General features: G+C 58.4%; 53 protein-coding genes and 1 pseudogene (1 of these 54 cut by a window edge). 20 read left to right on the top strand and 34 right to left on the bottom strand.

Annotated elements, in window-relative coordinates:
• Positions 1 to 19 precede the first annotated feature (19 nt).
• The gene (locus tag GXP70_RS09320; protein WP_162356182.1) at positions 20 to 316 is read left to right on the top strand and encodes a YtpI family protein; all 297 of its coding nucleotides are present in this window, start codon (positions 20 to 22) and stop codon (positions 314 to 316) included.
• A 475-nt stretch (positions 317 to 791) separates the two neighbouring features.
• Here GXP70_RS09320 and GXP70_RS09315 read toward each other — a convergent pair whose 3' ends face one another.
• On the bottom strand, positions 792 to 2,087 hold the full coding sequence (locus tag GXP70_RS09315; RefSeq protein ID WP_162360391.1) for a DRTGG domain-containing protein: 1,296 nt from the start codon (positions 2,085 to 2,087) through the stop codon (positions 792 to 794).
• A 285-nt stretch (positions 2,088 to 2,372) separates the two neighbouring features.
• Between GXP70_RS09315 and GXP70_RS09310 the strand changes: the two genes are divergently transcribed.
• The 6 genes from GXP70_RS09310 (at position 2,373) to GXP70_RS09285 (ending at position 9,435) form a co-directional block, all read left to right on the top strand.
• On the top strand, positions 2,373 to 3,743 hold the full coding sequence (locus GXP70_RS09310; RefSeq protein ID WP_162356181.1) for a YheC/YheD family endospore coat-associated protein: 1,371 nt from the start codon (positions 2,373 to 2,375) through the stop codon (positions 3,741 to 3,743).
• A gap of 86 nt (positions 3,744 to 3,829) precedes the next feature.
• A complete protein-coding gene (locus GXP70_RS09305) occupies positions 3,830 to 5,026 on the top strand; it encodes a YheC/YheD family endospore coat-associated protein (protein WP_162356180.1) in 1,197 nt (398 codons plus the stop codon).
• Complete coding sequence (locus GXP70_RS09300) at positions 5,023 to 6,399, top strand: YheC/YheD family endospore coat-associated protein (RefSeq protein ID WP_162356179.1); 1,377 nt, start codon at positions 5,023 to 5,025, stop codon at positions 6,397 to 6,399. Before GXP70_RS09305 ends, GXP70_RS09300 begins: the two co-directional genes overlap by 4 nt.
• Positions 6,399 to 7,544: a YheC/YheD family endospore coat-associated protein gene (locus GXP70_RS09295; protein WP_162356178.1), complete on the top strand. Its 1,146-nt coding sequence runs from the start codon at positions 6,399 to 6,401 to the stop codon at positions 7,542 to 7,544. The genes GXP70_RS09300 and GXP70_RS09295 overlap by 1 nt, the downstream gene beginning before the upstream one ends.
• 17 nt (positions 7,545 to 7,561) lie before the next feature.
• The gene (locus GXP70_RS09290; protein WP_162356177.1) at positions 7,562 to 8,008 is read left to right on the top strand and encodes a GNAT family N-acetyltransferase; all 447 of its coding nucleotides are present in this window, start codon (positions 7,562 to 7,564) and stop codon (positions 8,006 to 8,008) included.
• Positions 8,009 to 8,184: 176 nt separating this feature from the next.
• Positions 8,185 to 9,435, top strand: a complete 1,251-nt coding sequence (locus tag GXP70_RS09285) for a YheC/YheD family endospore coat-associated protein (RefSeq protein ID WP_162356176.1) — start codon at positions 8,185 to 8,187, stop codon at positions 9,433 to 9,435.
• A gap of 211 nt (positions 9,436 to 9,646) precedes the next feature.
• On the opposite strand, the gene GXP70_RS09280 is transcribed toward GXP70_RS09285, so the two are convergent.
• The 12 genes from GXP70_RS09280 to moaA all read right to left on the bottom strand — a co-directional run bounded on the left by GXP70_RS09280 (position 9,647) and on the right by moaA (position 21,165).
• Complete coding sequence (locus GXP70_RS09280; protein WP_162356175.1) at positions 9,647 to 10,330, bottom strand: HAD family hydrolase; 684 nt, start codon at positions 10,328 to 10,330, stop codon at positions 9,647 to 9,649.
• A 145-nt stretch (positions 10,331 to 10,475) separates the two neighbouring features.
• Positions 10,476 to 11,657 carry a phosphodiester glycosidase family protein gene (locus GXP70_RS09275; RefSeq protein ID WP_225442735.1) on the bottom strand — a complete coding sequence of 394 codons (1,182 nt, stop codon included), beginning with the start codon at positions 11,655 to 11,657 and terminating at the stop codon, positions 10,476 to 10,478.
• Between the two features lie 277 nt (positions 11,658 to 11,934).
• Entirely contained in the window at positions 11,935 to 12,504 is a 570-nt protein-coding gene (locus GXP70_RS09270; protein ID WP_162356173.1) for a manganese catalase family protein, read from the bottom strand.
• 33 nt (positions 12,505 to 12,537) lie between these two features.
• Entirely contained in the window at positions 12,538 to 12,837 is a 300-nt protein-coding gene (locus tag GXP70_RS09265; protein ID WP_162356172.1) for a spore coat protein CotJB, read from the bottom strand.
• Complete coding sequence (locus GXP70_RS09260) at positions 12,794 to 13,030, bottom strand: spore coat associated protein CotJA (RefSeq protein ID WP_162356171.1); 237 nt, start codon at positions 13,028 to 13,030, stop codon at positions 12,794 to 12,796. Before GXP70_RS09260 ends, GXP70_RS09265 begins: the two co-directional genes overlap by 44 nt.
• 210 nt (positions 13,031 to 13,240) lie before the next feature.
• Positions 13,241 to 14,590, bottom strand: a complete 1,350-nt coding sequence (locus GXP70_RS09255; protein ID WP_404822325.1) for a hemolysin family protein — start codon at positions 14,588 to 14,590, stop codon at positions 13,241 to 13,243.
• 63 nt (positions 14,591 to 14,653) lie between these two features.
• Positions 14,654 to 15,769 (bottom strand): radical SAM/CxCxxxxC motif protein YfkAB, encoded by a 1,116-nt coding sequence (gene yfkAB, locus GXP70_RS09250; protein ID WP_162356170.1) that lies wholly within the window; start codon positions 15,767 to 15,769, stop codon positions 14,654 to 14,656.
• A gap of 222 nt (positions 15,770 to 15,991) precedes the next feature.
• Complete coding sequence (locus GXP70_RS09245; protein ID WP_162356169.1) at positions 15,992 to 17,110, bottom strand: HD-GYP domain-containing protein; 1,119 nt, start codon at positions 17,108 to 17,110, stop codon at positions 15,992 to 15,994.
• A gap of 122 nt (positions 17,111 to 17,232) precedes the next feature.
• Positions 17,233 to 18,084, bottom strand: a complete 852-nt coding sequence (locus GXP70_RS09240; RefSeq protein WP_162356168.1) for an undecaprenyl-diphosphate phosphatase — start codon at positions 18,082 to 18,084, stop codon at positions 17,233 to 17,235.
• Positions 18,085 to 18,194: 110 nt separating this feature from the next.
• The gene (locus GXP70_RS09235; protein WP_162356167.1) at positions 18,195 to 19,637 is read right to left on the bottom strand and encodes a bifunctional metallophosphatase/5'-nucleotidase; all 1,443 of its coding nucleotides are present in this window, start codon (positions 19,635 to 19,637) and stop codon (positions 18,195 to 18,197) included.
• Between the two features lie 26 nt (positions 19,638 to 19,663).
• Positions 19,664 to 20,134: a hypothetical protein gene (locus GXP70_RS09230; RefSeq protein WP_225442734.1), complete on the bottom strand. Its 471-nt coding sequence runs from the start codon at positions 20,132 to 20,134 to the stop codon at positions 19,664 to 19,666.
• Between the two features lie 29 nt (positions 20,135 to 20,163).
• Entirely contained in the window at positions 20,164 to 21,165 is a 1,002-nt protein-coding gene (moaA, locus tag GXP70_RS09225) for a GTP 3',8-cyclase MoaA (protein WP_162356166.1), read from the bottom strand.
• Between the two features lie 110 nt (positions 21,166 to 21,275).
• On the opposite strand from moaA, the gene GXP70_RS09220 reads away from it, so the two are divergent.
• Both GXP70_RS09220 and GXP70_RS09215 read left to right on the top strand, forming a co-directional pair.
• Positions 21,276 to 22,013, top strand: a complete 738-nt coding sequence (locus GXP70_RS09220) for a molybdenum cofactor biosynthesis protein (protein WP_162356165.1) — start codon at positions 21,276 to 21,278, stop codon at positions 22,011 to 22,013.
• Between the two features lie 164 nt (positions 22,014 to 22,177).
• Positions 22,178 to 23,239, top strand: coding sequence for an HD-GYP domain-containing protein (locus GXP70_RS09215; protein ID WP_162356164.1), 1,062 nt, complete (start codon positions 22,178 to 22,180; stop codon positions 23,237 to 23,239).
• Between the two features lie 150 nt (positions 23,240 to 23,389).
• Here the strand turns inward: GXP70_RS09215 and sufB are convergent, their stop codons facing one another.
• The 6 genes from sufB to GXP70_RS09185 form a co-directional block, all read right to left on the bottom strand.
• Positions 23,390 to 24,787, bottom strand: a complete 1,398-nt coding sequence (gene sufB, locus GXP70_RS09210; RefSeq protein WP_162356163.1) for a Fe-S cluster assembly protein SufB — start codon at positions 24,785 to 24,787, stop codon at positions 23,390 to 23,392.
• 164 nt (positions 24,788 to 24,951) lie between these two features.
• Positions 24,952 to 25,377: a Fe-S cluster assembly sulfur transfer protein SufU gene (gene sufU, locus GXP70_RS09205; RefSeq protein WP_162356162.1), complete on the bottom strand. Its 426-nt coding sequence runs from the start codon at positions 25,375 to 25,377 to the stop codon at positions 24,952 to 24,954.
• Positions 25,364 to 26,590: a cysteine desulfurase gene (locus tag GXP70_RS09200; protein ID WP_162356161.1), complete on the bottom strand. Its 1,227-nt coding sequence runs from the start codon at positions 26,588 to 26,590 to the stop codon at positions 25,364 to 25,366. Before GXP70_RS09200 ends, sufU begins: the two co-directional genes overlap by 14 nt.
• A complete protein-coding gene (gene sufD / locus GXP70_RS09195) occupies positions 26,587 to 27,894 on the bottom strand; it encodes a Fe-S cluster assembly protein SufD (protein ID WP_162356160.1) in 1,308 nt (435 codons plus the stop codon). The genes GXP70_RS09200 and sufD overlap by 4 nt, the downstream gene beginning before the upstream one ends.
• A gap of 20 nt (positions 27,895 to 27,914) precedes the next feature.
• Positions 27,915 to 28,694, bottom strand: coding sequence for a Fe-S cluster assembly ATPase SufC (gene sufC / locus GXP70_RS09190; RefSeq protein ID WP_162356159.1), 780 nt, complete (start codon positions 28,692 to 28,694; stop codon positions 27,915 to 27,917).
• Between the two features lie 156 nt (positions 28,695 to 28,850).
• Positions 28,851 to 29,441, bottom strand: a complete 591-nt coding sequence (locus GXP70_RS09185; RefSeq protein ID WP_225442733.1) for a DUF1802 family protein — start codon at positions 29,439 to 29,441, stop codon at positions 28,851 to 28,853.
• A 155-nt stretch (positions 29,442 to 29,596) separates the two neighbouring features.
• Between GXP70_RS09185 and mtnK the strand changes: the two genes are divergently transcribed.
• From mtnK to GXP70_RS30270, 3 genes and pseudogenes are all read left to right on the top strand, one after another.
• Positions 29,597 to 30,817 (top strand): S-methyl-5-thioribose kinase, encoded by a 1,221-nt coding sequence (gene mtnK, locus GXP70_RS09180; protein WP_162356158.1) that lies wholly within the window; start codon positions 29,597 to 29,599, stop codon positions 30,815 to 30,817.
• 21 nt (positions 30,818 to 30,838) lie between these two features.
• Positions 30,839 to 31,897, top strand: coding sequence for an S-methyl-5-thioribose-1-phosphate isomerase (gene mtnA, locus GXP70_RS09175; protein ID WP_162356157.1), 1,059 nt, complete (start codon positions 30,839 to 30,841; stop codon positions 31,895 to 31,897).
• Positions 31,898 to 32,037: 140 nt separating this feature from the next.
• Positions 32,038 to 32,103 (top strand): annotated as a pseudogene (locus tag GXP70_RS30270) (hypothetical protein); the annotation flags it as partial.
• A 39-nt stretch (positions 32,104 to 32,142) separates the two neighbouring features.
• Here GXP70_RS30270 and GXP70_RS09165 read toward each other — a convergent pair.
• On the bottom strand, positions 32,143 to 32,448 hold the full coding sequence (locus GXP70_RS09165) for a YunC family protein (protein WP_162356156.1): 306 nt from the start codon (positions 32,446 to 32,448) through the stop codon (positions 32,143 to 32,145).
• 192 nt (positions 32,449 to 32,640) lie between these two features.
• Here GXP70_RS09165 and GXP70_RS09160 point away from each other — a divergent pair, with 192 nt between their 5' ends.
• Positions 32,641 to 33,105: a hypothetical protein gene (locus GXP70_RS09160; protein WP_162356155.1), complete on the top strand. Its 465-nt coding sequence runs from the start codon at positions 32,641 to 32,643 to the stop codon at positions 33,103 to 33,105.
• A gap of 124 nt (positions 33,106 to 33,229) precedes the next feature.
• Here GXP70_RS09160 and GXP70_RS09155 read toward each other — a convergent pair whose 3' ends face one another.
• On the bottom strand, positions 33,230 to 33,616 hold the full coding sequence (locus GXP70_RS09155; RefSeq protein WP_162356154.1) for a DUF423 domain-containing protein: 387 nt from the start codon (positions 33,614 to 33,616) through the stop codon (positions 33,230 to 33,232).
• Between the two features lie 80 nt (positions 33,617 to 33,696).
• Here GXP70_RS09155 and GXP70_RS09150 point away from each other — a divergent pair, with 80 nt between their 5' ends.
• Both GXP70_RS09150 and yhbH read left to right on the top strand, forming a co-directional pair.
• Positions 33,697 to 34,161, top strand: a complete 465-nt coding sequence (locus GXP70_RS09150; RefSeq protein ID WP_162356153.1) for a hypothetical protein — start codon at positions 33,697 to 33,699, stop codon at positions 34,159 to 34,161.
• Positions 34,162 to 34,595: 434 nt separating this feature from the next.
• Complete coding sequence (gene yhbH, locus GXP70_RS09145; RefSeq protein WP_162356152.1) at positions 34,596 to 35,756, top strand: sporulation protein YhbH; 1,161 nt, start codon at positions 34,596 to 34,598, stop codon at positions 35,754 to 35,756.
• A 93-nt stretch (positions 35,757 to 35,849) separates the two neighbouring features.
• Here the strand turns inward: yhbH and GXP70_RS09140 are convergent, their stop codons facing one another.
• A complete protein-coding gene (locus GXP70_RS09140; protein WP_162356151.1) occupies positions 35,850 to 37,085 on the bottom strand; it encodes an MFS transporter in 1,236 nt (411 codons plus the stop codon).
• Between the two features lie 174 nt (positions 37,086 to 37,259).
• On the opposite strand from GXP70_RS09140, the gene GXP70_RS09135 reads away from it, so the two are divergent.
• Entirely contained in the window at positions 37,260 to 39,116 is a 1,857-nt protein-coding gene (locus GXP70_RS09135; protein ID WP_162356150.1) for an LTA synthase family protein, read from the top strand.
• A gap of 115 nt (positions 39,117 to 39,231) precedes the next feature.
• Here the strand turns inward: GXP70_RS09135 and GXP70_RS09130 are convergent, their stop codons facing one another.
• Complete coding sequence (locus GXP70_RS09130) at positions 39,232 to 40,506, bottom strand: sensor histidine kinase (protein ID WP_162356149.1); 1,275 nt, start codon at positions 40,504 to 40,506, stop codon at positions 39,232 to 39,234.
• Positions 40,507 to 40,711: 205 nt separating this feature from the next.
• Between GXP70_RS09130 and GXP70_RS09125 the strand changes: the two genes are divergently transcribed.
• Positions 40,712 to 42,160: a SpoVR family protein gene (locus GXP70_RS09125; protein WP_162356148.1), complete on the top strand. Its 1,449-nt coding sequence runs from the start codon at positions 40,712 to 40,714 to the stop codon at positions 42,158 to 42,160.
• Positions 42,161 to 42,247: 87 nt separating this feature from the next.
• Here the strand turns inward: GXP70_RS09125 and GXP70_RS09120 are convergent, their stop codons facing one another.
• Both GXP70_RS09120 and GXP70_RS09115 read right to left on the bottom strand, forming a co-directional pair.
• Positions 42,248 to 42,628 carry a LytTR family transcriptional regulator DNA-binding domain-containing protein gene (locus GXP70_RS09120; protein WP_162356147.1) on the bottom strand — a complete coding sequence of 127 codons (381 nt, stop codon included), beginning with the start codon at positions 42,626 to 42,628 and terminating at the stop codon, positions 42,248 to 42,250.
• 278 nt (positions 42,629 to 42,906) lie between these two features.
• The gene (locus GXP70_RS09115; RefSeq protein WP_162356146.1) at positions 42,907 to 44,805 is read right to left on the bottom strand and encodes a PrkA family serine protein kinase; all 1,899 of its coding nucleotides are present in this window, start codon (positions 44,803 to 44,805) and stop codon (positions 42,907 to 42,909) included.
• Between the two features lie 461 nt (positions 44,806 to 45,266).
• Between GXP70_RS09115 and GXP70_RS09110 the strand changes: the two genes are divergently transcribed.
• The gene (locus GXP70_RS09110) at positions 45,267 to 46,097 is read left to right on the top strand and encodes a DUF2161 family putative PD-(D/E)XK-type phosphodiesterase (protein WP_162356145.1); all 831 of its coding nucleotides are present in this window, start codon (positions 45,267 to 45,269) and stop codon (positions 46,095 to 46,097) included.
• Between the two features lie 17 nt (positions 46,098 to 46,114).
• Positions 46,115 to 46,432, top strand: coding sequence for a Rieske (2Fe-2S) protein (locus GXP70_RS09105; protein WP_162356144.1), 318 nt, complete (start codon positions 46,115 to 46,117; stop codon positions 46,430 to 46,432).
• An 85-nt stretch (positions 46,433 to 46,517) separates the two neighbouring features.
• Here the strand turns inward: GXP70_RS09105 and GXP70_RS09100 are convergent, their stop codons facing one another.
• From GXP70_RS09100 to trmL, 3 genes are all read right to left on the bottom strand, one after another.
• Positions 46,518 to 47,843: an aminotransferase-like domain-containing protein gene (locus GXP70_RS09100; protein WP_162356143.1), complete on the bottom strand. Its 1,326-nt coding sequence runs from the start codon at positions 47,841 to 47,843 to the stop codon at positions 46,518 to 46,520.
• A 492-nt stretch (positions 47,844 to 48,335) separates the two neighbouring features.
• Entirely contained in the window at positions 48,336 to 48,584 is a 249-nt protein-coding gene (locus tag GXP70_RS09095) for an AbrB/MazE/SpoVT family DNA-binding domain-containing protein (RefSeq protein WP_162356142.1), read from the bottom strand.
• Between the two features lie 146 nt (positions 48,585 to 48,730).
• Positions 48,731 to 49,195 (bottom strand): tRNA (uridine(34)/cytosine(34)/5-carboxymethylaminomethyluridine(34)-2'-O)-methyltransferase TrmL, encoded by a 465-nt coding sequence (gene trmL, locus GXP70_RS09090; RefSeq protein ID WP_162356141.1) that lies wholly within the window; start codon positions 49,193 to 49,195, stop codon positions 48,731 to 48,733.
• A 110-nt stretch (positions 49,196 to 49,305) separates the two neighbouring features.
• Here trmL and GXP70_RS09085 point away from each other — a divergent pair, with 110 nt between their 5' ends.
• Entirely contained in the window at positions 49,306 to 50,019 is a 714-nt protein-coding gene (locus tag GXP70_RS09085; RefSeq protein WP_162356140.1) for a response regulator transcription factor, read from the top strand.
• A gap of 247 nt (positions 50,020 to 50,266) precedes the next feature.
• On the opposite strand, the gene serC is transcribed toward GXP70_RS09085, so the two are convergent.
• The 6 genes from serC to GXP70_RS09055 form a co-directional block, all read right to left on the bottom strand.
• Positions 50,267 to 51,355 (bottom strand): 3-phosphoserine/phosphohydroxythreonine transaminase, encoded by a 1,089-nt coding sequence (gene serC / locus GXP70_RS09080; RefSeq protein WP_162360387.1) that lies wholly within the window; start codon positions 51,353 to 51,355, stop codon positions 50,267 to 50,269.
• 205 nt (positions 51,356 to 51,560) lie between these two features.
• Positions 51,561 to 52,985 carry a type I glutamate--ammonia ligase gene (gene glnA / locus GXP70_RS09075; protein ID WP_162356139.1) on the bottom strand — a complete coding sequence of 475 codons (1,425 nt, stop codon included), beginning with the start codon at positions 52,983 to 52,985 and terminating at the stop codon, positions 51,561 to 51,563.
• Positions 52,986 to 53,243: 258 nt separating this feature from the next.
• Complete coding sequence (gene aroF, locus GXP70_RS09070; protein ID WP_162356138.1) at positions 53,244 to 54,305, bottom strand: 3-deoxy-7-phosphoheptulonate synthase; 1,062 nt, start codon at positions 54,303 to 54,305, stop codon at positions 53,244 to 53,246.
• 177 nt (positions 54,306 to 54,482) lie between these two features.
• Positions 54,483 to 54,992, bottom strand: coding sequence for a DUF2062 domain-containing protein (locus GXP70_RS09065; RefSeq protein ID WP_162356137.1), 510 nt, complete (start codon positions 54,990 to 54,992; stop codon positions 54,483 to 54,485).
• 31 nt (positions 54,993 to 55,023) lie between these two features.
• Entirely contained in the window at positions 55,024 to 55,983 is a 960-nt protein-coding gene (locus tag GXP70_RS09060; protein WP_162356136.1) for a 4-hydroxy-3-methylbut-2-enyl diphosphate reductase, read from the bottom strand.
• Positions 55,984 to 56,051: 68 nt separating this feature from the next.
• Positions 56,052 to 56,742, bottom strand: the 3' end of a protein-coding gene (locus tag GXP70_RS09055) for a sensor histidine kinase (RefSeq protein WP_162356135.1). 800 nt of this gene lie beyond the right edge of the window; 691 of the gene's 1,491 nt are visible here — the last part of the coding sequence; the start codon falls outside the window, past its right edge — the gene reads right to left on this strand; it ends in the stop codon at positions 56,052 to 56,054.

Below are 56,742 nucleotides of genomic sequence, written 5' to 3'. Positions count from 1 at the left end.
AAGGAGCTGCTCGCACGTCATGGTTACCGCCTTACACTGGATCATCGTTACGCTCATCTGCCTCACCGCGCTGTGCTCGGTTTATTTCAGCTACAACGCGCGCCGCACCTCGGACGTGCGCCGGCGCGGCATGCTAAGCGCCCGCCTCAACATGTGCATGGGCGTCATGCTCGTCTTCATCGCCCTGTTCATGATGCTGGCGTTCTCCGGCTCGACGGTCAAGGTCATCATCAGCGCGCTGATCATCGTCATCGGCCTGTTCAATCTGTTTGCCGGACTTCGCAACAACAGCATCTACCGCTCCATGAAGGGCTAGTCCGGGCAAAAAAAGCGTAGTCTGATCCCGCCGGTCATCGTTGGATATGGAAACGGACAGGAAATCCGTTAAAGCCATAAAATGGCGGTTTTCGGGGATGCTGCGGACCCTGGATCCGCTATTGGACCAATAAGAGCGCTGAATCCCGGCTGCGGATGCAAATAACGGCTCTTGTGTCCGTCGATCCAAGCAATTGACGGCAAATCGCAGAAATAGCGGATTCTGTGTTCGTAACTATGCAGGCTGTCATAATTGCGAGGCCGCGAGCCCAGCAATCCGCGATTGCAGGGGGTCCTTGCATGCGCCAGGCCCGTACTTGTCCGCGATTCTTATAGCTGCCGATACTTCATGGCCCGCGATTTTCATAGCTGCCGGCCTCTCCGCTGCATAGCATATCGCGCAGGGTATCATCCGCCTGTAATCAGCCGGTTATCGATTGCCGGTTATCGATTGCCACAGCCAGCCTGAACAACCCCTAATAAGGATCTATGAGCTGCGCCGCCAGCAGCGCCTTGGCCGCCGTCCCGACGGAATCGTTCAATTCGATTTCGAGCTTGGCGCTCTTACGGCTGATCTCCAGCAGCGTCGGCCGGATGACGACCTCGCTCTCCAGCTGGATCGGCCGGACGAAATACGTCGTCATGCTCTCGATGACATAATCCCGCTTCCCCAGCTCCCGGATCAATCCCCTTGCCGCATGCGTCATTAACGTGACGAGCACGCCTTCCGAAATGGTGCCGAACGTGCCGGACATTTGCGGCGTAATCCTTCCCTCGTACTGATAGCCGTCTCCGCCCTCCGACGCCTTCTTCTGAAAACCCGCGCCGATCAATTCGTCGAACGTTTCGCCGGATTCCTTTTGCTTGCCCGCATACCGCATCGCTTCGAGCGCTTCGCTCCGGCTGATCGCCGCCAGCAGCTTGCGGTTCTTGTCCACGATCGGCAGCAGGTCAATCCCTTCGGCCGCCATCGTATGCGCCGCGGAGGCGATCGGAATGTTCGGCGCGGCCGTGATCGGGCTGCGCGTCATCAGCTTCTCGACCGGCTGGCCGTCGTCCGCCCCTTCCGCGTCCTTCGCCGTCATCATGCCGACGACGCGTCCGCGGTCGTCCAGCACGGGAAAGCGCGTGCCGCCGACGCGGCGGGACAGCTGCAGGTAATCGCCCTTCGTCTCGCCCAGGCGCATCGTTTCGACGGGACGGCTGTAGGTGACGATATCCTCGACGAGCATGATTTTCTGCCGGATCAGCCGATCGAACATCGCGCGGTTGATCATGGACGCGACGGTGAACGTATCATGCTTGGAGGAGATGATCGGCAGCCCGAGCCCGTCCGCCAGCAGCTTGATGTCGTCGCTCGTCCCGAATCCCCCCGTAATCAACACGCCGGCCCCGTGCTCCAGCGCGATGCGGTGCGCGCCCTGCCGGTTACCGACGATCAGCAGGCTGCCGGCGTCGATATACCGCACCATGGCGTCCAGCTCCATCGCGCCGATGACGAATTTATGCAGCGTCTTGTCCAGACCGTTCGCGCCGCCGTACAGCTCGCCCTGCACGATGTCGACCACTTCCCCGAACGTCAGCCGGTCCAGCGATTCACGGTTGCGCCGCTGAATCCGGACGGTGCCGATCCGCTCCTTCGTGCTGACGAGCCCCGTCGATTCCGCTTCCTTGATCGCCTTGTACGCGGTCCCTTCGCTCACGTCCAGCTCGTCCGCCATCGTGCGGACGGACAGCTTCGTTCCGATCTCGAGCCGGCGAATGTACGCCATCAGCCGCTCGTGCTTCGTTTGCGCCTCGGGCGCTTTTCCATCGGCCGTCACGGCGGTCACTCCTTATCTCTCGTTTGCGTGCAGCTTGTCTGGTTCCATTTTAGCAGAAAGCGCGTCCCGGAAGTACGGCAGTTTGGGCGCGCGAACGGGATATTTCTATGAAATCGGATGCTGTCCGCCAATCACCAAGGGATAGATGTCCTCATATGATGAACTAATTCGTGTCAAAACCCTATGGACCCTGGCCCAAACGTCATCATCTCCGGCATGGAAGGAGATCCGTCGATGCTGAAAACGAAAGTCGCCGTTCAGGTCATCAGTCCCGGCATGCTGCCGGATGATGCCATCATGCTCGGCGACGCTTATTTGAGACAATGGAAAATCCCGCAAGGTCAGCCGGTGACGCTTAAATTCGGGGCGATGCGCCAGTACGTGAAAGTCGTGCCCGTCGAACGGTTCGACGGCATGCGGATCGGACAGAGTCTCGCGCGTAAAATGGGGCTGCTGGGCAATACCACGCTTCGCATCCGTTATCGGCCCGAGGAGGCCGTGCTTGCGTTCGGGCCGCTCATCGGCGTGCTGATCAGCCGCGATGACCCGGAGCGCAAGGAGCGTCCTTTCGGCTCCATTACGATGTTCTGCAAAGAGTTGGTGGACGCCTGTCAAGCGCAGGGCGCCCATGTTTATTTCTTTACGCCGCTTCACCTGAAAGGCAATTTCAATACCGTCGAGGGCTGGGTGTACGCGGACGGCGGCTGGCGCAAGACGTATCTGCCTTCGCCGGACGTCGTCAACAACCGGCTCACGTCGCGCAAGCTGGAGAACCGCCCCAACGTGCAGGAGTTCATCCAGGAAGTGAAGCTTCGCCACAAGAGCACGGTATTCAACGAGAAGTTTCTCGATAAGCCCGAAGTGTTCGAAGCGCTGGCCAAAGACCCGGCGCTCACCAAGTATTTGCCGGAATCGCATGTGCTGAAGAACTTCCCGATGCTCAAGTCGATGTGCGGCCGGTACCATACCGTCTTCCTGAAGCCGGTCCGCGGCAGTCTAGGCAAAGGCATCATTCGCATCACCAAGCTGGATGCGGATGCGTATTCTGCACAGTATGCAACTGTCGGGGGTACGCGCAGGCATTATTTCAGCAGTCTGCTCAAGCTGTACGGCTCCATCTCCGGCAAAATGAAAACCGTCCGCTACCAAATTCAGCAAGGCCTCAATTTGATCGACATCATGGGCCGTCCGGTCGATTTCCGGGCGCTCGTGCAGAAGAACGAAACCGGCAAGTGGGTGCTTACGTCGATCGTCGCCCGTACCGCGGGGAGCCATCACTTCGTCTCCAATCTGGCGCGGGGCGGCACGCTGAGCACCGTGCGCGAAGCCGTCGGCCGTTCCAATCTGTCCGGCGCGAACAGCCATGAAGCGCCCGGCAAGCTGCAGCGGGCCGCGCTCGATATCGCGCACGGCGTCGACACGTTCATACCGGCGCATTTCGGCGAGCTTGGCATCGATCTTGCGCTCGACACGAGCGGGCGGGTCTGGCTGCTCGAAGTGAACTCCAAACCGTCGAAGAACGACAACACGCCGCTGCCGGATCAGAAAATCCGTCCCTCCGTCCGCAATATGGTTCGTTACGCACGGCATTTGGCCGAATTCTAACCAAGAATACGCTTTCGAAGTCGTATTGCTTTCAATGCCGGTAACGGGCAACAGGCTTCGCACAAAACTGTTAGGAGGGCACGGATATGGCTGAACCAGCACCATCCGGCATCCTCGGCATTATGATCAGCCAGCGGCAGCCGGACGGCTCCGGCGAGAGCGAGAGCGAACGTTCCCCCCTCGTCATGCCGGAGGAATCCTTCTGCCGCCGCCTTTGCGCGTACGGGCAATCGATCGGCATGCTCGTGTTTTTGTTTTATGCCTCGCAGGCCGCGGCAGCGGCCGAGGGCTGGATGCGCGGGTTTCGGCTCGCGGAAGGCGAGTGGCGGGCGGGGCGGTTCCCGCTGCCCGATGTCGTGTACGACCGCGCGCTGCCCGTCTCCGCCGCGCAGGCCCGTCATGCGAAGGAAGCGCTGCGGCGCTTGATGCAGCGCAAACGTTACGTGCCGTTGAACGGCTCCCTTCCCGGCAAGCTTGACGTCTACGACGCCATGCGGCACGATCCGGCGCTGACGCGGCAGCTGCCCGACACCCGGCGCTATGAAGGCGCAAGACAGCTCGCGGAGCTGCTTGCACACGCGCCGAAGGGCCTGTTCCTGAAACCGTCCGCCGGCTCGCACGGCAAAGGCGCGCTTCGCCTGCTGCCGCTCGCGGACGGCTGGCAAATCGACGGCAGGGACCGGCATAACCGGCCGTTCTCCAGAGGATTCCGTAATGGCGAATGGGCCGCCCTCTGCGGCTGGGTCGGCCGCTTCGCGTCCGCGGCCCCGTATCTCGTGCAGCCTTGTCTGCAGCTGACCGACGACGAAGGCCGCTCCTTCGACGTGCGCGCGCTCATCCAGAAGGACGGCCGCGGACGCTGGTCGTTCACGGGGGCCGCGGTACGCCGGGGCGGTCAAGGCAGCGTGACGGCCAACTTGCACGGCGGCGGTTCCGCCGTCCCTGCGGCCGCCGCGCTGAGCGCCCGCTTCGGCGAAGCGGCCGCAGGGAAGCTGCTGGCGGATATCCGCGGCGTCAGCGAAATTTCCGCCGCCTGTCTGGAGGCGCGCTTCGGCCGCTTCGCCGAGCTCGGCCTCGATTTCGGCATCGAACCGGACGGCCGCTTATGGCTGCTCGAAGCGAACGCGAAGCCGGGGCGCCAATCGTTCGACGGCGACGTCCTTGCCGCCGGGCTGGCCGTCCGCCGCCCGCTTGATTACGCGAAGCTGCTGGCCGCCGGCAAGCAGCCCGCATTCCCGTCCACCCGAATTCAAAGGAGATACATCCAGGAGGTTCATCCATGAGTTTGACATCTTGTCATGTACACTTCTCACCCTCAAGCGAACGCATCGTCTTCCTGTCGGGCTCACTCCTACGATCCCTCAAAATGACCGGCAAGAAAACGATCAATTTGAAATTTGGGCATGAAAGCGTCACGGCGGCGGTAAAGCCGATCAACCGGCAAGGCAACCATCTCTACCTTTCCGCCGCCGTCCGCCAAACGATCAAGGTTCCGAAAACCGGCAGCATCTCGTTCGTCCAAGGCGAAGAGAACGCCGTCCAGCTCGGACCCTTGATCGGCGTGCTTACCGACGGCAGCCGCAACGGCGGATCCCCGTTCGGCTCCCGCTCGGCGTATATCCGTCAGCTGATCCGCATGGGCGAGCGCAAAGCCTATGTATTCGCCTTTACGCCGAGGGACGTGAATTGGACGAAAGAGACGGTCAACGGCTACTTCCTGAACAGCTCGGGCAGCTGGTACCGCAAAGTCGTCCCGCTGCCCGACGTCGTATACAACCGCCTGCCCAGCCGTTACGCGGAAACGACGGCCTCGATCATGTCCATGCGCGAGCGCTTCGTCAAGAAAGGCGTGCCGTTCTTCAATTGGAGCTTCTTCAATAAGTCCGACGTCTATAAGCTGCTGGACCGCGACGTGGAAGCGCTCGAGCACCTGCCGGAATCCGTCAACAACCCGCGTTCGGACAAAATCAAGGAAATGCTGGAGAAGCATCAGTTCATCTACTTCAAGCCGACGGCAGGCAGCCTCGGCATCGGCATTTACCGGCTGACGTACCATCCGAAGCGCGGCTACTTCGCCAGGTACCGCCGCGGCAACACGAACGTGCTGCTGCGCTTTACGAACTTCAACAGCCTGATGCGCATGCTGGAGACGCGCCACGGCAGCGGTCTCGGCCGCTACGTCAGCCAGCAGGGCGTGCGCTTGATCGAAATCGACGGCTGCCCGATCGACTTCCGTTTCCATATGCACAAGAACGGCAATAACGAATGGGTGCCGGTCGGCATCGGCGCGAAGAAGGCGGGCCGCGGCAGCGTCACGACCCATATCAAGAACGGCGGCCAGCTGCTGACGCCGGAACAGGCGCTCGGCCGGGCGTTCGGCGACAAGGCCGACGAAATGCTGGAGAAGGCCAAAGCGGTCTCCATTAAGCTCTCCCAGGCGATCGAGCGCAATTTTCCGCATACGCTCGGCGAGCTCGGGCTCGATATCGGCATCGACAAGGACGGCGATATCTGGATGTTCGAAGCGAACGCGAAGCCGGGCCGGTCGATCTTCAGCCATCCGTCCCTCCGCTCGCAAGGCCGCGACTCCATGGCGCACATCCTGGAGCACTGCCTGTTCTTAAGCAAGTTCAAGGAGCAGGGAGGGACGGAATGATGGCGTTCGTCATTCATGAGGATACGGCGGAAGCGACCGTTCAAGCCAAAACAAAGCAGCCCGTCCTCGCCGTTCTGACGATCGAGGATGAGCTGCAGCTGTTCCGCGGCAACCGCGAGAACTTCGCCGACATCATCGCCGCCGGCAAGGAACACGGATTTCTCGTTTACGTCGTCACGGTCAAACAGCTGCTCCTGAACCGCAAAATGTTGAACGGCTACACGTTCGACACCGGTTCGAACAGCTGGCAGCTGCAGAAGTTCCCTTTTCCGGACCTGATCTATAACCGCATCCCGCTCCGCGAGGATGAGCTGCAGCCGCTCGTCAGGCGGAAGATCGCCGCCTGCATCAAGCATCCGCGCGTGCAGATCTTCAATCCGAAGTTCTTCAACAAGTGGAGCCTGTTCAAGTGGCTGCGCGAATCGCAGACGACGCGGCCGTTCATTCCGGCCACGAGCCGGCTGCTGACGGTGAGCGGACTCGGCAAGATGATGGCGCGGCACAAATTTCTCTATCTGAAACCGGTCAGCGGCAAAGCCGGCAAAGGGATCATGACGATTCAGCTGGAGCCCGAGAAGGTACTTCCTTACCGGCTCAAAATTCAAGGCAATAAAGGGAGCACCACCTACAACTGCGGTTCCATCGTCAAGTTGTGGAGCCGCATCAAGAAGGAAAGCAGCGGCGAGCGCTACATCGCGCAGCAGGGCATTCGACTGGCCGCCTACAACGACCGCTCGTTCGACCTGCGCGCGCTGATTCAGAAGAACAATCGCGGCCAATGGGATATTTCCGGTATCGGCGCGCGGCTCGCCGGCTCCATGAGCATCACGACGCATGTGCCGCGCGGCGGCAGCATCGAAGATCCCGAGAAACTGCTTGTCGGCGTATTTGGCCAAGACGAAGCTAATAAACTTCTTACAAAGGCCCGCACGACGGCGCTCACGATCGCCCGCCAAATCGAGCGCGGCTCGAGGCGCAAGCTGGCCGAAATGTCGATGGACCTCGGCATCGACCAGTCCGGGCAGGTCTGGTTCTTCGAAGCCAACGCCAAGCCGATGAAATTCGACGAGCCGGACATTCGCAAACGGTCGCTGGAACGGATCTTTCAATATAGCAGCTATTTGTTGAAGGCAAGGGACAAATAGCGAGGGAGGGAATGCTCATGCAGGTAAAGCTGCTGTCGCCGTCTCAATGGTCGTCCGCCAAGGAACGCATCACCCGATTTCTGTACCGGTACGGCGACAGCCGCCTTACCCTCGCCGGATTGGCCGCGCTTAACGATCTGCGCGCCGCGCGATTAGCCGCAAGCCGGGGGTCCGAACCCGGAGCGGCGGTCGCGGTCGCGCTCCATGACGGCAAGCTGGCGGCGGTCGCTTACGCGGAAGACGGCGGCGAGCGCGCCTGCTTCGTCGTCGTTTCGCCGGCGTTCCGCGGCCAGGGCGTCGGCAGTCTGCTGCTTCGGGCGCTTCACCGCAAGCTTGGCCGCCTCGCGTGCAGCGTCGCCGCCGACAATCCTTCGAGCATGAATATGTGCTTCCGGGCGGGCATGAAGGCGGTCAGCCTCCATACCGGACCTACCGGCAAGCCGACCCTTCGGTTCGAACGCTAACGCGTATCGCTCGCCAAACTTAAGCTTATGCTTCCGATGCGAGTTTTGCGTATCTTGCCGGTAACCCGGCCGCGACATGCTCGCAAAACTTAAGCGTATGCTTCCGATGCGAGTTTTGCGTATCTTGCCGGTAACCCGGCCGCTACATGCTCGCAAAACTTTTAGGAGGAGACACTATGGGTCAGCCGGTGCTCGGCATTTTAACCCTGTATCTCAATGACCGCGGTCTGATGGAAGAGAAACCGATTTACGAACGGATGACGGCCGCCGGCAAAACCCTCGGACTCGAGATTTTCGTCTTCACGCCGGCCGACGTCAATTACACGCATAACCGCATCAACGCGCATATGTTCGATCCGACTACGAAAACCTGGAGCCGCAAGTGGCGCTCCTTTCCCCATATGATTTATGACCGCTGCCGGATTCAGAAGAGCCAGCGGTTCGTACAGCTCGGGCAGTTTCGCCGGAAGTACGGCCATTTGACGTTTCTGAACCGCGTGCTGCGGAACAAATGGACGGTGTACAAGACGCTAAGCCGCGAGGAGAAGTTCAGGCCTCATCTGCCGCTTACGAAATACTACGAAGGGCAGAGCGACCTGACGGAGCTGATCCGGAAATTCCCGCTCGTCTACCTGAAACCGATTAACGGCACCGGCGGACGCGGCATTCTGCGGATCGAGAAGGAGCAGAGCGGCAGCTATCTGATTCAAGGACGCGATCAGGCCCGGCGGATCATCAGCCCGCAGCGGGTCGGCTTGACGGGCATTCACAGCCGCTTGACGAAATGGAACTTGCGCGAGAACCGTTACTTGGTGCAGCAGGGCATCCAACTGAAATTGCCGAGCGGCCGCGTGCACGATTACCGGATGCTGGTGCAGAAGAACCGCAGCGGCGAATGGGAAGTGACGGGCTGCGCGGGCCGGATCGGCGCGAGCGGCAGCATCACGTCCAATTTGCACGGCGGCGGCCAGGCGATCAAGATGAGGACGCTGCTCGCCGACTGGATCAAGAACGAGGAGACCGCGGCGGCCGTCAAACGGAAGGCCGAAGAGCTCGGCGTCGATATCGCCGCCCATCTGGAACGCTCTTACGGCCGCTTATGCGAGCTCGCACTCGACCTGGCGATCGATCGCAAAGGCCAAATCTGGCTGCTGGAGGTCAATCCCAAGCCGTCGCGCGAGGTGTTCATCCAGGCGGGCGAACGCGAGACGTACCGTCAAGCCATTATCCGCCCGCTGGAGTACGCGGTGTGGCTGTATGAGCAGAAGACGCAGCGGAAGGATAAGTCGAAAGCGGCCGCCGAGAGCGAAGCGCGTTACGATTGGCGCCACGATGCCCGGCACGATCCGTTCGGCGACGCTGCGGGCGCGGGCGATATGCGGAAGGAAGCATGGCGCGACTACATCGCCCGGTTCGAGGAACGGTGACGGCATGCCGAGCACGAACGGCGAACGTCTAGTGATCGGCATCCCTTACGCGAAGGGCTGACGGCCTATAAGAACGACACAACGGCAGCATTCCGGCCTGCGCGGTTACGCGCAAGCCGGGATGCTGCCGTTGTCTTATGAATGTATTCGCCCAGGGCCGATTGCGTATCGCATCATGCCGCTGAAAGCGCACCGGCCTTCGCGCCCTTGCTTATTGTTCCGGCAAGAGCGCCGGCAGCTCGCGGAAATCCCCGATCAGCGCATCCGCGCCGTTCAGCTCTTCCTTGCGTCCGTAGACGGCGTACGCGCAGCCGACGACCTGAAGGCCGTTCTTCCTGCCCGCTTCCACGTCGGACGAGCGGTCGCCGATCATCCAGGCCGACGAGATGCCATGATCCTTGAGCAGCTTCTCCACGAGCTGCACCTTCGAGGCCGTGCCGTATTCGCCCGCGCTGTACAAGCCGTCGAAGAACGGCGCGATCCCCTTGTATCGGGCCACCTCTTTGACATACCGTTCCAGCCCGTTGCTGGCCACGAACAGCTTGAAGCCTTGCGCCTTGAGCGCGGCGAGCGTCTCCGCGACATGCGGATACAGTTCGCCTTGGCCTTGCTCCAGCCCTTCGACCTCGTATTCCAGCATAAGCTCGTCCGCCCGGCGCTGAGCCGCTTCCGAGCCGTCCGGCATAACGCTCCGCCATATATCTTCCAGCAGCATGCCGAGGCAGCCGAGCAGTTTCTCGACCGGCGGCGTCGGCTGCATGTACAGCCCTTCCGCGCGCAGCGTCGCGAATATCCGCTCATGCACCCCGATTAGCAGAGTGTCCGTCTCGAACAAAGTACCGTCCATATCGAAAATAAGCGCCTCCGGCTTAGGAAGCCGTTCGTTGTTGTGCATGCCCATGACTCCTTTATCTTGATGTACTGCCCTTAATGATAATGGAAATGAAGTCCAGGGCGCAACTGTTAAACGGCACAAAGCCTTGGCGGCAGCGGCCGCCGCGGATATGCGGGAGTCTACGAACTTGTTCCTTCCGAACCGGTCACCACTTGCCCGGATCGATATCGCTCGGCTTCAAGCCTTCCCACACGTTGCGGATGTCGGCCTGCTCCGGATGCTCGAACACGAGGAACGCCGTCGGCAAATAACGGCCTTCGCTGCTCTTCGTGGACGGCTTATTGAGCACTTCGCCGTCCTTGACGAGCACCGTCGACGAGCCGCCGTCCAGGTTGGCGGCAATAACCGCCCCGCGCTCCAGCAATATTTGCTGGACATCGTACAAATTCGCCCCGATGCTGTGACCCGGCTGCCGGCCGTCGATGACGACGAACAGGATCGCGCCGTCTTCGCGCTGCCCCATAGCGGTTCGCGGCGCGATGCCCCAGCCGTCGGCGGCGTTCTTGATCAGCCCTTTGCCGTTCACGATGATGCGCGGCTGGAACGTGACCGCTTCCTTCACGCCCATCTGCTTCAGCTCGCCGAGCGTGTACCGCCCGGCGACCATTTTACCGCTGCCGTCAATCCCGACGACCTGCGTCGATTTCGATTTGCCCAAATCGCTGTAAAACAGCTTGCCGCCGGACATGACGATGCCGATCGGCTGGAAGCCGTTCCCTTCCCAGTTCGGATCGGCGAAGCCGCCGCCGTTCACCCCGGCAATGGCTCCGGTCCGCTTCACCATGCTGGTCACCCGCTCGCCCCTGCCGGGCTTATCGGGAACGGCAATCCGTATTTTGGTCGGATCGTTGACCGTCATCACGTAGCCGCTGTAGCCGTGCCCGGAGATGGACTCGACCTCGACCAACGGCTTATTCTGCGAGTCGGCTGCCGTCCCGCTTCCGGCGGACGGGTCGGATGATCCCGTACCGGAATGAATGACATGCGTGTCCCGCTCCTCGCCCATCGCGTCGAATTTCTTCTGATACGCTTGCACGCGCGAGTCGAGCGCTTCTTGTCCAATAATATATTTCGCCCATTTGCGATGCTGGGTCGTAATGATCGTATCCGCCATCAAATAACGGAAATTCGTGCCGGAAGGCGTCAGGAACAGCCAGATGCCCCCGCATGTCGCAAGCAGCAGCACGACGCCGAATACGGCGGCGATCGCGCGCAGCCACCTTCTCGAACGTCTGCGGGCGGGTTTACGGATCGCTTTTCTTTTTCGTTGCGCTGGACGGCCGGCAGTCGCCGCGCCGGCCGTCCCGGCGGAAATCTTCGTACGCACAATTTTGCCTCCTATCGTTTCCATCCGGATACCGGATATCTACTTAACGCTCGAATCTTATCGAAAGTTTCACCCTTTTCCCGCAATCGGCACAAATAGTCCCGATTCGGCGGCTGCGAACCGCGCAAATTCCGCGCCGAATGCCAAAAAGCCGGATCCGCGATCGGTCCGGCTTCCTTCGTGTATGAGTTCCCGCCCGGCCTAAGCGGCCGCTTCGGGCATTTCAGTCATTTTCGGTCATTTCGATAACTGTGGCCGCTTGAACGTTTGGACATGCTCAGAACACTTTCTTCGTCTCGCGGTCCGCCTTGATGATCTCGACCGCTTCCTTGAAGCGCATCGCATGGACGATTTCCCGCTCCCGCAGAAACTTGAGGCCGTCCTGCAAATCGACGTCGTCGGTCATGTCGATGATCCACTGGTATGTCGCGCGCGCCTTCTCCTCCGCGGCGATGTCCTCGTACAGGTCGGCGAGCGGATCGCCCTTCGCCGCGATGTACGCGGCCGTCCAAGGCACGCCGGAGGCGTTGTTGTAAAACAGCGCGTTGTCGTGATTCGCATAATGCGGACCGAGGCCGGCCGCTTCCAGCTGCTGCGGCGTGGCGTCCTTCGTCAGCTTGTAAATCATCGTCGCGATCATTTCCAGATGGGCGAATTCTTCCGTGCCGATGTCCGTCAGCAGCCCGACGACTTTATCCGGTATGCTGTACCGCTGGTTCAGATAACGGAGCGCAGCGGACAGCTCGCCGTCCGCGCCGCCGTACTGCTCCACCAAGTATCTGGCTACCCGCGGGTCGCATTTGCTGACGCGCACGGGATATTGGAGCTTCTTCTCATAAATCCACACGTGCAGTCCACCTCCTTCGGCTGTCCGATTACGTTACACCTGCCAAGGCCACGGCGTTTCGATCCACTGCCAGGGATACTTGGAGAAGCTGTGTCCGAACTGCATCAGCGGGCCGTACTGCATTTCGAACTGATGGGCGCATTGCTGACGCTGTTGGGCCAATTGATTAAATTGCTGCAGCGCCTGCAGATCGTTCGGATGGGTATCGAGGTACAGCGTAAGCTCGACTAGGCCAAAATCAAGCTGCTGCAGCTCGAGCAGCTGGCGATAGTACTGTTCGTCCAATTGATTATTCACCCTGCCCAGGCCCCCTCGGCGTGCATTTCGATTCATATGGCGAGTACAGGGCCGGCCATAGAGTGCCCAGCCTCAGCGCGTCCGCAAGCGGGAACTGCGGCAAGTTCATCGGTTGAAACGGGATAAACTGATTCGGCGGAACGTAATACGTCTTCACGTATTTAGGTGGACATGGGTCGAAAGGGCCCACAAAGGGATACCAGTCACGCGTCGGTTTTACAGCGTTCAACTTCGTTCCCCTCCTTAAGTAGGATTGTCGTGCCTAGACTGCCACTCCTATACCTATGCCGCCGGTCCGTTGATCTTGCTTGGCCTTTCGTTATTTCCCGATTTCTTCATTTCCCGGGGAATGAAGCTGCGCGGCACGAAACGACAAAGAACCCGCGCCATATGGCACGGGTCCGCGTAAATCAAGTATGCTTGCCGTTCGTATGCGACATTATTCGTCTGACACGGGCTGTTCGACCGGCGCTTCCTCGACATGCGGGCTGCGATAGATGAATACCCGCAGCACCCGCAGCGGCTCGCTCTCCGCCACTTCGAAGACGTAGCCGTCAAATTCGACCTGCTTGCCCTTCTCCGGATTGCCTTCCAGGCGCGAGAAGAGCCAGCCGCCGATCGTATCCACGTCTTCGTCTTCGATATCCAGACTGAACATATCGTTGATCTCTTCGATCAGCATGCGTCCTTCCACGGATGTGACGTCGCCTTTGACGATAATATCCGGCTGTTCCGTGTCGAATTCATCGCGAATGTCTCCGACGATTTCCTCGAGGATCAACTCGGTCGTCAGCATGCCGGCCGTTCCGCCGTATTCGTCGACGACGATCGCCAGCTGCGAATGCTTGCGCTGCATCAGTTTGAGCACATGGCTCACTTCCATCGATTCCGGAACGTTCAGAATCGGGCGCAGAAACTTCGTTACGCTATGTTCTTCATCCGGATCCGCCGTCAGCAGATCGGTAATATGTACGAATCCGACCAATTGGTCTTTATCCTCGACGCATACGGGATAGCGCGTATGCTTCGTCGCATAGACGATCTTCATGTTCTCCTCGAACGTCAGGTTCGCGTACAGGCAGTCCATATCCGTCCGCGGGAGCATGACTTCCCTTGCCAGCCGGTCGGAGAACTCGAAAATATTGTCGAACAGCTTCATCTCGTCTTTGTCGATGATGCCGCTTCGGGCGCTCTGATCCATCAGGATGCGGATTTCTTCCTCCGTATGGGCCGAATCATGTTCGCTCGCCGGCTGTACGCCGAACAACCGCAGCAAGCCGTTCGCCGATCCGTTCAAGAGCCAGATCGCCGGCAGGAAGATACGATAGAAATACAGGAGCGGCATGGAAGCCCATAACGACGTGCCTTCGGATTTCTGAATGGCCAGCGATTTGGGCGCGAGCTCCCCCAGCACGATATGCAGGAACGTGATGGCCAGAAACCCGATAACGACGGAAACGGTGTGCATCGCCGTCCCGTTGCCGAGACCGAGCGCGTGGAACAGCGGCTCCACGATCAAATCCGAGACGGCCGGCTCCCCCACCCAGCCGAGCCCGAGCGAGGCAAGCGTAATGCCAAGCTGGGTCGCGGACAAGTACGCGTCCAGCTTGCCGTTGACCTTGAGCGCGTACTTGGCCCGCTTATTGCCTTCGTTGGCCAGCTGGGTCAGACGCGATTGCCTGACCTTAACGAGCGAAAATTCCGCGGCGACGAAGAAACCATTGAGCAATACCAGCAAGAGAACGATACATAAATTCCAAAAGATCTTGCCGAATTCGAAGTCATGCAAGGGCAGTTCCCGCTCCTCTCAAGCGGCGTTGCGGCCGCTCTCTATCTCTCTAGTTTATGGCTCCTACACGATCGCGCTGCGCGAACCGAAATCCACGTCCCGGTAGTACATCTCTTTCACGAGCAGGTTCGGGCCGCAGCAAGCTGCGGCAGGACAATGACAATCGACGCTCTTCGCAAGCGGATGAGCCAGCCACCGTTCGAACAGTTCGTCCAAGCGGCTGCCTCGGATATTGCCGAACGCCGGCACGTCGGAGAAGTCCGTGACGAACACGTCTCCCGTGAACAAATTCACGTTCAGCCGGTTGCGGCCGTCGGGATCGTTGCGGACCGTGACATGCGGTTCGTTCGCGAGCCGCTGCAGCAGCGCCCGGTCCGCCGCGTCGTCGCTGCAGCCGTAGAACGGCAGCGTCCCGAACAGCATCCACAGGGACGGATCGCGGCGATTCAACAGATCCGTCACCGCATCGCGCATTTGCGCGGGCGTAATGACCGGCAGATCCGCCGCGAACGCGCTCGGGTACATCGGATGCACCTCGTGACGGCGGCAGCCCATCTCGGCGATGAGCCGATGGATCTCCGGCATTTTGCGATGCGTGCGGAAATTGATCATCGATTCCGCCGACACGAACAGGCCGCCTTCGCCGAGCCGTCTCGCGTTATCCATCATCCGCTCGTACATGCGCGCGGCGACCGCCTTCGGCACCGGATGGCCGCTCTTGGCGAAGCCGATCTCGTGGAAGTCGTCCGCCGACGTGTAGTTGAATGAAATATGCATGACGTCCAGGTAAGGCGCGATCGCTTCATACCGGCTGTAATCGAGCGTAATATTGGAGTTGATCTGAGAATAAATTCCCCGGCTTCGCGCATATTGAAGCAGCGGAATGATATATTCCTTGACCGTGCGCTCGGCGAAGGTCGGTTCCCCGCCGGTAATGCTGATCGTCCGCAGCTCTTCGACTTCCTCCAGCCTGCGCAGCATCATGTCAAGCGGCAGCTTCTCGGGTTCCGCGAGCACGAGCGTATCGCCGACGGCGCAATGCTCGCAGCGCATGTTGCATAGATTGGACAGCGTCATTTCGACGCTTGTCAGCCGGTGGCGGCCGTGACGGCGCAGCGAGAATATCGGATCCCAGGGATCGTCCTTGAGCGTAAATGGCAATGGTCTTGCGTTTAACATAACATTCAGCACCTGACTTTTCATAATAACGAAGCATTCTGCGTGGCTTGTATCTATTGTAATGTCCATAGTCGATGGATGCAAACGATTCGAAGGCGCCATGCCCCGCCGGCCTCTCCCGGCGCCGCAGCCGGGCGCAGTCTCGGGCGCGGCGCAACAAAACAAAAGGAGCCGGCTCGGCTCCATAAGATGACGTATTCGAATGTGGGCCGGGTTCCGCGCTTAGGACGAGCCTGCCGCCTCGGGCACCGCCGCTCGTTCGTTGACGCTTACGATCATCGTCGTGAGGTTGTTCGACAAATCCACCTCGTACGGGGCTTTCAGTTCTACGCCGTACTCGTCGCTCAGCACCCGGACGACAGGGCGATGAGGGCAGGACGAATTGATATCCACGACCACGCCGGATTCGCCGGTCGAGAGCCGCACGGTAATGCCGAGCGGATAGATAGCGACTTTGTCGCGGAATATTTGCAGCATGCGCTGCTCGTAAAGCGTCCCGGTTCCCGCGTACAGCGATTCCACGGCTTCGTGCGGCAGCATCGGGTCGCGGTACACGCGCGTCGTCGTCATCGCGTCGTACGAGTCGACGATGCCGATCCATTTCGCGTATTCGTGAATCTGATCGCCTTTGATGCCGCGCGGGTACCCGCTGCCGTCCAGCCGCTCATGATGCTGGAACGCGCAATGCGCGGCCACGAGCGGAATATTCGGCTCGTCCTTGAGCAGATAGTAGCCCCGCTCGGCATGGCGCTTCATTTCCTCGTATTCCTCGCGGGTCAAATCCGAATGCTTCTTCAGTATATTGACGCTGATCTGCGTCTTGCCGATATCGTGCAGCAGCGCGCCGAGACCGAGCGTCATCAGCTCGTCCTGGCTATATCCGTACGCGATGCCGAGCACGGTCGTGTAGACCGATACGTTCAGCGAATGCGTAAACAGATAGTTGTCGACAATGCCCATATTCATCAGCATCACCATGGCATCCTTCTGCCCGGTCAGATCGTCGATGACCATGCCCATGATTTGTCGAAACGATTTGCCGATGTAAGGATACGTGACCCCTGCCTTGCGGTTCGGCCTGTCCATCAGGTCGCGAAAGTTCGTGCGGATTTCGGACAGCGCGCGATGCCGCGTTTCTTCGCTGATGAGCTCGGGCACGACCAGATCGGCCGTTCGAGGATCCTGGATATATACATAATGAATGCCGCAATCAAACAAGCGGGAAATCAGCTTCTGATTGAGTTCAACGTCCGCGCCAAGCAGTACGAGACCATCCTCGGAATAGATCTTCTTCGCGAGCCTCATGCCTGGCTGACACATTTGAATGGGCAATAATCGCATACGGTCGACCCCTGCCTTGCTTCTAAATTCCTACTAAAGTCAGCTTTCAACCTCGTAATGTTAATGTAAGGGATTTATAGGAAAAGAGCAAGAACAGATTCGGCAAATGTCGACAAAATCTTCTATCTCATGACGAATACCCAGAACAGCGCCGCCAAAATAAACCGGTAAATCGCAAAATGCGTCAGCTTGACTTTCTGGATAAACTTCAGGAACAGCACGATGACGAGCCACGCCACGACGAACGATACGATGAAGCCGACGATGAAAAACGATAAATTGTCGCCTGTAATGTATTTGTAGCTGTCGAGCATCTCGTAGCCGGAAGCGACGACCATGATCGGGATTGCCATAAGGAACGAGAAATCGGCAGCCGCCCTGTAGCTCGTTCCTGTCAGCATGCCGCCCGCGATCGTGGAACCGGAGCGCGAGAATCCCGGCCATAGCGACAAGCATTGCAGCAAGCCGATCGAGAACGCTTGGCGGTACGAGATGTCGTCCATCGTCTCCGCCGTGACGGGGATGCGTCCCGAATTGTTCAGCCGCTCCGCCACGATCATGTAAATGCCGCCGACGACGAGCGAGAACAGCACCGGCGCCTGGTTGAAGCCTTCGCCTTTAATGACGTCCCTGAGCACATAGGCGAGGAGCATCGCCGGCACGATGCCGAGCGCGACATGGATCAGATTCAGCTTCTTCCGCGAGGAAGCCCGTCCGCCGGGCGCGATCGTTCCGAGCGATACCGGCTTGCGCGACAAGCCGAACAAATCCGCGATCCGCTGCCTGTAGACGATCGCCATGGCCAGAATCGCCGCCAGCTGGATAATGATTTCGAACGTGACGATCGCTTGATCGTCCGATGCGATTCCGAGCAGCTTATTCGTCAGAATCATATGGCCCGATGAAGATACGGGCAGAAACTCGGTCAAGCCTTCCACAATACCAATAATAACCGCATGAATAATGTCTCCCATTGGAACCTCCTGCAATAACTTGCCTTCTACGAAATGAAACATGCCTATGAATGCCGCCGTCCCTTAAGATAGACGTCTTGGAGCGGCGATTGTTATCGCGCTGCCCGCTGCTATCCGGTCGTCCAGCGCAGCCTGAAGCTGCCGGCAACCGCCTCCGGGCTGCGAAGCTCCCGCTCCAGCACGTTGCGAATGAACTCCGGCAGGAAAAAGGCGATCTCCGTGCCGTTCTTGATTCTCTCATAGCCGACGCCGAACGTAAACATGTCGATCGTCCCAACCGAATAGTGCCGTTCATCCTCCAATTCCCGCCCGTCCGCTTCCACGGAGACGATGCGGGCGTAAGGCGGCCGTTCCGGATCGTACCGGATATCGAGCCCGTCCACGGCAAGGGTTCCCAGCACGAAACCGCGGAAGCCGAAGCCGCGGATCGGCATGTCGATGAAGCCGTCCAGCAGCGCTTCTTCAAGGCTGCGGCGGATGTCCGCGCCGGAGAGCCGCATCCGGCAAGGATTGATCGGCGACGGGCATAGCGCGTGCAGATCGCCTGCCGTCACTTCGCCGGACGCAAGCCCGCCCAGCAGCTGCCCCGTGTTCACGATGCCGATGTCGGAGCCTGTCCAGCGGCGAAGGCCCGCGGCCAATAAATTGCCGAGCGGCGATTCCCGCTCGTTCAGCGCGGGCAGCGGGGCGTCCAGCACCGTAATGACGCGCCCGAGCCGCTGCCTGCTTTCCGCCAGACTGCCTTCGATGATGGCACCGGCGCGCGGCTCTTCGGCGTATGCGGCCAGCGGAACGACTTCCACGTCGAATACCGGCCGGCTCGTTCCGGCTTCCAGCCGGATATCGATCCGCCCGGCGAATTCGCCGAATTTGCCGGTCGCGCACACATGCGTCCCGCCGATAATCTCCGGCTGCTCCAAGAGATGATGGGTATGCCCGCCCAATATGAGGTCGATGCCCGGCAGCTGTTCCGCCATGTGACGATCAAGCCTCAAACCGAGATGCGACAGCACGACGACGATATCGGCTTCCGGCCGGACGCGCGCCAGCTGCGCCCGAACCGCTTCGAGCGGATCGGTCGCTTCCCAGCCCAGCAGCGCGTAGAACTCGGCGAAAGCTGCCGTGACGCCGATAATGCCGATCCGAAGGCCCGCCTTCTCGACAATGGCATACGGCTCCATCCAGGAGGGCCGCATGCCGTCCGCGGTCCTGGCGAGGTTCGCGCATACGGTTCTGAATGCCGCCCGTTCGCCGAATGCGGCATCAAGCTGCTCCGGCGTAAAGGTCAAGCCTTCGTTGTTGCCGAGCGTCACGGCGTCATAGCCGGCCGCATTGAGCAAATCGATATTGACCATGCCGTCGCTGCCTTCCGTCTCGACCCGCATGCGGTCCATATGATCGCCGATATCCAAGGTCAATACATGATCGCTGCCGTACGTACGCCGGGCTTCTTCGATATAAGCCGCCATCTTGGCCGACTGCTCCAGCCTGCTGTGCATATCGTTGCTGTGAAGCAGCACGACGCGGGGCGCTTCCATTGCCTTCTCCTTCATGCCTGCCTCCCGTTGCGCGGACCGGGTTAACGCTTGATGCGCATCTCGTCCGCTGAGAAAGTCTGTTTGAATCCGAACGCTGCTTCTCCGCGTCTCGCTTCATCATGCAAGAACCGCATCGTCACGACGCGCTTCACATTCAAGCAATCGCTCGAGCCGTTCGGCACGTAGAGCCGGATCGGCCCGTTCTTCGCCAGCGGCGCATTGCCCTGCGCGAACAAGACCGCTGCGTCCCCCAGCTGCTCCCATGGAATCAGCGCTTCGAATGAATCCGCGGCCTCGACCTTCAAATGGGTCGGCAGCGGCGCCTCGGGGCCGCTTCCCTGCCGGTTTCGCCAATTGGCGAACCATGCGCCGAAATCGAACGCCTCTCCGGTTCCGCCCGCGATGCGCTCGCCAAGCGGGAATGCGCGACCCGCCAAGCGTGCCATCTCCTCCGGCGCCGTCGTTACCGGCTCTCCGCCGAAGTCAATTATCGTAATGCGTTGCTGCGACATAGCCGTCTCCTCTCCCTGCGCTTGCTTCATCAGCCGCCGATTTGCGACATCCGGCGCGCCGTCGGCTCATGCGACAGCGTCTCGTTCGCCAGCTTCGCCGCCATCTCGTGATTGCGCGGCTTGATCTGCAGCGCGCGCATGAACAGGCTCTCGAGCGCCGCCGGATTGCCGAGCGCCGGCTTGACGTTCAGTTCATCCACCCAATACAAGCATGGCTGAAGATTGCCGTCGGCCGTCAGCCGCAGCCGGTTGCAGCGCGTGCAAAACTGATCGCTGATCGGATGGATCAACCCGAAGGTGCCGATCCCGCCCTTGATCCGGTAATCGTCGGAAGGGCCGTTGCCGGGCACGTCCCGCATCGGTTCCACTTCCAGCTTATTCTCCCGCGCGATGTCCAAGACCCGCGATAACGGCAAATAGTGGTTCCGCCAATTCTCGTCCGCGTGGCCGATCGGCATATATTCGATGAAACGAACATGCAGCGGCCGCGTGACCGCCATCTCCAGAAAGGAAGCGATTTCGTCTTCGTTGACGCCTTTCAGCAGCACGCAATTCAATTTAATCGGCGCGAAGCCCGCGGCGGCGGCGGCTTCAATGCCCTGCAGGACGCGCTGGAGATCCCCGCGCCGGGCGATGAACCGGAACCGGGCCGGGTCGAGCGTATCCAGGCTGATATTGACCCGTTTCAATCCTGCCGCGCGCAGCTCCTCCGCCTGCTCCGCGAGCAGCACGCCGTTCGTCGTCAAGGCGATATCCCGGATGCCGGGAATGCCGGCGAGTTCGCTCACCAATCCGGCCAAACCCGGCCTGACCAGCGGCTCCCCGCCGGTGATCCGCAGCTTCGTTATGCCAAGTCCCGCGGCGGTGCGCACGACCTCGGTTATGTGATCATAGCTGAGTAAATTTTCGGCTGGCTCGAATTTGACGCCTTCCTCCGGCATGCAATACAGACAACGCAGATTGCATCTGTCCGTAACGGAAATGCGCAAATAGTCGTGCTCGCGTCCGAATCGATCCGTTAATGCTGACATGGCCCGTACTCCTTTACGTCTCTTCCGTATCTGCCTCTAGCATAACATTTTTGAACCCGATATGGTATGCTATGGAGACCATTAACTATGAACACGAGAGGTAGTATGACATGACCGTGAAGTGGACCATCCAGCTGTTTGCCGGCCTATCCGAGCGCTTCGGAGCGCCCGCCGTCAGCCTTGAACTCCCGCAGGACGAACTGACCGTGCAGCGGTTGAAAGAAGCGCTTGCCGAGCGGTATCCGGCACATGCCCCGCTCATTGCGGCCTCCTTCATGGCCCGCAATCAAGCTTATGCCGCCGACGGCGAAACGCTCCGCGCCGAGGATGAGCTGGCGCTGCTGCCGCCCGTCTCCGGCGGCGAGGACGCCCGCTTGCAGGAATCGTCCGAGGCCGCGCCGACGGCACAGAAGTACCGCGTTACGGCTGAGCCGCTGTCGGTCGATGCCGTCACCGCGCTCGTCATCGTCCCGAATAACGGCGCGACGATCACATTCACGGGCACGACCCGCGAATGGACGCAGGGCCAGCGCACCGTCCGGCTGGAATATGAAGCGTACGTGCCCATGGCCGTCAAGACGCTGCAGCAGATCGGCGACGAAATCGCCGCGCAGTGGCCCGGGACGGAATGCGCCATCTGGCACCGGATCGGCGTCGTGGACGTTGCCGAGATCAGCGTTGTCATCGCCGTATCCTCGCCTCATCGCGAAGGCTGTTACGAAGCGAGCCGGTATGCCATCGAGCGGCTGAAACAAATCGCGCCGATCTGGAAGCGCGAAATATGGGAAGACGGTTCCGAATGGAAAGGACATCAGCAAGGGCCCTGGAATCCGATCGCCGGCATATAAAAGTTAATCCAAGATTCGTTAATCAATTCTTAACATATGGCAAACATTTGCCGATAAGGTAATTAGTACTACGCTTTTAGTAGGAGCATTTTGCCATATTTGAGTATTATTGCTGTGATTAGCGAACGCTTGACACTAACTTCTAGCCGCTTAAGAGGTGGATTATGCGAATTCATGTGACGGAGCTTATCGAAGGCGACAAGCTCAGCAACGATACCTTCAATACATACGGACTGCATGTCCTGTCCAAAGGCACCCAGCTGAAGGAGAAAGAAATCGCCACGCTTCTCCGGCATCAAATCGACTATGTCGATGTTGATGCCAGGCATGCGGATACGACCGAGGTCCCATTCCGCACCATTGAGTCCGGTATCAGTCCCAGATGGCTGCCGGCCGTCGAGCCTATCTATCAAGACGCCATCAACGGCTGCGAGCAGCTGTTTCTGGAAGCGTTCCAGAATGGCAAAATCGACGAAGACGACGTCGTCCAAACGTTCCAGCCGCTGGTCGACAACTTCCGCATGGAGCGCGACGTCGTATCGATGCTGCTCCTGCTGAATACCAAGGACGACTATACCTACCAACACTCCGTGCAAGTAGGCATGCTGGCGTACTTCCTGGCCTCCTGGCTGGATTACGGCGAAGAGGAAGCGGTGAAGATCGGACAGGCCGGCTTCCTCCATGACATCGGCAAGTGCCGGATCCAGGAAGGCATCCTGAACAAACCGGACAAGCTGTCCTCGGAGGAATACGAATCCATCAAGCTGCATACGATCTACGGCCATCAGATCATTACGGAATCTTTCGGCGAATCGCTGGCGTCCATCGTAGCGCTCGAGCATCACGAACGGGTCGACGGCAGCGGATACCCGAACCGATTGACGGGCGAGGACATGCATCCCGTCTCCAAAATCATTGCCGTCGCCGACGTGTACAGCGCCATGATCTCGTCCCGCGTGTACCAGAAGAAACGCGATCTGCTGTACGTCCTGAAGGAATTGCACCGGATGAGCTTCTCGGAGCTGGACGCCCATACGACCCATACGTTCATCAAGCATATGATCCCGAATTTCATCGGCAAGCAGGTAGAGCTCGAGAACGGCGAGGTCGGCACGATCATCATGACGCATGCAACGGAGTTCTTCTGTCCGCTCATTCGCATCGACGACCGATTCGTCGACCTCTCCGTCGAGCGCCAGCTGCAAATTATGCATGTATATATGTAAGTCTGACAAGCTTGAGCGAGTATCGCATGCTCCGATTGATAATCATCGGGCCACAACGAAAACTCCGGAACCCGGCTTCCATCGAAGCCCGTTCCGGAGTTTTTTTGTGCTTGCGGTTATTTGCCGCGTACAGCCTCGGCAAAACCTGTATTAGCCGATCGAGCCTTCCATCTCGAACTTGATGAGACGGTTCATCTCGACCGCGTATTCCATCGGCAGTTCTTTCGTGAACGGCTCGATGAAGCCCATGACGATCATCTGCGTCGCTTCCGCTTCCGTCAGGCCGCGGCTCATCAGGTAGAACAGTTGATCCTCGGACACTTTGGATACCGTCGCTTCATGCTCGAGCGTAATGTTGTCGTTCATGATTTCGTTGTACGGAATCGTATCCGACGTCGATTGGTTATCGAGAATGAGCGTATCGCATTTGATGTTCGCCTTCGAGCCTTCGGAATTGCGTCCGAACGATGCCAAGCCGCGGTACGTGACTTTGCCGCCGTGCTTGCTGATCGATTTGGAGACGATCGTCGACGTCGTGTCCGGCGCCAGATGCGTCATTTTCGCGCCGGCGTCCTGGTGCTGGCCTTTGCCCGCTACGGCGATGGACAGTACCATGCCTTTCGCGCCGCGGCCTTTCAGCACGACGGCCGGGTATTTCATCGTCAGCTTGGAGCCGATGTTGCCGTCGACCCACTCCATCGTCGCGTTCTCTTCCGCAACCGCGCGTTTCGTAACGAGGTTGTAGATGTTCGGCGCCCAGTTCTGGATCGTCGTGTAGCGGCAGCGCGCGTTCTTCAGCACGAGAATTTCAACGACCGCGCTGTGCAGCGAGTTCGTGCTGTAGATCGGAGCCGTACAGCCTTCGACGTAGTGCACGAAGCTGTCTTCGTCGGCCACGATGAGCGTACGCTCGAATTGACCCATGTTCTCGGAGTTGATCCGGAAGTACGCCTGCAGCGGAATTTCGCATTTGACGCCTTTCGGCACGTAGATGAAGCTGCCGCCGGACCATACCGCGCTGTTGAGCGCAGCGAATTTATTGTCGGCCGGAGGAATGATCGTGCCGAAGTATTTCTTGAAAATCTCCGGATATTCGCGAAGCGCGGTGTCGGTATCCGTGAAGATGACGCCTTGCTTCTCCAGATCTTCCTGCATGCTGTGGTAGACGACCTCGGATTCGTACTGCGCCGATACGCCGGCGAGGAACTTCTGTTCCGCTTCCGGAATGCCGAGCTTGTCGAACGTTTCCTTGATCTCCGTCGGAACCTCTTCCCACGTCTTGCCTTGCTTCTCGGACGGACGGACGTAGTACTGGATATCGTCGAAATCCAGATCGTCCATGTTGCCGCCCCATTTCGGCATCGGCATTTTGTTGAACTGCTCGAGCGCCTTGAGGCGGAACTCCAGCATCCACTCCGGCTCGCCTTTAATTTCCGAAATCGTGCGCACGACTTCCGGCGTCAATCCTTTGCCGGATTCGAAAATCGCCTTATGCTCGTCGCGAAAGCCATACTTATACTCTTCCAAATCTGGCATTTGCTTCGCCATCGTTAACAGCCTCCTTCTTTCTTGCTTCTTTCTTGTTTCTTCCTTCTTGCTTGCACCTTGCCGCCCGCGACAGCCGCGGCCGGTCATGTTATGCGATCATGCTATGCAACGCGTTCCAAGCGCCCCGCCTCGCCTTAACGCAGCGGACGCTTGTCGCGCGATCGTTATTGCTGCTGATGCTCGATGCCTTTGCGCAGCGCATTCCAGCCGAGCGTCGCGCATTTGATCCGGGCCGGGAATTTCGTGACGCCGGACAGCGCCTCGATATCCTCCAGCTCTTCGAATTCGGTAATTTCGCCTTTGATGAAGGATGAAAATTTCGATGCCAGCGCCAGCGCTTCCTCCGTCGTCTTGCCGGTGACGGCCTCCGTCATCATGGAAGCCGAGGACATGCTGATGGAGCAGCCCTCGCCGGTGAATTTCGCCTGCTTCACGATGCCGTCTTCCACCTGCAGCTGCAGCGTGATGCGGTCGCCGCAAGTCGGATTGTTCAGGTTGACCGTCAGCGAATCCTCGTCCAGCGTGCCGCGGTTGCGCGGGTTCTTGTAGTGATCCATGATCACCCTGCGGTACAGATCATCCAATTCCATAACCGAAGAACTCCTTTGTCTGCAAGAGCCCGTCAATAAGCCGATCAACGTCCTCTTCGGTATTGTATAGATAAAAGCTTGCTCTAGCCGTAGAAGAAACATTCAAGTAACGCATCAGCGGCTGGCAGCAATGATGTCCGGCGCGGACGGCAATGCCTTTCGTATCCAGCACCGTGGCCACGTCATGCGGATGCACGTCGTCCAGCGTGAACGTCACGAGTCCGACGCGGTTCCGGGCCGGGCCGAAGATCGAAATACCATCGATCGTGCTGAGCCGGTCGTAGGCGTAGGACGCGAGCTTATGTTCATGCTTCTCGATCTCGTCCAGGCCGACTTCGTTCAGGAAATCGATCGCCGCTCCGAGTCCGACGGCGCCCGCGATAATCGGCGTGCCGCCTTCGAATTTCCAAGGCAGCTCCTTCCAGGTCGACTCGTACAGATCGACGTGGTCGATCATCTCGCCGCCGAATTCGATCGGCTCCATCGCTTCGAGCAGCGCCTTCTTCCCGTACAGGGCGCCGATGCCCGTCGGCGCGCACATCTTGTGGCCGGAGAACGCGTAGAAGTCGCAGTCGAGATCGCGGACGTCGACTTTCATATGCGGCGTGCTCTGCGCCCCGTCGACAACCATCTTCGCGCCGTGCTTATGCGCGATCGCCGTAATTTCCTTGATCGGATTGACGACGCCGAGCACGTTGGAAACATACATGACCGAGACGATTTTCGTCCGGTCGGTGATCGTCGCTTCGACGTCCTCCAAGCGGATGGAGCCGTCCTTCTGAAGCGGTATGAATTTGAGCGCGGCGCCGGTCGCTTTGGCCACCTGCTGCCACGGAATGAAGTTCGAGTGATGCTCCATCTGGGTGATGACGATCTCGTCGCCTTCGCCGCAGACGGCTCTTCCGTAGCTCGACGCCACCAGATTGAGCGCCGTCGTCGTGCCGCGGGTGAAAATAATCTCCTGCGGGCTGGCCGCGTTCAGGAACTTCGCCGTCTTCTCGCGAGCTCCTTCGTAGGCGTCCGTGGCGCGCGAGCCGAGGGTATGAACCCCGCGGTGCACGTTGGCGTTGTCATGCTCGTAATAGCGGGCGACCGCATCAATGACGGAGCGCGGCTTCTGGGAAGTCGCCGCGCTGTCCAGATAAACGAGCGGATGCCCGTTTATCGTTTGATGCAGGATCGGAAATTGCTCTCTGATCGCTTGCACGTTCATCCTTCAAGCTTCCTTTCCAGCAGACGCTGGAGCTGTTCCCGTACCGGTTCGATCGGAATTTCCGACACGACAGGAGCCAGGAATCCGTAAATAATTAAGCGCTCCGCATCCTTTTTCGAAATGCCGCGGGACATCAGGTAATAGACTTGCTCGGGGTTCACTTGGCCTACGCTCGCCGCGTGGCCGGCTTTGACGTCGTCCTCGTCGATCAGCAGAATCGGGTTGGCGTCGCCGCGCGCTTTCGGGCTCAGCATGAGCACCTTCTCGGTTTGCTGGCCGTTCGACTTCGTCGCGCCCTTCTCGATCTTCGTCACGCCGTTGATGATCGCCGTCGCCTGGTCCTTCATGACCGCGCGGGTAACCATGTCGCTCTCCGTGTTGCGCCCGAAGTGGACGGCGCCCGTCGTCAAGCTCATTTGCTGCGATTTCGAACCGATGCTGATCACTTTGGCGTCCGACGTGGAGCCTTTGCCTTGCAGCAGCGATTGCGTATCGGACAGCGTGTGGCCGTCGTGCAGGTCGCCGATGATCCATTCGACGCGTCCGTCGTTCTCGACGACGGCGCGGCGGATCGTCAGGTCGATCAGGTTGGCGCCCATGTTGTGGACCGTCGCGTACCGGACATGCGCGCCCGGCTTCACGATCGCTTCGACGATCGACTGCTTCGTGATCGGCTGCGCGGACTCCCCATACGTGCTTACCACATTGTCCACGTACGTGACGCGGCTATGGTTATCGGCTACGACGAGCACGCGCGGCGCGAACGTCGCTTCCGTGTCGTCGGTGTACAGCAGCGCCTGCAGCGGCAGCTCCACTTCCACGTTCTTCGGCACGTACAGGAAGATCCCGCCGTTCCAGATCGCCGATTGCAGTGCCGTCAGCTTGTTCTCGTCCTGCGGAACGGCCTGGAACAGGTATTGCTGCACCAGGTCGCCGTGCTCGCGGCACGCCGTTTCGAGATCGGTGAAAATAACGCCCTTCGCCGCGAGTTCCGGCGAAAGCTGGCGAAGCACGTTCGCCGAGTTGCGCTGTACGACGAGGCCTGCCGGCGATTCCCCGGCCAGCTCGCGCAGCGCTTCCGGCAATTCCGCCGCCGACGCGATCGCGGCCTGCGGTTTATGGCTGCCGGTCGCCGTCAGGTTCCAGCGGGCGATGCGGACTTTCTCGGGCGTCGGCCATTCCAGCGTTTCCGCCAGCTCGGCGCCCTTCGTTCTTACTCCTTCAAGCCATGCCGGCTCGCCTTTGCTTTGGGACAAAGCGATAACGGACTGGCGGTTAACCGGAGTCGATACTTGTATGCTCATAACGATTGCTCCTCCTCCGATTAAACCTGTCCGACCGTTTCATCCACGATGCCGAGCTCTTCTTTAACCCAGTCATAGCCTTCGTTCTCAAGACGTTCCGCAAGCTCCGGTCCGCCAGATTTGACGATACGGCCCTGCATCATGACGTGTACGAAATCCGGTTTGATATAGTTCAGCAAACGCTGATAGTGCGTAATGATCAAGAAGCCGCGTTCCTCGGAACGCATGGCGTTCACGCCGTTCGCTACGATGCGCAGCGCGTCGATATCGAGGCCGGAGTCGATTTCGTCGAGAACGACGACTTTCGGCTCGAGCATCATCATTTGGAGAATTTCATTCCGCTTCTTCTCGCCGCCGGAGAACCCTTCGTTCAGGTAGCGGTGCGCGAATTCAGGGTTCATCTCGAGTTCTTTCATCTTGCCTTCCATTTGGCGGATGAATTTGATCAGCGAGATTTCCTTGCCTTCTTCGCGGCGGGCGTTGATCGCGCTGCGCAGGAAGTCGGAGTTGGTCACGCCCGGGATTTCGCTTGGATACTGCATCGCGAGGAACAAGCCTGCGCGGGCGCGCTCGTCCACGCCCATCTCGAGCAATGCCTCGCCGTCGAGCGTTACTTCGCCTTCCGTCACTTCGTATTTGGGATGCCCCATGAGCGCCGACGCCAAGGTGCTTTTACCCGTTCCGTTCGGTCCCATGATGGCATGAACTTCGCCGCCCTTGATTTCAAGGTCGATGCCTTTCAGAATCTCTTTGCCTTCGATGGCCGCTTTCAAGCCGTCGATTTTGAAATGTGTTGCCATGGTATACTGCTCCCTCCGAAAGTTCCGTTGTTTCGTATCTGAAACAATTCCTCTTTAGTAATTAGTCTAAACTGATTCTCACTGATTCTCAATTATATTTTAGTATAACTTCTGTAACAAAGCAATCAGCCCTAGTCCCAGTAAGGGATTTCGGGACTATTGCCGCGCGATTGCCCGGCGAATTTCCTCGGCCCGGCGGGCGAACGTCCCGTCGTCGAGAACGGGCTTCGCCGCCGCGGAATCCGGCAGAAGCTCCAGGTCCACCCACGACTTGCACCCCTTATACACGGCCTGCATCGGCAGCCGCACCGGATGGTCCAGCTTGTATACCCGAAGCAGGAGCAGATGAAGCGGCTGCTTTCGTTTCCATTTTAGACGTTCTTCGGTAAAAGTATCCGTCCAGATGTGATAATTCGCCAGCGCATCCACCGTTTCCTGATCGCGGATTTCGATGTCGTCCACCGCCTCGGCGTATGCGGCAATTTCCGCGTCCGGCGAGTCCGGCGTCCATCCCTCCAGCACCGCCGCAAGCTCGTCCCGGTATTCTTCCTTCAGCAGCTCCGCCCTCTGGTGTTCATATGCCGGCAGCAGGAAGAAACGCGGCGATTTCAGTCGAAAGTCCCGCGTTTCCTCCGCGATGCCGCCTTTGCGAAGGACCATGATCTGCCTGCCGTCCGTCAGCGCTTTGACCGCGACGGCCCATTCCTTCAGCGCGATTTTCCGATCCATTGCGATCTCGTCGTTCATGCTCGTATCCCCCTCGTTCACGGTATTTAGAATGATTATAACAAAGCGAGGTATTCCAACGCTAAATTTTTTTCGCTATACTATACATATTTGGGGGTCCAGGCGTACGCACGACAGGCCCTTACCCATATCAACGATTCGGAGGTGGACCCTTGATGTCTGCTTATCATCCCTTAAATGAAACGGAAGCCATCGAGATTGCCCGTAAGCTGGAAGGCGTATTCGCGCCGGATGCGCAGCTTGCCTGCCGGGAGATCGGAGACGGCAACCTGAACCTTGTGTTTCACATTACCGACTCGGCGTCCGGCCGCAGCATCATCATGAAACAGGCATTGCCGTACGCGAAGGTCGTCGGCGAATCCTGGCCGCTGACGCTCGACCGCGCGCGCATCGAGAGCGAAGCGCTCCTGCTCGAAGGCGAGCTCGCTCCGGGGCTTGTCCCCGTCGTGTATCTGTACGACCAAGAGCTCGCGCTGACGATCATGGAGGACTTGAGCGACCATGTCATCATGCGCCAAGGACTGATGAACGGAACGCGCTACCCGCTGTTCGCCGGCCATATCTCCACGTTCCTCGCCCGGACGCTGTTCTTCACGAGCGACCTCGGCCGCAACCAGCAGGAGAAGAAGCTGCTGGCGCGCAGCTTCACCAATCCGGAATTGTGCAAAATCACCGAGGATCTCATCTTCGACGACCCGTACCGCGACGCGGACACGAACAGCTTCGAAGAAACGATCCGCGACGAGGCGCAGGCGCTCTGGAACGACGGCGAGCTCCATCTGGAAGTCGCCCTGCTCCGCGAGAAGTTCCTGACGCGCGCCCAGTCGCTGCTTCACGGCGACCTGCACACGGGCAGCATCTTCATCACGCCGGAATCGACCAAGGTCATCGATCCGGAGTTCGCCTACTTCGGACCGATGGGCTTCGATATCGGCGCCGTGCTGGCCAACCTGCTGCTTAACTTCGCCGGCCGCGAAGGCTGGGACAAGACCGATGCCGGCCGCGAGAGCTACCGCGCTTACTTGCTGGATACGGTCAAGGACATCTGGTCGCAGTTCGAAGAGAAGTTCCTCGCGCTCTGGAACGAGCACGGCGTGGACCGTCTCGCCAATACGGCGCCGGGCTACCGGGAGAACTACATGGAGCGCCTGCTGCAGGATACGATCGGCTTCGCCGGCTGCAAGATGGTGCGCCGCGTCGTCGGGCTCGCGCATGTCGCGGACATCGACAAGCTGGAGGACGCGTCCGCCCGCGAGCGCGCGCAGCGGCTCGCGCTTCGCATCGGCAAATCGCTCATCAAGCTGAACCGCCGCGCCGTATCGATCGATCAGCTGATCGACGCCGTGAATTCGGCTTCGGCAGCTGCCAAGGCTTAACTCGAAAGGAAGTCAATTGTCATGGAATCCACCAACTATCAAGGCTTGCAGTCCGTCATTTGGTCCGGCACCCGGCTTGACCTGCTCGACCAGCGGCTGCTGCCCGAAGAAATCGTCTACCTGCCGCTCGTTACCGTACAGGACGTATGGGAAGCGATCCGCCATCTGAAAGTGCGCGGCGCGCCCGCCATCGGCATCGCCGCCGCCTATGGCGTCGTGCTGGGAAGCCGCGATGCCGGCGATACGGCGGCTTGGCTGGAGGCAGCGCGCGAAGCGGCCGCCCATCTCGCGACCTCGCGTCCGACGGCCGTCAATCTGTTCTGGGCGCTCGATCGCATGACCGCGCGCGCGGAAGCGCTGGCGGCGTCCGGCTCGGAGCTTGCGGCCTGCCAGGAAGCGCTGCTGCAGGAAGCGATCGCCATTCAGAGCGAAGACGAGGAGACGAACCGCCTGATCGGCGAGCACGCGCTGACGCTCTTCCAGGACGGCATGGGCGTCCTGACGCACTGCAACGCCGGCGGACTCGCGACGGCGAAGTACGGCACGGCGCTGGCGCCGTTCTATCTCGCACTGGAGCAGGGCATCAAGCTCCGCGTCTTCGCCGACGAGACGCGCCCCGTCCTGCAAGGCGCTAGGCTGACCGCGTTCGAGCTGCAGCAGGCCGGCGTCGACGTGACGCTCATCTGCGACAACATGGCCGGCATGGTCATGAGCAAAGGCTGGATCGATGCCGTCATCGTCGGCACGGACCGCGTCGCGGCCAACGGCGACGTCGCCAACAAGATCGGCACGTACAGCGTAGCCGTGCTTGCCAAGGCGCATAACATTCCGTTCTACGTCGCTTGTCCGCTGTCGACGATCGACCTGAACACGCCGTCGGGCTCCGAAATTCCGATCGAGGAGCGCCACGCGGAAGAGATCACCGAAGGCTTCGGCAAGCGCACGGCGCCGGTCGGCGTCAAGGTGTTCAACCCCGCGTTCGACGTGACGCCGAACGAATACGTCACCGCGATCATTACGGAGAAAGGCATTATCCGTCCGCCGTTCGACGTGAATTTGAAGGCTTTGTTCGCCGACTGATCCACACCCGGCGGCGCTCCGCCGTCCGATAAGCCAAAGGCAGCCCGCGCGCATGAACCACCTGCGCGGCTGCCTTTTGGCTTTATCTTGCCTTTCTTCGGCCACACTCATGTCCACTCCCACTTCATCCAGCTCCCGTTCGTCCGATCCGAAACGAGCAAAAAAAACCCCTTGCTTCCGCTGCCGCCGCGTCCACGCCTGCATGAACGCTTCGGCCGGCTCCCGCAAGAGGCCGCTGCCGCTATCTATACCATCAAGAGAAGGGCGTCCGCCCCTTTCATGCCTACCGTAATTCCCAGCGCTTCCGCCGTCCCCGTGACCGATTCTAGCGGCGCCTCCATCAATTCCTCAAGGGTTCTTACGCCGACTGCACGGCCGGCGATAATGCCCCGATCCTTCAGCCGATCGTTCAGAAGCGCAACGTCCAAGGCGCCGCACATGATATAGCCTTTATCCGTCGCCACGGCCAGCAGCGTCGTCTTCGGCAGCAGCACTTCGACGCCGAGCGCCGTACTCCCGTCCGCAAGCGAAACCGGTACCATTCGCATCATCTCGAGCCACCTCCTCCCGCGCTAGCCGCTCCTGCCTGTATCGTTTCGGCAATCGCTTCTTCACTATATGCAGCGCCGCGCTTCGGAGTGTTCCCGGTTTCGGCGGATTAACGAAACCGCAACTTAGGACTACTGCAATCAGGCCCAAGGTGGTATGATGAGAGTACCTTAAGAACTAAATGGAGTGGGACCATGACGCTTTCCAACAAGAGCACGACTTCTTCAGCCGCACATGTATTCAACGTCGATATCCTGGTCGAAGGCGAGTCTGACGCAATGGCGCTCGAACGGCTTATACACCTGCTTAACCGGGCCGGCTTCGCCGATTACCGCATCAAGTCCGGGATCCGCCTGGGACGCAGGATCGAAGCGCTCGAAGAGCAGGCCGTCCCCGAAGCCGTGCCGATCGAGCGTACGACCGCCGTCCAGCCACAGACCGCCGAACCGTCCGTCCCGGACAACATCGCCCGCATCAAGCAATGCATCGCCGACAATTCCTTGATTCGGATCTTGGTGAACAAAGGCTTCGGCGTCAGGCTCAACATTCCGTGCCGCATCATTCATTTGGACGAAGCCGCGCAGAAGCTGACCGTCTATCACGTCGACGAGAAGCAGGTGTACGCGTTTTCCTTGAACGAGATCGACGATTTCATTTAGAGCCTGTGAACAGGCACAGCGAAGAGCCCGCCGCACGGATGCATCCGTGCGGCGGGCTCTTCGCTGCCGCTATGCGGAATCGGAGCGCGCCGCAGCCGGTTCGCGCTCTCCCTCCTGCTGCCGCCTACTCGTTGCTCTTCGCTTTCCAAATGGAATACGCGGCAAGCCCCCACGCGACGATAAACGCCAGGCCGCCGAACGGCGTGATAATGCCGAATGCTTTGACGTCGGTCAAACTGAGCACATACAGGCTTCCGGAGAACAGGATGATCCCCACGTGCATCAATCGCGCCGCCCAGCGGATGGAATTGTTGCTCTTGCCGATCCGGTCCGCGGCCAAGGCGATCAGCAACAGCCCGATCGCATGAAACATATGATAGCGTACGCCCGTTTCGAAGACGTTCAGCATCTCATCCGTCAGCCTGCTCTTCAGCCCGTGCGCGCCGAATGCGCCAAGCGCGACGGCCAGCAGCGCGTGGATCGCGCCGTAAGCGCCGTATTTGTTGAACATCTGCGCTCCATCCTTTCCAATCCCTGTAAAATAAGGTAAAGTGTACGAAGACGAACGATTGCATAGAGGAGTGGATCTCCGTGAATGATCAAGAAACGCCAATGCGCGATGAGCCGCCGTCCGAACTCGGTTTCGATCCCGTGCCGGCTCCCGGTCCCGAGCCGCGCAAACGCATCTCCAGGCTGGGGATCGCTTCGTTCGTGCTCGGACTTGTCGGCCTCATTGTCTTCATCATAGCCATCATCGTGTCGACATCCTTCATTATGAACCACATTCCGCTTGACGGCAACAGCGCCGAGATTCGTGCCCGGCTCGAGGCGGAATTCAAGGACACCGGCGATTTCATGCCGCTGATCGCCGCTTTCCTCATGATGCTGGCCTCGTTCGGCTGCTGCGTCGTCGGGCTCCTTCTGGGCATTATCGGCGCCAGCTCCAAGTACACGCGCAAGGCTTTCCCGGTCATCGGCATCGTCCTGAATGCGCTGCTGCCGGTCGGCTTCGTCTGCCTGTTCCTGCTCGGCATCGCCATGGGCGGCACGCCATAGCTGCGAACGTCTTGCCAGGGCGTCTTTATAAGGGGACCGCGGACCTAAGAGGCCGCGGTCCTTTGCTTGTCGAGAACGTACATGGGAAACGGACATGAGATCTTTTATTTGCGCGTATGTATCGAGCGGTAACGTTATCAGCCGTTGGCCTCGACCCGAACGCCTTTTCAACCGCCTGGCAAGCGGATACCATATGGAATCCACGCGGACCTAAGTGGCCGCGTCCTTTGCTTTTGCGATTGCTTCACATATCGAGCGGCCTCCAGAATATAATGAATGAGAGACCCTTTTTCGAGACAATCCGAAGAGGGGCAGCCGCATTGGGCAGCAGAGTCTATCGCCAACAAGAATTTATTCTTTCCCGCAGTCTTCGGAAACTTCGAAATGCTTAAGATGCGAACAACAAGCTTATTCGGCCAGGGAGGTGTCTATGCATGGCAGATCGTCATGAAGCGCTATATACCGTGTCGCGCGAAGATTGGTCGCTGCATCGTAAAGGACATCAGGATCAAGCCAGACACCAACAGAAGGTGCGCGAGGCCATCAAACAAAATTTACCCGACCTCGTCTCCGAGGAAAATATTATCATGTCGGACGGCAAGCATGTCATCAAAGTGCCGATTCGCAGCCTAGACGAGTTCCGGTTCGTCTACAACTTCAACAAGAACAAGCATGTCGGCCAGGGCGACGGCGACAGCCAAGTCGGCGACGTGCTCGGCGTCGATCCGCAAGCGGCGCAAAAAGGCAGCAAGGGCGAGAATGCCGGCGACCAGCCCGGCGACGATATCGTGGAGGCGGAGATCAGCCTCGCCGAGCTGGAAACGATGCTCTTCGAGGAGCTGGAGCTGCCCTTCCTGAAGCAGAAGGACCGCGATCAGATCGAGACGAGGGAAATCCGGTTCAACGACATCCGCAAGAAAGGCATCATGTCCAACATCGACAAGAAGCGCACCATTCTCGAGAATCTGAAACGCAACGCCACGAGCGGCGCCCCCGGCATTCATGGGATATCGCCGGACGATCTGCGCTATAAGACGTGGGAAGAAATCGTGAAACCGCAATCCAATGCGGTCATCATCGCGATGATGGATACGAGCGGCTCCATGGGCAGCTTCGAGAAATACGTGGCGCGCAGCTTCTTCTTCTGGATGACCCGCTTCCTCCGGCATCAATACGAGCATGTCGAAATCGTCTTCATCGCGCACCACACCGAAGCGAAGGAAGTCACCGAGGAAGAATTTTTCACCCGCGGCGAAAGCGGCGGCACGATCTGTTCCTCCGCTTACATCAAAGCGATCGAAATCATCGATAACCGGTACCCGCCGTCCATGTACAATATCTATCCGTTCCACTTCTCCGACGGCGACAATTTGACGAGCGACAACGAGCGCTGCGTGAAGCTGATCGGCGAGCTGCTGAAGCGGGCCAATCTGTTCGGCTACGGCGAAGTGAACCAGTACAACCGTTCCAGCACGCTGATGTCGGCCTTCAAGCATATTGCGCTGCCGAACTTCATGCACTATGTCATCAAGGAGAAAAGCGAAGTGTACAACGCGCTCAAGTCGTTCTTCCGCAAGAGGGAGCTGGCCGTATAAGAACGAAGCGGCGCCTGCCTGACTAGCTGAAGATATTGAAGAAGAAGCCTCCTGCCGCCGGTTCGACCGGCGGCAGGAGGCTTCTTGGTTGAATTACGGCGCTCCCAGCGTACCGCGCATGCGCAGGGAGCCTCGGTTGTACGCAAGGAACGAGGCGACGCCGAGGAAGCCGCAAATCCCCGCGCCCGTCAGCAGGTACGACAGCGGCACCGAATCGGACAAGTACGTGCTGAGCAGCGGCCCGATCGTCCCCCGAATGCCGAAGAGCATGAACTGCAGGCCGACGACGACCGCTTCCCGTCCGGGGGCGAGACGGAACATGTACGCGAGGAAGCCGATATCCCAGATCGCGTCGCCCATCCCTTGAATGCCGCTTCCGATCAGCACAGCGGAGTAATTGCCGAGCATCGCGTAACAGAGCGGCACGATGCCGAACGCCGCCAGTCCGAACGCGACCGTATGCTTCGCGGACAGCTTGTCGATCACGCGGCCGGTCACGTAATAAGAGGACAGCAGGCACAGGAAATAGACCGCGCGCGCAATGCCGATCTGGGTGTTGGAGAGCTCCAGCCGGTCCACCTGAATGATATTGTACAGCGGCACCGCCACCAGATTGCCGAAGCCGGTGAAGTTGCAGGCCAGGAAGAAGACCGCGATCTCCCTGTTCTGCTTGATTAGCTGAAACTGCGCCCGGATATCGATCTTCCGCGAACCCGAGAGCTTCGGCGGCGCCGACTTCCTCGCCTTGACGCGGGAGAAGACGAGAATGGACACGATGCCTGTCGCGGATGCGAACAGCAGCGGCCCGGAGGGGCCGGCGGCGTCGACCCAGCGTCCGATGCCGAACGCGACGGGAATCATGAGGGCCCCCATGATGACTCTCGTATTGCCCATCAGCATCCCGCGGTTCTCGGGCGGGTACATGCGAATGACGAGCGCGGCGTAGCCGGGCGACTGTATCCCCATCAGCATTTGAAAACAGAGCGCGATCAGAACGTACACGAGGGGCGCGCCGAAGAACGCCGGCAAAATAATGAGCGCCCGCGCGATCAGATTCGGAAGCACGACGAACGGCTTCGGGTTCGAGCGTTCGATGAACGCGGCCCACAACGGGGAGAACAGCAGCCCTACCGCCGGCGCCGACGAGATGATGCCGACCTGCAGATTGGAAGCGCCTTGCTGAATCGCCATCGGAATGTAGAACTGGTTGAATACGACATTGAAGAAACTGAATAACACGGAAGCGCTCACATCAATGCGGAAGTTGTACCACGCGCGTGCGCCAAGGCCTAGCTTAATCGAATCCAGCTTTGTTTTGATCGCGGTCATCTCGGTCGGTTGTCCCCTCAGATAGAGCTCTATTATTTAGGCTTAGTATACCATGAGACAACGCCATAATTTCGCTAATTTCGCATGAATACCATTTTGACAAACCCTTAATAAAGAGAGCATAATGAACGATATGGGAATTTGCAGCTTGTGTTTCGAAAGGAAGGGTATTTCATGTCTGCGTGGTCTTTCAAGCGGCTGTTTCACATCCGGCCGTTTATTTTTTTCTCTATCATTCTGGTTATCAAAAGCATGCTCGCCTATTTCGTCATCTTCGACGGTGGCCCGTCCTGGAAGCTGCTCGTCACCGAAATGCCGTTCTGCTGGCTGCTCTTCTGCCTGATCGAATGGTTCGCGAAGAAGCGCAAGCTGGTCTACTACGTCTCGGTCAATTTGCTCGTCACCGCCGTCTTATTCGCCGTCATCATGTATTACAAGTATTTCGGCATTATCGTCACGTATCACGCATTGGAGCAAATCGGCCAGGTTACGGCCGTGAAGAGCAGCGTGTTCTCGCTTCTCGCCCCTTATTATCTGTTGATCTTCGTCGATATCATCGTCCTGGTCGTGTACATGTTCCGCCGCAAGTGGGCCGTCAACTGGAAGCAGCTGAGCCAGCTGCCGCTTAATCGCGCCGTTGTCTCCGCCCTGTTCATCGTTTCGCTCGCGCTCTGCCTGTTCAATATCCTGCCGAACCGGGCCAGCATGAACGAGATCGTCAAGGCCGAGGACATGGGTATTCTCAACTACGAGATCTATACCTTGTTCTCCGATCCGAAGCAGCCGACGCTGCCGATGAGCGAGATTACGCAAGCCGCCATCGACAAGGAGAAAGGCATTCAGGAGCCTGCCTCGCCGAAATTTTGGCAGGCATCGAAAGGCAAGAACCTGATTATCGTGCAGATGGAAGCGTTCCAGAACTTCCTGATCGGCCTGAAGATCGACGGGCAGGAAATTACGCCGAATATGAATAAGCTCGCCAAGGAGCATATCTACTTCTCCAACTTCTACCAGCAGGTCGGTCAAGGCAACACGTCCGACGCGGAGTTCGTCGTCAATACGTCCTTCTATACGCCGCCGACCGGGGCCGCGTCGGTTGTCTATACCGGACACGCCCTGCCGAGCCTGCCGAAAGTGATGCAGGCGAACGGCTATCAGACCGCGACGTTCCATACGAATTTCGTGGAATTCTGGAATCGCGGCGACTTGTATAAAGCGCTCGGGTTCGAGAAGTATTACGATCAGAACTGGTTCGGCCAGGACGATACCGTATTCTTCGGGCCATCCGACGAGGTGCTGTACCGGAAGACGGCCGCGCAGCTGGACGAGATGCAGAAATCGGGTCCGTTCTATTCGCAGCTGATTACGATGTCTTCCCACCATCCGTTCACGATTCCGGAGCGCAAGTACAAAATCAAGCTGCCGGACCGGTTCGAAGGCACGTTCGTCGGCGATTACATTCGCGCGCAGAACTACGCCGACTACGCGCTCGGGTTGTTCATTGACGATTTGAAGAAGCGCGGTCTGTGGGATAACAGCGTCTTCGTCATCTACGGCGACCACCTCGGCCTGCCGATCTACTCGCTCAACAACGACGAGAAGAAGCTGATGCACGAGATTTACGGCCGCGAGTATGCCAATTCCGATATGATCAACATTCCGCTGATTATATCGGCGCCCGGCGTCACGAAGCCGATGGAAGTGAAGGAAACCGGCGGCCAGTCCGACATCATGCCGACGGTGGCCAACCTGCTGGGCGTCTCGCTGCAGGATCATATTCATTTCGGGCAGGATTTGCTTAATCAGACGTCGAACCTGCTGCCGGAACGCTATTATTTGCCGTCGGGCTCGCTCATTGCGGACCATACGATGTTCATTCCCGGCACGTCGTTCAAGGACGGCACGAACCACCCGCTCCATGGCGACGCGCAAGCGATGGTGCCGGCCACGGAAGATCAATTCAACCGGGCCTGGAAGCTGCTGCAGCTGTCCGACAGCTATGTGAGCCAGCTGCCGCCGGTCAATCCGTAACCGGCTTCGCAACCGCTTCGCAGCCGACTTGCCGTCGGTGCAATAACCCCCCGCCTTGGCGGGGGGTTATTTGTTTTATGATTCCATGTTGCCAGTTCGCGTGATTCCATATGGCTTAATCCGTTCGGCCGTCCGCCGGCTCGTTCAGCCGGAACCGCAGTTCGCATACCGTACCTCGTCCGCGCTTGCTGGAGAAGACGATGCGTCCGCCCATTACATGGACGAGGCTGACGACCACCATCAGCCCGAGCCCCGTCCCTTTCTCCTTCGTCGTAAAGAACGGCATGCCGATGCGCTTCAGCTGCATCTTGCTCATTCCTACTCCTGTATCGGCGATCGTAATGACCGCGTGCTCGTTCTCCGTTCTCGTCGTAATCGTCAGCTTCCCCCCATCGGGCATCGCCTCGATGGCATTCTTCATCAGATTAAGCAAGCATTGCTGGAATTTCTTCGGTTCGCCCGTCATATAGAGCGAGGAGTCCGCTTGATGATGCAGCTGAATTTCGACGTCGGACATGGCGGCTAGCGGTGCGATCCATGGCGTCAACGATGCGATTTCCTCGTCGACATCGATCGTTCTCGCTTCCTCGACCGCCGGCTTCGCGTAGTTCAAGTAATCGCTAATGATGGACGTCGCCTGATCGACGCCTTCGATCGCATGCTTCCGGTAACGTTCCAGCGTTTCCGGGTGCAGGCTTTCTTTGCCCATCATTTGCAGAAAACCGCTTGTCATCGTCAGCGGGTTGCGGACCTCATGCGAGATGGCGGCGGCCAGCTGGCCCATGATCTGATATTTCTCCGCATTGTAGAGCTCCTCGTGCAGCTTCTCGTTATTTTTCACCCGGTAGTAGGCGTAGATCACGAGCGCGGTCGAAGGCAGCGCACCGGACACGATCATCGCGGCAGTCGACAGCTCCATTCCTTCCCCTGCGAGATCGAACACGACGAAGAACACCGCCGCGTGCATGACGAGCAGCGCCAGCGCATTCAAGATGAGCAGGCCGAGCGAGCTGCGATAGAACGACCTGTAGTGAAACGCCAGCCCCGCCGCCAGCAGCGTCGTGTTGCTCGCGATGTTCGCGGCCCAGTTCGTGCCTACGATGAAGAAGCCGCAGCACACGAAGGCAAGCCAAGTGGCGGCTCCCGGCAGCACGCCTTCGAACATCGACGCCAACAGAATGGCTATGGGCATCAAGTGAAGCGCATAGACGTTCGCGTCGATTGGCTCGATGGAGAGGTAACAGACGGAGAACACGACCAATATGCCGGCGTACGTCAGCTTGCGGTGCAGCTCGAGAACAAGCGACTTCGGCGTAATGAGAAGAAACATCAGGCATGCGCCCAAAATATATAGCAGCTCGTGGAATTCTTGTATGAAGATCGTGGTCATCTCTGCGCTGTTCGTCTCCCTGAACGGCCACATCATCGGCTTTTCGCGCGCGATAATTGGCTAAATTTACCTCTCCACTATATCATAGGGACCGGCGCGGAGACCAAACAATTTTGTCCGTTCCGGAAGCCGCGGACATATCGATTCCTGCCTGCCCATACATATAGCTATGGAACACATTTCGCATTGCGAGGGGGAAGCGAGTTTGCACCAGGATGAGATCAAAGCGCTCGAACGGGCCATCGACGAAATCACGGAAATCGCGCAAGGATTCGGTCTGGATTTCTATCCGATGCGGTACGAAATATGTCCGGCGGATATTATTTATACGTTCGGTGCCTACGGTATGCCGACGCGGTTCAGCCATTGGAGCTTCGGCAAGACGTTCAATAAGATGAAGATGCAGTACGATTTCGGCCTCAGCAAAATTTACGAGCTGGTCATCAACTCCAACCCGTGCTACGCCTTCCTCCTGGACGGCAACTCGCTCATCCAGAACAAGCTGATCGTCGCGCACGTGCTCGCCCACTGCGATTTCTTCAAGAACAACGCCCGGTTCAGCGCGACGAACCGCAATATGGTCGAAAGCATGTCCGCGACCGCCGAACGCGTCAGCCAGTACGAGATGGAGTACGGCACCGAAGCGGTGGAGAAATTCATCGACGCCGTGCTCGCCATTCAGGAGCATGTCGACTCGACGATCATCCGGCCGTATAAGCTGGATAAAACCCAGTACATCGAGCTGCTCGCCAAATCCGACAAGTCCTCCAATCAACAGCAGCCGCCGTCGCAGTACGACGACCTGTGGGGCCTTGACGAAGAAGAACGGAAAGCGCGGGAAGAGGCTGCCAAGGCGGCGGCGGAGCCGAAGAAGTTCCCTCCCCAGCCGGAGAAGGACCTCATCTGGTTTATCGAGGAGTACTCGCCGAACCTGCAGGATTGGCAGCGCGATATCATGTCCATGCTGCGCGACGAAATGCTCTATTTCTGGCCGCAGATCGAGACCAAAATCATGAACGAAGGCTGGGCCTCGTATTGGCATCAGCGCATCATCCGGGAGCTCGACCTCACGAGCGAGGAAACCATCGAATTCGCCCACCTCAACTCGTCGGTCGTCCAGCCTTCGCGGCATTCGCTCAATCCGTATTACTTGGGGCTGAAGATTTTCGAGGACATCGAGAAGCGCTGGGATCAGCCGACGCGGGAGGAACAGGAGCGCCTAGGCCGCAAGCCGGGACGCGGGCGCGAGAAGATCTTCGAAGTGCGGGAGTTCGACTCCGACATCTCCTTCCTGCGCAACTACTTGACGAAGAAGCTCGTGAACGACCTCGACCTGTACGTCTTCGAGAAGAAAGGCGCGGAGTGGAAAATCACCGACAAGGCGTGGGAGAACGTCCGCGATCAGCTCGTCGTCTCGCGCGTCAACGGCGGCTTCCCCAGCATCGTCGTCACGGACGGCGATTTCAACCGGGTCGGAGAGCTGTTCCTGTTCCATAAGTACGAAGGCGTCGAGCTGGATTTGAAATACGTGGAGCGGACGCTCCCTTACGTCGTACAGCTGTGGGGCAAGTCGGTGCATCTGGAGACGGTCGTCGAGGATAAACGGATCGTGTTCAGCTGCGACGGGAAGAAGACGAGCCGGAAGTTTATATAGCGGTGCCGGGACGCGAAGACGCCCGCCTGAGCCGGAAGAGCTTGGGCGGGCGTTGCTGTCTGGCATCGGTTGGAGACGCAATCGTGCTCAAGCGGCCGAATACGCCGAACTCGGGTCGCCGTACTCCCGTACGATCATATGCTTCACCTTCGCCTCGTTCGCGACCGATACGGTCGCGTACAGCATTTCGCCATTCCCCTCTTCGCCCTGGGCGTCGAAAACCAATTTGCGCTGTACCGGATCGTATTCCTTGGCCGCGTTCAAGTTCGCGATCGCATTGCGGTCAAGCCTGCGGAAGCCGTAATCTTCGAAATGCCGTACAAGCTGCTCCATGGTGTGCGGGTACGTATAGACGTGTCCGTTCTTCGCCGTGAACGCCGGGCCCTTCATCGTCGGCGAAATCAGACAAATTTCCTCGATCGCGACCCATACCGGGTCCCCGTGCGAATCTAGCAAATACAGCTTCATTGTCAACTCTCCTTCGCCTTATAGGAACTTATGTTCCCAGTATACCACATGCCGCCCACCGAATAAACGAAGCACAGGCCCCCGGTGCGAATCCTATTACGAGACCTATACCTATTACGAGTCCTATACATGGAAGTGTAATTCCCGAGACGCTCGCGGCAAGCGATCGCTTGATCCGATCGAACGTCAAAAAAAAACCGCAGCATGCCTGTGGCATGCTGCGGCTTGAAAGCGATCCGGGTTCGCTGCTTCCGGGTTCGCCGCTTCCGGGTTCGCCGTTACCGGTTCAGCAGGCTGCCCACGTAGCGGAGCAGCTCGTTCGAGCAGACCGGGCAATAGCCGTGCTCGTCGATCAATCGCTTCGACACTTCGTTGATCCGCTTCAGCTGCTTCTCGTCCGGCGTCTTCGTGGACGTCGTGATCTTCACGATATCCTTCAAATCGGTGAACAGCTTCTTCTCGATCGCCTCGCGCAGCCGGTCGTGGCTGTAGTAATCGAACTTCTTCCCTTTGCGCGAGTAGGAAGAGATCCGGATGAGGATTTCTTCGCGGAACGCCTTCTTCGCGTTCTCGGATACGCCGATCTGCTCCTCGATGGAGCGCATGAGGCGCTCGTCGGGATCCATTTCCTCGCCGGTCAGCGGATCCTTGATTTTGGACCAGTTGCAGTACGACTCGATGTTGTCGAGGTAGTTCTCGAATAACGTCCGGGCCGACTCCTCGAACGAGTAGACGAACGCCTTCTGCACCTCTTTCTTCGCCAGGCCGTCGTATTCTTTCCGCGCAACGGAGATGAAATTCAAGTACCGTTCGCGCTCTTCCTTCGTAATGGACGGATGCTGATCGAGGCCGTCCTTGAGCGCGCGCAGCACGTCGAGCGCGTTGATGCATTGCAAGTCCTGCTTGATCAGGGCGCTGGAGATCCGGTTGATGACGTAGCGCGGATCGATGCCCGACATGCCCTCTTCGATATACTCGCTTTGCATTTCCTTCAGATCGGCTTCCTTGTAGCCTTCCACTTCCTCGCCGTCGTACATGCGCATCTTCTTGACGAGATCCATGCCCTGCTTCTTCGTTTCCTTCAACCGGGTCAGGATGGAGAAGATCGCGGCCGAGCGCAGCGAATGCGGCGCGATATGGATATGCTTCATATCGCTCTGGCCGATGAGCTTGTTGTAGATTTTCTCCTCTTCGGACACCTTCAGGTTGTATGGAATCGGCATGACGATCATCCGAGATTGAAGCGCTTCGTTCTTCTTGTTGGCGATGAACGATTTGTACTCCGTCTCGTTCGTATGCGCGACGATCAGCTCATCCGCCGAAATCAGCGCGAACCGGCCGGCCTTGAAGTTGCCTTCCTGGGTCAGCGAGAGCAGGTTCCACAGAAACTTCTCGTCGCATTTCAGCATTTCCTGGAATTCCATCAAGCCGCGATTCGCTTTGTTCAGCTCGCCGTCGAACCGGTAGGCGCGCGGATCGGACTCGGAGCCGAATTCCGTTATCGTCGAGAAGTCGATGCTGCCCGTCAAGTCGGCGATATCCTGCGACTTCGGATCGGAAGGACTGAACGTTCCGATCCCGACGCGGTTCTCCTCGGACACGAGCACGCGCTCCACTTGCACGTTTTCGATTTCGCCGCCGTATTCCGTCTTGAGCCGCATTTGACAGGAAGGACACAGATTGCCCTCGATGCGGACCCCAAGCTCGCGTTCGGCTTCCGCGCGCAGCTCGTTCGGAATGAGATGCAGCGGTTCTTCATGCATCGGGCACCCTTTAATGGCATAGACGGAGCCTTTTTCCGTGCGCGAGAACTGCTCGAGCCCGCGCTTCAGCATGGTGACGATGGTGGATTTGCCGCCGCTGACGGGACCCATCAGCAGAAGAATCCGCTTACGCACATCGAGCCGACGGGCCGATGAGTGAAAATATTCTTCAACCAGTTTCTCGACGGCACGATCCAAGCCGAATATCTCTTGTTCGAAAAACTTGTATTTCTTCGTTCCGCCGCTGCCCTCCGCCACCCCAAACGACTCAATCATTTCATAGACACGAGCATGCGCAGTCATGGCTGGAGTTGGATCCTGTTTCAGCAGTTCGATATAATCCTTGAAAGTGCCCTGCCAAGCCAGCTTCTCACTTTCCGCCTTGTACTCCGAAATTCGTTTCAAAATATCCATGCCGTACCTCCTCTCGTCCATCCCGGTGTTCCCTCGCTGCTTGCGTCATGCGGGTCATGGCGGCTGTCCGAACGGTTCCGCCTTCTAAAGCTGCCCGGCATTTTTTATTGAAGTAATACAATCCTATGCGCTTTCGTAAAGGAAGTTGCCCAATAATTTAAACAAGTTTTCTACAAAATCCCCCTTAGGCTTACGAGCTTTCTACACGATCCGTCCCGCCCTCGCTTGGGCGAACAAGCGCCGTTCCGACACGGAACCGATGCGAAATCGAGCGGCGGCGGCGCTTTGCCGCGCTTTGCCGGCTTTGTCGAATCGGGCTTCGATTCGACCTTCTTCCCCGCCCGCCGCCTTAAGAAATGTGCGACATGGCATGTCATTTCCTTTAATCCCTTAAGGGATGCGCCGGGATATGATATAATCGCCACAGTATACCGTACGTCTGCGCGAAGGGAGGAACCGGCGTGGCCGTCAAACACGAAACCGAGCTGTACAAGCCGATCAAATCGTATTTCGAAGCGCAGGGCTACGAGGTGAAGAGCGAGGTCATGCACTGCGATCTCGTGGCCGTCCATCCCGAGACGGGAGATACGCTCTTGGTCGAGATGAAGAAGACGTTCAACCTCGCGCTGCTCCTGCAAGGGATCGAGCGCCTCCGGCTGAACGGAAGCGTTATCCTGGCGGTCGAACGCAACCGGAAGAAGGCGGGCGCCCACAATCAGCGCTTCGGCGACTTGACCGAGCTGTGCCGGCTGCTGGGGCTCGGACTGATGACCGTGACGTTCTTCAAGACGAAGGCGCCGACGCTCGAGATGCTCTGCCAGCCGGGCGATCCCCCGGTCCGCGGCCAGCGGCGGGCGAGGTCGGCCAGACTGCTGACCGAGTTTCGCGAACGAAGCGGCGACTACAATACCGGCGGCAGCAACAACCGCAAGCTGGTGACCGCGTACCGGGAGAAGGCGCTGCGCATCGCCTGGGCGCTCAGCCAGCATGGCATTCTGTCGCCCCGCGACGCCGCCGCGATCACGGAAGTGCCCAAAGCCGCGCATTTCATGCAGAAGGATTATTACGGCTGGTTCCAGCGGGTGGAACGCGGCAAGTACAGGCTCAAGCCCGAAGGCGAGCAAGCCGTCCTGCAGAACGGCGAGATCCTGGACGCCTGGCAGCGGAAGCGCTCGGCGGACCGGCCTGCGGACAGCAGGCCGGCCGAAGAAACAGCGGAAGTTATGCAAGCAGCGGAAGCAGTAGAAGTAACCGAAGGAACGCAAGATACGGAAAAACTATTCATCTATTAAGGAGAGAGCACGCGCAAATGAGCGAATCATCCATCAAAATCATCGGCCAAGTAGCCGACTTTGCATCCTTCCCGGCACAGGTCAAAGTCGGCAGCGAGCCTTACTTCATCGTCGAGGCGCCGCGCAGCGGCGACGAGCCGCAGCGGTACAACCTGATTTCGGCCATCTGCCCGCATGCCGGCGGCATGGTCCGTCCTCATAAGAACGAACTGATCTGTCCGCTTCATTATTGGTGCTTCGATCTGGCGACGGGCGAATCGACCAACATTCCGGGCGAGCAGCTCGAGTGCTCCCCGCTCGAAATCGTTGACGGGCAGTTCGCGCTCAAGGCGTAACGAAGCGGCTGACGGCCGCCATGCGCCTCGGCGCTTCGCGCAGGGAGCTGCGCGAAGCGCCGAGGCAGCGGCAAGCCGCCTATGTTCAAGTGGATGAGCGTCCGAGGAATTCGTTCACGGCCTCGGCGAATCGCGCGACGCCCTCGGCCATTCGCGCTTCCGGCAAGTTCGCGACGTTCAGCCGTATCCGGTTACGCTCCGGATGGCCGGCATAGAACGGCGCGCCGATATCGAAAGTCACCCGCTTGGCGGCCGCGCACCGCAGCAGCGCCTCGGCGTCGAGTCCCGGCGGAAGCTCCACCCATAGGAACATGCCGCCCGGCGGCTCATGCCATGCAACGCCGCTCAGCCCTTGCCGGCTTAGCAGGTCTTGCATGCGATGCATTCGGCTTGCCACGGACATCCTAACGGTATGCGCGTGCCGCTCCAGCCCGCAATGCCGCAGCAGCCGTTCCAGCTTGCGCTGCGCCTGCTGCTCGACGGGTTCGGCCCTGCCGGCCGGCTTCGCGTTCGCCAGCCGCGCCATAACATCGGCACGGCTGCTCGCGATCCAGCCGGCGGACGCTTGCGGTCCGAGCATGGCGGCGAAGGTGCTTGCATAGAGAACGCCGCCGCCCCCGTTTCGCCGGTCCAGCTCGAATAAAGCAGGAACGGGCGAGTGCCATGCTGACGGCTGCGAAGTTGACAACTGTGCGGCTGGCGGCTGTACGGCTGACGGCGCGGGCGATGGCGGAACGGTCGATGTCGTCGCATTTCCGAACGCTCCTTCGAATCGAAGCCAGCCGTACGGGTCATCCTCTACCACGAGCATGCCGTAACGGCGGCTGCACGCAAGGAGCGCCAATCGGCGTTCCTCGCTCCATATCGTTGCATCCGGCACCCCGATTGTCGGCATCGTATAGACGAGCTTGGGCTGATGCCGCTCCGCAAGCCGCTCCAGATCGGCGGCATCCATCCCCTCATCGTCGAATGCGACCGGCACGACTCGAAGCTTCGCCTGCCGGAAAACGGCCAGACTGCCCGGATGCGTACGTTCGCCGACGAGCACGGTATCGCCGGGCTGCAGCAGCGCGCAGACAATAAGCGCAATGGCCGCCTGCGGCGTTGCCGTGACAATCACCTCGTCCGGCTCGGCCGCGATGCACTGCGCAGCCATATGGGCGCATATTTGCTCGCGCAGCGATAGCAGGCCTTGATCCGGCACCGCCGATGCCTTCGCTGCCGATGACATTGCATCCTCCGGATCGCTATCGTCCTTGGCGGTATCCGGCTCGATTCCGGCGTCTAGCCTCTCCGGTTTCACGACGAACTCCGCCGGCCAGTCGCCTGCAAATGACAGAAACGCTTCCAGCCGGCCGGAATGCAGCAGGTCCGCAAGCGAGCCGCCTCCCGGTCCTTTCGCGTTACGCATGCGGCGCTCTTTCATCCTCATCCCCCCGTAAATACGCTCTTGTCACATGTTACGCAGCCTAACGGGCGGATGGAACAACGGGCAGCGGATCGCAGATTCAGGATATAATCCGGCACGTCGTAACAACTTGTTCACAACTTTGATCGTTTTCTTTTCAACCCGTGTTGGGTATAATGAGGAAAGTGCTTGCCATGTATCAAGCCGCATTACCGGCGACTTTAGGGGGTAATAGGAGCTATGACAGTTAATTTTCTGATCGTCCTTACGATTTCGGTATTGTTCCTGACGGCAATGCTGACGGCGTCCTACAACGACGACAAAACCAAGGGCATGTAATTCGCCTTCGCGCGCAAGGTGAAACGGCCGACGGCGCTCCCGGCGCTGCGGGTTTCATTACAAACAAAAAGAAGCTTTCAGCCTGCTTCATCGCAGCGCCGAAAGCTTCTTTTTGTTCGTTCTCCCTCATGCAAGCCGGCATTGGCCGGAATCCGCCTAACGCCGCAGATGGGCCATCTCGGCCATGCACTTGACGCACAGGTAGCGTTCCTTGAACTCCCGTACATCCTCCAGTACTCCGCAGAACACGCAGCGCGGACGGTAGCGTTCCAAGATAATATGATCGCCCTGCACCAGAATTTCGACAGGATCGCCTTCATTCATCTGATATCTCTTCCGCAGTGATTTGGGCAGCACGATCCGCCCAAGTTGATCCACTTTGCGCACAACGCCAGCCGGTTTCACAATTACACATCTCCTGTAGTCGCAATTTGAAAGCTATCATGTGATGACAGTTTTGCATCCTACCAAATTCGATAGTAACCGTTCAATTCCTGCATTTTTTTATATTTGCTTAATATTGTGTAAGCGCGAAAACGCTTACTGCGCGCTTACTTCAATCCCGGGAAGCCCAGTTGGCGAAATGCCTCGAAAATGACGATTGCCGCCGAATTCGACAGATTGAGCGAACGCACCTTATCGGTCATCGGAATACGGATGCACGTGTCCGGATAGGCGTCCAGAATGGACTGCGGCAGTCCTTTCGTCTCTTTGCCGAAGACGAAGAAGTCTCCGTCCCGGTAGGTTTGCTCGGAGTAAACCTTTGAATTGCGCGTGCTTGCGCAGAAGAACCGCGCTTCCGGAAACTGCGCCTGCAGCTCCTCGAACGAATCATGGTGACGCACGTCGACCGCATACCAGTAATCGAGGCCTGCGCGCTTCAGCGTCTTGTCGTCGGTGCGGAATCCGAGCGGATGCACCAGATGCAGGATCGCGCCCGTAGCGGCGCAGGTGCGCGCAATATTGCCCGTGTTGGCCGGAATTTCCGGTTCGACAAGCACGATATGAAATGCCATAGTTTGTTAACTCCTCTTTATTTTTTACACAGCTTTTACGCTTGTTTAATCTTTTGTGAAAATATGCCCGCCATAATAGAGCTATCATTGCATGAAAAGGAGATCAAACGATGAAGAAAAAAATATTAATTGTCGATGACGAGCCTTCCATCTCCATGCTGCTGGAGTTCAATTTGAAGCTGGCCGGCTACGAAGTGCGCTGCTCTCAGGATGGCGAGGCCGTATTCGACCTGTTGAAGCCGTTTCGTCCCGATCTCATCGTTCTCGATCTTATGCTTCCCAAAATGGACGGCATCCAAGTATGCCGCGAGCTTCGCAAACAGAATAACGCGGTCCCGATCATCATGCTGACTGCGCTTCAGGACGTGACCGACAAAATAGCCGGACTCGACAACGGCGCCGATGATTATATGACGAAACCATTCTCGCCGCAAGAGCTGCTCTCGCGCATTCAAGCGATCTTCCGCAGAACGCAGGCTCTGCCCGGCGCGCGCGAAACGGTCGTGCACGAAATCGGACGCTTGACGGTGCTTGCCGAGCAGCGCGAAGTGCAAATCGACGGCAAAACCGTCGAGCTGACGCCCAAAGAGTTCGAGCTGCTGCTCTTCCTTTGCCGCCACCGCGGCAAAGTGCTCAGCCGCCAGCAGCTGCTGCACGGGGTATGGGACTACCATTTCCTCGGCGACACGCGCATCGTCGACGTTCACATCAGCCATCTGCGCGACAAAATCGAGAAGAACGCCCGTACGCCGGAGTATATCATGACCGTCCGCAACGTAGGCTACAAGCTGTCCGGCCCAAGCACGGCTGAGTCGCTGGCTTAAAGGTTCTTGGCCCTTGGCTCTTGGCTCTTGGCTTTTGGCTTTTGGCTTTTGGCACTTAGCTTTGGCACTTCAACTAGAAGACCGCCGTCCACTGAGGACCGGCGGTCTTAATTTTGCTCCTAAAATAAAGAAGCGCAGCGGTAAAGTGACCGGAGGTCGGTTGGAGTCGGAAAAACGAAGCCTATGCTTTCGAAGCTGGCGAATGCTGCATTCCCTGTCTTACGACAGTGAACGCAAACCAATCGCCTTACCCATTGCGCTTCATAAACTCCGCCATAAACTCCGCCAGCGCCTTGCAGCTCTCCATCGGCACCGCATTGTACGTCGAAGCGCGCAGGCCGCCGACGCTGCGATGGCCTTTCAAGCCGACGAATCCGGCCTGCTCGGACTCCTTGACGAATTGCTTCTCCAGCTCCTCCGTTGCGAGACGGAACGTAATGTTCATCAGGGAGCGGCTGCCCATGTCCGCGAAGCCGCGGTAGAAGCCGCCGCTAGTGTCGATCGCGTCGTAAATCAGCTTCGTCTTGTCGCGGTTGAACTGCTCCAACGCCGCGACGCCCCCGCGTTCCTTCACCCATTTGAGCATCAGGCCGACCAGATAGATCGAGAAGGACGGCGGCGTATTGTACAACGAGTTGTTCTTCACGTGCGTATCGTAGCGCAGCATCGTCGGGATCGTCTTCGGGCTTTCCGCCACAAGATCCTCGCGCGCGATGACGATCGTGACGCCCGAAGGACCGAGGTTCTTCTGCGCGCCGGCATAGATCAGGCCGAACTTGCCGACGTCGACCGAACGGCTCAGGATGTCGCTCGACATATCGCCGATCAGCGTCACGTCGCCGGTGTCGGGATAAGCCGCGTATTGCGTCCCTTCGATCGTTTCGTTGGATGTGATGTGCAGGTACGCCGCATCGGCCGGAATATGAATGTCGCTCAGTGCCGGAATACGGTTGAACTTGTCGGATTCCGAGGACGCGGCGATCGCCGTCGAACCGAACAGCTTCGCTTCCTTGTAGGCTTTCTCCGCCCAGCTGCCCGTATGCACGAACGCAGCCGTCTTGCCGGGCGTCAGCAGGTTCATCGGGATCATGGCGAACTGCGTGCTTGCTCCGCCCTGCAGGAATAGGATTTTATAATGGCCCGGAATGCCGAATAATTCGCGAAGAAGCGATTGCGCTCCGTCGTTCACTTCTTCAAAGATGCTGCTGCGGTGGGACATTTCCATAATGGACATCCCGGCTCCCGCAAAATCGGTAAACTCTTGTTGGGCTTGCTGCAGCACTTCCAGCGGCAGAGCCGCAGGTCCGGCATTAAAGTTATACGCGCGATTCGTCACAGACACTCACTCCACTCTTCGATTTGCTTATGAGTATGATAGCAATTTTGAAGCCTGGCATCAAGTCATAAAGTCGAACAAAAATGGAACTTTACATGAATAATATTCGGATTTCGGAGATAATTGTTCGGTTTTAGCGGTCCATACATCATAAAAGCGAGCTCCCGAAGAGAGCTCGCTTGATGAAACAGGTAGAAGTCCGGAATTAGCAGTCGAAATACAGGCTGTACTCGTGCGGATGAACGCGGATCGAAACGGCTTTCGCTTCGGAACGCTTCAGGGCAACGAAGTTGTCGATGAAGTCTTGCGAGAAGACGCCGCCTTCGGTCAAGAAGCCGGAATCGGCTTCCAGCGCGTCAAGCGCTTCGTCCAGCGTGCCTGGAACCGAACGGATTTCTTTCTTGTCTTCGTCGGACAGATCGTAGATGTTTTTGTCGAACGGTCCGTAGCCAAGCGCGACCGGATCCAGTTGACGCTTGATGCCGTCCAGACCGGCAAGCAGCATCGCCGCGAATGCCAGGTAAGGGTTAGCCGTGGAGTCCGGCGTACGGAACTCGATGCGGCAGCCTTTCGGCGTTACGGCTGCAACCGGAATACGGATCGCCGCGGAACGGTTGCCTTTCGAGAATACGAGGTTAACCGGCGCTTCGTAGCCAGGCACGAGACGTTTGAACGAGTTCGTCGAAGGGTTCGTGATCGCGATCAGCGCCGGCGCGTGGTGCAGGATGCCGCCGATATAATGCAGAGCCAGTTGGCTCAGGTTCGCATAAGCGCCTTTCTCGTAGAACAGCGGGGAATCGCCGTTGAAGATCGAGCTGTGCACGTGCATGCCGCTGCCATTGTCGCCGAAGAGCGGTTTTGGCATGAACGTTGCCACTTTGCCCCATTGACGAGCGACGTTGTTGATGATGTACTTATATTTCAAAAGGTTATCGGCTGTTTTCGTCAGCGTATCGAAACGGAAGTTGATTTCCGCTTGACCGGCTGTAGCGACTTCGTGATGATGACGCTCGACGCGAAGACCGGTTTCTTGCATGACGCGAACCATCTCGCTGCGGATGTCTTGCTGCGCATCGACCGGAGCTACCGGCACATAACCGCCTTTAACGCCGATTTTGTACCCGAGGTTGCCGCCTTCTTCTTTGCGCCCGGTGTTCCATGCCGCTTCGTCGGAATCGACGGAGTAGAAGGACGTGTTCATTTTGCTTTCGAAGCGAACATCGTCGAAGATGAAGAATTCGGACTCAGGCGCGAAGAATGCCGTCGTGCCGATGCCCGTCGTTTGCAGATATTCTTCTGCCTTCTGAGCGATGCTGCGCGGGTCGCGCTCGTAACGTTCGCCGTCCGGCGTATGAATGTTGCACATAATGTTCAATGTCGGGTGATCCGTGAACGGATCGATGAAGCTGGATTCAGTGTCCGGCATCATAACCATGTCGGATTCTTCGATACCGCGGAAACCGGCGATCGAGGAACCGTCGAATGCTACACCGTTAACAAATGTATCGGCATCCACTTCCGTCGCGGGAAGCGTGATGTGGTGCGCGTGACCGGAAAGATCCACAAAGCGGAAATCGACAAACATGATGCTGTTTTCTTTAATTGTGTTCAAAACATTTTGAACTGACATTAGGTATTTCCTCCATTTCCGAACATTCACGATGTGTAGGACAATAATCGTTCAACTTCTGCACTAAACTATGTCGTTATTATAGAATTAGGGAACAGGTAACGTCAATAGTTATGTCAGGTATTTTTTGATTCCCCTGTCAGCTAACTTCACATAATTTTCAAGACTAGCAGATCCGCCCAAAACAAGAAGCCGAAGCCCTCTTTTCCAGAGAGGCTTCGGCTTTGTCTTTCCTATAACAGCGCCTGCTTGCGGCGATTATTTCGTCCAGGTCGTAAAATATTCCGCCGGCTCCTTCGGCGTGTCGAACCGCTTGCCGACAAGGTTTCCAAGCTGTTCCAGCTCTTTGAGCAGCTTCGCGAACTGGTCGGGGAAGAGCGATTGCACGCCGTCACCCGTCATGGAATTGTCGGGATCGGTATGCATTTCGATGATGAGCCCATTCGCGCCTGCCGCTACCGATGCTTTCGACATCGGCTCTACGAGCTCGCGCCGGCCCGTGCCGTGGCTCGGATCCGAGATGACCGGCAGATGGCTGAGACCCTGCAAAACCGGAATCGCCGCAAGATCGAGCGTGTTGCGCGTGTAAGATTCGAATGTTCGGATTCCGCGTTCGCAGAGCATAACGTTCGGATTGCCGCCCGCAAGGATATATTCGGCCGCATTGAGGAATTCGTCGTACGTCGCGCTGAAGCCGCGCTTGAGCAATACCGGCGTTTTCACCGTTCCGAGCTTCCGCAGCAAGTCGAAGTTCTGCATATTGCGCGTGCCGACCTGGAGGATGTCCGCGTATTCGCTGCACACGTCGACGTACTCCGGCGTCATGACTTCCGTAATCGTCAGCAGGCCGTGCTTCTTGCCCGCTTCCGCCATCATCGCCAAGCCTTCCACGCCGATGCCCTGGAAGCTGTAAGGTCCGGTACGCGGCTTGAACGCGCCGCCGCGGAGCACCTGGCCGCCGGCCGCTTTCACCAGCCTGGCGATCTCGTCGATCTGGGCAGGCGTCTCGACGGCGCAAGGTCCGCCCATGATCGTCAAATTGTCGCCGCCGATTCGGACGCCCTTGATTTCGATGATCGTATCGTCGGGATGGAAGTCGCGGCTCGCGAGCTTGTAGGACTTCGAAATCTTAATGACGTTCTCGACGCCTTTCATTTGGCGCAGATGCTCCGCAAGCGTCGGTTCCGCCTTGCCGATGATGCCGATGACCGTCCGGTCCGTGCCGCGCGATACATGTGCCTGCACGCCGGCCCGCTCAATATGCTGGACGATTTCCGTGATCCGCTCTTCCGGTTCGTTGTTCTTCGTTATGACGATCATATGATTACTCCCTCTCCACCACGTTTTCTATCACGCTTAGACGCGTGTCCGCTTTCTAGCTTTTATGCTTTTAAGCTTTCATGCTTTTTGGCTTTTATGCTTTTAATCGCTAAAGCAACTATACTACAAAAAAACCGGCGCCGTCAAGAACCGGTTTTCTCGAATTAATTCCGCCCGCTATTCCGTCAGCGGCTTCGTTTCCGTCGACAAGCGGCGCAGCTTGCGCTTTTCTTTGCGCTTGTCGGCCATGTACTTGATCATCAGCCGGACCGGGAAGTAGAAGATCGCCCCGAGCACCAAGCCGTCGATCACGCCGCCCACGATGAGCTTCAAGTTCAGCATGAGCGCATGGTTCAGCCAATGCGGCAGGAATGAGATATGGACCCGCAAATGATGAGGCAGGACGGCCCCGCCTACCTTGCTGTTAATAAACGCGACCGGCAAAAAGATGATTTTGCCGAAAACGAAACCGACCAAGGCGCCGGCAAAGCTGGCTCGAAACAAATAAATTAACGGAAATATAAGAAAAAACGCCAGCCCATAGGTAGGGAGCGTGAACATTTCAATGAAAATGCCGATTGAAAATCCAAGTGCTACGATGGAGGGTCCGCCCGGGGCCCGCATCAGCTGCGTATATTTATATTTGAGCCAACGTTTGATCGAGCGCGGTTTTCGTGATGCTGACATCGGATGCGCTCCTTTCACTTTGGATGCTTATTCAAGCATCCGTACTAACGGACTTCACGCGTATAGCCGGAAGCAACTTCTCCATATTGACCGTGCGCCGAATGGCCCAGGTTTCGGGGTTCTCATCGTCATACTGCTCCAAATAGCCGATAACTTCCTTCGTCAGCGGCGTCGGCGTGGAGGCGCCGGACGTGACGGCTACCCGCTTCTTGCCGATCAGCCACGCGCGGTCGATCTCCGAGACATCCGATACCCGGTAAGCGGGCACGCCGGCGATTTCCTCGGACACCTGCGCCAGACGGTTGGAGTTGTTGCTGCGCGGATCGCCGACGACGATGCACAATTCCGCTTCCTTCGCCTGCTCGGCGACCGCTTCCTGCCGCACCTGCGTCGCCAGGCAGATCTCGTTATGAATTTCGGCCGAAGGGAATGTCGCCAGCAGCTTGCTGATCAGAAGGCGGATGTCCCACTGCGACATCGTCGTCTGATTGGTGATAATGATCCGGTCGGACGGAATGTCGAGCGCTTCGATATCCGCTTCCCGCTCGACGAGATGCACGTGCTCGGGGGCGATTCCGATCGCGCCTTCCGGCTCCGGATGCCCCTTCTTGCCGATATAGACGACCTCGTATCCTTCTGCCGTCTTCTCGCGGATGAGGTCATGCGTCTTCGTGACGTCGGGACAAGTCGCGTCCACGACGGTGAGCCCCCGCTCCTTCGCGCGTCTGCGGACTTCCGGAGAGACCCCGTGTGCCGTGAATATAACGGTGCCGCTCGTAATCTGCTCGAGAATCTCCAGGCGGTTCTCGCCGTCCAGCGTAATGACGCCTTCCTGCTTGAACGCTTCCGTTACATGACTATTATGAACAATCATGCCCAGAATATAGATCGGCCGCGGCAAATCCAAATTGCGAGCCGTTTGCAACGCCAGAACCATGGCATCGACGACGCCGTAGCAGTAGCCGCGCGGCGATATTTTTACGATTTCCATTGTGAAACTTGCACCTGCTTTCCTGCTTGCCTTATCCGTTTGGCAGGGCCCTAAGCCCAGTTCTTCTATTATACTTCATTCAATGTGCCGTGGAAAGCAATCGGAAGCCATACGGTGAACGTCGTGCCCGCCCCTTCGCGCGTCGATACCTCGACGGAGCCGCCATGCTCGTCGATGATCCATTTCGCGATCGACAATCCGAGTCCCGTTCCGCTCGTCTCGCCTCTGGATTCGTCGGCCCTGTAGAAGCGCTCGAAGATATGCGGCACTTCCTCGTTGCTCATGCCGATGCCCGTATCCTTGATGACGATGCCGGCCTGATCCCGCGATCGGGTCGCGCGCAGCTCGACATGCCCGCTCGGCGTATACTTGAACGCATTTTCCACGAAGATGAACAGCAGCTGACGCAAAAAATCAGCGTGTGCATATACTTCTACGTTATCGATGGCACTTAGGTTCCCGATTTTCCAATCCGCGTTTCGAGGAAGCAGCTGCGCCCTGCGCGCAACGTCCTCGACAAGCGGCAGCAGCGGCTGAACCGTCTTCTCCATCTCGTAGCCGGCGTCCGCCCGGGCAAGGGCAAGCAGGTCGTTGACGAGGTTGGACATCCGCTTCGCCTCGCCCGCAATGTCATGCATCGCTTCCCGCGTCATCGTCATCCGCCGGGCGTCTACGCCCGGCATCGCATCGTCCTCCGCGCCGGCGGCCTCGCCGGGACCCGCTTCAAGCGCCGGCGGCCACATGCGCTCCAGCAGCTCG

Origin of the sequence: Paenibacillus lycopersici (assembly GCF_010119935.1) — a bacterium.
In the GTDB taxonomy this organism is placed as follows: Bacteria; Bacillota; Bacilli; order Paenibacillales; family Paenibacillaceae; genus Paenibacillus_Z; species Paenibacillus_Z lycopersici.
The sequence above is the reverse complement of the archived record's forward strand: the minus strand, read 5'-3'. Positions and strand labels throughout refer to the sequence as shown.

What these genes read in the sequence shown, in the direction of transcription:
- GXP70_RS09115 (WP_162356146.1), bottom strand. Translation starts at nt 44,805, where the DNA reads ATGGATATTTTGAAACGAATTTCGGAGTACAAGGCGGAAAGTGAGAAG.
- yfkAB (WP_162356170.1), bottom strand. Translation starts at nt 15,769, where the DNA reads ATGTTAAACGCAAGACCATTGCCATTTACGCTCAAGGACGATCCCTGG.
- GXP70_RS09165 (WP_162356156.1), bottom strand. Translation starts at nt 32,448, where the DNA reads ATGATGCGAATGGTACCGGTTTCGCTTGCGGACGGGAGTACGGCGCTC.
- GXP70_RS09060 (WP_162356136.1), bottom strand. Translation starts at nt 55,983, where the DNA reads ATGGAAATCGTAAAAATATCGCCGCGCGGCTACTGCTACGGCGTCGTC.
- mtnA (WP_162356157.1), top strand. Translation starts at nt 30,839, where the DNA reads ATGGAATCCACCAACTATCAAGGCTTGCAGTCCGTCATTTGGTCCGGC.
- GXP70_RS09280 (WP_162356175.1), bottom strand. Translation starts at nt 10,330, where the DNA reads ATGCACAACAACGAACGGCTTCCTAAGCCGGAGGCGCTTATTTTCGAT.
- sufB (WP_162356163.1), bottom strand. Translation starts at nt 24,787, where the DNA reads ATGGCGAAGCAAATGCCAGATTTGGAAGAGTATAAGTATGGCTTTCGC.
- GXP70_RS09200 (WP_162356161.1), bottom strand. Translation starts at nt 26,590, where the DNA reads ATGAACGTGCAAGCGATCAGAGAGCAATTTCCGATCCTGCATCAAACG.
- GXP70_RS09100 (WP_162356143.1), bottom strand. Translation starts at nt 47,843, where the DNA reads ATGCGTAACGCGAAAGGACCGGGAGGCGGCTCGCTTGCGGACCTGCTG.
- GXP70_RS09185 (WP_225442733.1), bottom strand. Translation starts at nt 29,441, where the DNA reads ATGAACGACGAGATCGCAATGGATCGGAAAATCGCGCTGAAGGAATGG.
- GXP70_RS09160 (WP_162356155.1), top strand. Translation starts at nt 32,641, where the DNA reads ATGACGCTTTCCAACAAGAGCACGACTTCTTCAGCCGCACATGTATTC.
- aroF (WP_162356138.1), bottom strand. Translation starts at nt 54,305, where the DNA reads ATGATCGTCATAACGAAGAACAACGAACCGGAAGAGCGGATCACGGAA.
- GXP70_RS09320 (WP_162356182.1), top strand. Translation starts at nt 20, where the DNA reads ATGGTTACCGCCTTACACTGGATCATCGTTACGCTCATCTGCCTCACC.
- GXP70_RS09135 (WP_162356150.1), top strand. Translation starts at nt 37,260, where the DNA reads ATGTCTGCGTGGTCTTTCAAGCGGCTGTTTCACATCCGGCCGTTTATT.
- moaA (WP_162356166.1), bottom strand. Translation starts at nt 21,165, where the DNA reads ATGTCAGCATTAACGGATCGATTCGGACGCGAGCACGACTATTTGCGC.
- sufC (WP_162356159.1), bottom strand. Translation starts at nt 28,694, where the DNA reads ATGGCAACACATTTCAAAATCGACGGCTTGAAAGCGGCCATCGAAGGC.
- GXP70_RS09230 (WP_225442734.1), bottom strand. Translation starts at nt 20,134, where the DNA reads ATGTCGCAGCAACGCATTACGATAATTGACTTCGGCGGAGAGCCGGTA.
- GXP70_RS09105 (WP_162356144.1), top strand. Translation starts at nt 46,115, where the DNA reads ATGAGCGAATCATCCATCAAAATCATCGGCCAAGTAGCCGACTTTGCA.
- sufU (WP_162356162.1), bottom strand. Translation starts at nt 25,377, where the DNA reads ATGGAATTGGATGATCTGTACCGCAGGGTGATCATGGATCACTACAAG.
- GXP70_RS09310 (WP_162356181.1), top strand. Translation starts at nt 2,373, where the DNA reads ATGCTGAAAACGAAAGTCGCCGTTCAGGTCATCAGTCCCGGCATGCTG.
- GXP70_RS09120 (WP_162356147.1), bottom strand. Translation starts at nt 42,628, where the DNA reads ATGAAGCTGTATTTGCTAGATTCGCACGGGGACCCGGTATGGGTCGCG.
- GXP70_RS09285 (WP_162356176.1), top strand. Translation starts at nt 8,185, where the DNA reads ATGGGTCAGCCGGTGCTCGGCATTTTAACCCTGTATCTCAATGACCGC.
- sufD (WP_162356160.1), bottom strand. Translation starts at nt 27,894, where the DNA reads ATGAGCATACAAGTATCGACTCCGGTTAACCGCCAGTCCGTTATCGCT.
- GXP70_RS09215 (WP_162356164.1), top strand. Translation starts at nt 22,178, where the DNA reads ATGCGAATTCATGTGACGGAGCTTATCGAAGGCGACAAGCTCAGCAAC.
- trmL (WP_162356141.1), bottom strand. Translation starts at nt 49,195, where the DNA reads ATGGCATTTCATATCGTGCTTGTCGAACCGGAAATTCCGGCCAACACG.
- GXP70_RS09085 (WP_162356140.1), top strand. Translation starts at nt 49,306, where the DNA reads ATGAAGAAAAAAATATTAATTGTCGATGACGAGCCTTCCATCTCCATG.
- GXP70_RS09155 (WP_162356154.1), bottom strand. Translation starts at nt 33,616, where the DNA reads ATGTTCAACAAATACGGCGCTTACGGCGCGATCCACGCGCTGCTGGCC.
- mtnK (WP_162356158.1), top strand. Translation starts at nt 29,597, where the DNA reads ATGTCTGCTTATCATCCCTTAAATGAAACGGAAGCCATCGAGATTGCC.
- GXP70_RS09315 (WP_162360391.1), bottom strand. Translation starts at nt 2,087, where the DNA reads ATGGCGTACATTCGCCGGCTCGAGATCGGAACGAAGCTGTCCGTCCGC.
- glnA (WP_162356139.1), bottom strand. Translation starts at nt 52,985, where the DNA reads ATGTCAGTTCAAAATGTTTTGAACACAATTAAAGAAAACAGCATCATG.
- GXP70_RS09235 (WP_162356167.1), bottom strand. Translation starts at nt 19,637, where the DNA reads ATGAAGGAGAAGGCAATGGAAGCGCCCCGCGTCGTGCTGCTTCACAGC.
- GXP70_RS09290 (WP_162356177.1), top strand. Translation starts at nt 7,562, where the DNA reads ATGCAGGTAAAGCTGCTGTCGCCGTCTCAATGGTCGTCCGCCAAGGAA.
- GXP70_RS09140 (WP_162356151.1), bottom strand. Translation starts at nt 37,085, where the DNA reads ATGACCGCGATCAAAACAAAGCTGGATTCGATTAAGCTAGGCCTTGGC.
- GXP70_RS09300 (WP_162356179.1), top strand. Translation starts at nt 5,023, where the DNA reads ATGAGTTTGACATCTTGTCATGTACACTTCTCACCCTCAAGCGAACGC.
- GXP70_RS09220 (WP_162356165.1), top strand. Translation starts at nt 21,276, where the DNA reads ATGACCGTGAAGTGGACCATCCAGCTGTTTGCCGGCCTATCCGAGCGC.
- yhbH (WP_162356152.1), top strand. Translation starts at nt 34,596, where the DNA reads ATGGCAGATCGTCATGAAGCGCTATATACCGTGTCGCGCGAAGATTGG.
- GXP70_RS09240 (WP_162356168.1), bottom strand. Translation starts at nt 18,084, where the DNA reads ATGGGAGACATTATTCATGCGGTTATTATTGGTATTGTGGAAGGCTTG.
- GXP70_RS09305 (WP_162356180.1), top strand. Translation starts at nt 3,830, where the DNA reads ATGGCTGAACCAGCACCATCCGGCATCCTCGGCATTATGATCAGCCAG.
- GXP70_RS09295 (WP_162356178.1), top strand. Translation starts at nt 6,399, where the DNA reads ATGGCGTTCGTCATTCATGAGGATACGGCGGAAGCGACCGTTCAAGCC.
- GXP70_RS09065 (WP_162356137.1), bottom strand. Translation starts at nt 54,992, where the DNA reads ATGTCAGCATCACGAAAACCGCGCTCGATCAAACGTTGGCTCAAATAT.
- GXP70_RS09130 (WP_162356149.1), bottom strand. Translation starts at nt 40,506, where the DNA reads ATGACCACGATCTTCATACAAGAATTCCACGAGCTGCTATATATTTTG.
- GXP70_RS09265 (WP_162356172.1), bottom strand. Translation starts at nt 12,837, where the DNA reads ATGAATCGAAATGCACGCCGAGGGGGCCTGGGCAGGGTGAATAATCAA.
- GXP70_RS09245 (WP_162356169.1), bottom strand. Translation starts at nt 17,110, where the DNA reads ATGCGATTATTGCCCATTCAAATGTGTCAGCCAGGCATGAGGCTCGCG.